Origin of the sequence: Enterococcus malodoratus ATCC 43197 (genome assembly GCF_000407185.1) — a bacterium.
Lineage (GTDB): Bacteria > Bacillota > Bacilli > Lactobacillales > Enterococcaceae > Enterococcus_A > Enterococcus_A malodoratus.
The window spans coordinates 778,650-836,320 of the sequence record NZ_KE136481.1 but is presented as its reverse complement, the minus strand read 5'-3'; the positions used below and the strand labels follow the sequence as shown (position 1 = coordinate 836,320).

The following is a 57,671-nucleotide window of genomic DNA, read 5'->3' as shown; positions in this document are numbered from 1 at the left end:
AGCAAATTTTATTGGGCGAAGCGCAGGTTATTGTTGCAGGCGGTACAGAAAATATGTCTCAAGCTCCAAAAATTACAAGTTTTGATTACTCTGCGCAAGAATGGCAAGAACCGAAATCAAGTATGATTTATGATGGATTGACCGATGCTTTCAGTGGAAAACATATGGGCTTGACGGCAGAAAAAGTGGCTAATGACTATCAGATTACTCGCGAAATGCAAGATCAATATGCCTATGACTCACAAATGAAGGCGGCGAAAGCCAGCAAAGACGGAAAATTTGAATCTGAAATCGTACCTGTGGCACTTCCGGATGGCAATACTTTATGGGATGATGAGGGGATTCGGTTTGATTCGACTTTAGAGAAAATCGGTTCGTTAAAACCGGCTTTCAAAGAAGATGGCGTTGTAACAGCAGCAAATGCATCAACGTTGAACGATGGAGCATCGGCAGTTGTTTTGGCGGCAAAATCATATGCTATCGAAAATAACTTGGCGTACCTAGCTGTTATTAATGACTACAGTGAAGTAGGGATTGATCCAAGCATTATGGGGATGGCTCCTGTGTCAGCTATTAATAAATTATTAAATAAAGTGAATCGAACAATTAATGAAATTGATATATTTCAAATTAATGAAGCTTTTGCGGCAGCCTCAGTAGCTGTGCAGAAAGAATTAAAATTGCCTGATGAAAAAATCAATACGTACGGTGGTGCGATCGCTTTAGGTCATCCAATTGGCGCCAGCGGAACACGTATTGTGGCAACATTGGTCTCAGAGCTGATTCAAGAAGATAAGCAGCGAGGTGTAGCGAGTCTTTGTATTGGCGGTGGACTTGGATTAGCCTTGATGATCACCAAGGCGGAGGATCAAGAAACCGCAAAAAAAAAATTTTATCAGATGACTCAAACAGAGCGGTTAGCTAAGCTGGTCAAAGAAAAAAAGTTGTCCGCTAAAGAGGCAGCTCAGTTAACAACAGAGACTGTTCTACCGGAAAAAGTTGCGAATAATTTGATTGAAAATCAGATCAGTGAAGCTTCGATTCCTCTAGGTGTTGCACAGAATTTTGTAATTAACAGAAAAGAAAAAATTATTCCGATGGTAACAGAAGAACCTTCTGTGATTGCGGCTGCCAGTAATGCCGGTAAAATCATCGCAAAGGCTGGAGGATTTCAGACGCAAGTCATCAATCAAGGAATGATCGGTCAGATCGTTTTACGAAATGTTACTGAGTTTGAAAAAATCAAAGGAATTATTAACGAAAATAAACCAGCTCTTTTCGAAGCGGCAGAAAGAAGCTATCCTTCGATCTATCAACGAGGTGGTGGTTTGCAATCGATTAAGGTACGTATCTTTGAGGAGGGCTATCTTTCAATCGACCTTGTGGTGAACACGAAAGACGCGATGGGCGCGAATATTCTAAATACTATCTTGGAAGCTGTCGCGCAGGAATTAAGACAGTTAGTTCCCGATGCAGAGGTACTGTTTAGTATTCTAAGTAACTACGCAACCGAGTCCATGATCATGGCGAGTTGTGAGATTCCTTTAAATCAACTATCTTCCGAACTTGCTGAAAAAATCGTTGACGCCAGCAAATTCAGTAAGCTGGATCCTTATCGTGCAGCCACACATAATAAAGGAATTATGAATGGCATTGATGCAGTCGTATTGGCCACAGGCAACGATACCCGAGCAGTCGAGGCGGCTTGTCATGCATATGCTGCTCGCAATGGTAGCTATGAAGGTCTGACTGATTGGGAGATTAAAAATGATGCGCTTGTTGGAAAGCTGATATTGCCAATGAAAGTTGGTATTGTTGGCGGAGCGACAAAGGTTTTACCAAAAGCTCAAATAAGTTTGAAATTATTAGATGTTTCGGATGCCGCAGAGTTAGGTGAAATTATCGTGGCTGTTGGTTTGGCACAAAATTTTGCCGCGATCAGAGCTTTAGTAACGGATGGTATCCAAAAAGGGCACATGGCGATGCAAAGTCGATCTTTAGCAATTACAGCAGGAGCTACTTCCAGTGAGGTACCTTTAGTTTCTAGACAATTAAGAAAAGCGGACCGAATGAATTTAGCTACAGCAGAACAATTACTAAAAAAAATTCGCCAAGGATAAATTAAGCATTGGGGAATAAAAACAGAGCTTTGACAGCTCTGTTTTTTTATTGATTTAAAATGGCAAAACGTGCGTTATATTATTTTTAGTGGTGAATGATTATGACAAATAAAAAAATTTGTTCGTTCATTTCCTCATTATTTTTCATAACGGAAAAGGTTGGTATAATAGCGTTGAATTCGGTTTCTTGAGATTGTTAATTTAATTTATCTGGATTTTTTCATAGAAAAGCATTTGACAGGTGATTAATAACTTGTTATATTGTGTTCGAAAATAAAATATGATTTGTTAGGTGAGGCTCCTATACAAACACAGGCTACTGCCCAAAAATGTCGAGAGACGCCAATGGGTAGAACAGGAATTGTCGAATACAAGGCTTTTCTTAAGGTAGCTAAGATGTTTGTCTTTACGTTGTATAGTGCCAAAACTCAACGATTAGATCGACTATACGACTTTGTCTATTTGGGATGAATTTTAGTAAGGCTTTTCGCTGAGTTTTTGAGCGGAAAGTCTTTTTTTGCGCAATGATCATTTTTATTTTCAAAATTGAACAAGGGAGGGATTTACTATGGTAAAACAGTGTTTACAGTAACTAAGTGGAACAGCGCAATGTATTGTGAAGCGTTAATGCTTAGAAACAAAGAGTTAAAGGCAAGTTCAGGGAAAAAGTTCTTATTGAGGGCACCGAGAGATGAAAGAAAGGATCTTCACTTGATTATCAAACAGGAAGATCAGGTGATAGGGACTCTATTGCTGCATCCAATTTCAGCTGAATGTGTCCAGATCAAACAAGTGGCGGTGGACTCGCATCACCAAGGAGAAGGATTAGGTAAAAACTTGCTGATATATGCAGAACAAGTTGCTAGAAGAGTTGGTTTTTGTCTTGTTTTCCTAACAGGTAGAGAACAAGCTTGGGGTTTCTATGAAAAGCTAGGTTATCAATCCATCTCGGAGGAGTATGCAGAAGGGCAATTAACCATGCGGATCTACAAAAAGGATATTCAATCACCACTAGAACAAGTGGAAAAAAGGGAGATGAAAACAAATGGATGACAGTAGTTCAATAATTACGGGTTTGTGGCAGAAAATGGTAAACAAGAAGATACTATTGTCTATTTGTTTTTAACGCCCATATTTTCTCCATAAGCCCGTCTGTAGGAGGGGCAACGATGAATACGCTAAAAAATATGGTCTTATATTTATTTATTGGAATAGGATTATGGCATATTTTTTTCGGAAAAAAGGAGAAAAAAATGAAACAGCAAAAGATCACAACAACGAAGACGAATTATAGTCTATTCGCTAAAAAGACAACAAGAAGTATTCTTGATACATTTAAAACATCAACGCTGGGATTATCTGCGGCACAAGTTGCAGAAGCAAGAGAAGAATTTGGAGAAAATAAAATTCCCTATAAAAAGGCAACGCCATTTTTTATTGAGGTTCTAAAAGCATTTATTACACCATTTACTTTGGTATTGATTGGTTTGGGAGTCATTTCTCTTATCACGGAAGGAATCTTGCCTGAGCCAGGTGAAAAAGATTTCTTCGGCAGCGGTATTATTTTGGTCATGGTATTAGTCAGCGGTACGATGACATTGGTTCAGTCTGTGCGTTCAAACAAGGCAGCCGAGAAGTTGAAATCATTGGTAAAAGTAACTGCAGCAGTTCGCAGAGACAATCAATACAAGGAAATTCCTATGGAAGAAATTGTCTGCGGTGATCTAGTCAAGTTATCCGCTGGAGATATGATTCCAGCAGATATTCGTTTGATTAGCGCAAAGGATTTATTCATCTCACAGTCCGCGCTAACAGGAGAAAGCTATCCTGTCGAAAAAAGTGCGGCAGAGGCAAATGGTCAAAAAGAATCTGAAACGAGTTACGACAATTTAGTATTTATGGGAAGTAATGTGATTAGCGGAAGTGCCGAAGGAATCGTAATCGCTACGGGTGCAAATACCCTGTTTGGTGATGTTGCTAAATCCTTATCGGCTACCCCTGTTCAAACTAGTTTTGAGTTAGGTATTCGTAAAACGTCTTTCTTGTTTATCAAATTCATGGCATTAATGGCACCGACCGTTATTGTGATTAATGGATTCACGAAAGGAGATTGGATGGAGGCATTTCTATTCGGTTTATCAGTGGCTGTGGGGCTGACACCTGAAATGCTGCCAATGATCGTTACAACAAATTTGGTCAAAGGTGCTACAGGAATGGCCAAAAACGGTACGATCATTAAAAATATAAACGCTATTCAAAATTTCGGTGCCATCGATGTATTGTGTACAGATAAAACAGGGACATTAACACAGGACAAAATTATTTTAGAATACCATTTGGATTGTGACGGGGAAGAAGATAGCCGTGTTTTAAGACACGCATATCTAAATAGTTATTATCAAACAGGCTTAAAAAACCTGCTTGATGTGGCCATTATCGAATCAACCAAACAAGAGTTAGACACAGATGAAATTCGTTATCAAAAGGTTGATGAGATTCCCTTTGACTTTCAACGTCGCAGGATGAGTGTTGTTGTAGAAGATCAAAACGGAAAAACGCAAATGATCACAAAAGGTGCAATTGAAGAAATGCTTGAAATTTCTTCTTTCGTTGACTTCAAAGGGCAAGTAACGAAGTTAACGGATGAAGTAAAAAAACAAGTTTTGAAAAAAGTTCACGAATTGAACGAAGACGGATTACGCGTAATCGGTGTGGCTCAAAAAACGAATCCGAGTGTGGTTGGTGAATTTTCAACAGCTGATGAATCTGAAATGGTATTGATTGGTTATCTGGCATTTTTAGATCCGCCAAAAGAAACAACCAAACAAGCGTTGAAGGCGTTGAAAGAAAACGGTGTTGAGGTGAAAGTCTTAACTGGAGATAATGCATTGGTGACCAAGTCCGTTTGTAAGCAGGTTGGACTAGGAACGGAAACAATTATCCATGGAGAAGATTTGATCCATCTTAGTGATCAAGAATTAGCAGAAATCATAGAGGATTACAACGTATTCGTGAAATTGAACCCGCAGCAAAAACAAAAGATTACGAGTTTGCTCAGAGCAAACGGGCATACAGTCGGGTTTCTTGGAGATGGAATCAATGATGCTCCTGCGATGAAAGCCGCTGATGTCGGAATATCCGTTGATACAGCTGTTGATATCGCCAAAGAATCTGCTGATGTGATCTTATTAGAGAAAGACTTGATGATTCTAGAACGGGGAATAATTTCCGGCAGAGAAACATTCGGCAATATCATGAAATATATCAAGGCCACGGCAAGCTCAAATTTTGGCAATATGTTCTCTGTTTTAGTTGCAAGTTCATTCTTACCATTTTTGCCAATGCTTCCACTGCAAATTTTATTTCTAAATTTGATTTATGATATTTCATGTATCTCGATTCCATGGGATCGGATGGATAAAGAATACTTAGAAAAACCAAAAAAATGGACAGCATCCAGCATTGGTAAATTTATGATTTGGCTGGGTCCAACGAGTTCGGTATTTGATATCACGACTTATTTACTAATGTACTTTGTTATTTGTCCGGCAGTTCTCGGCGGGGATTACCACTCTTTATCTCCTCAGCAGCAGGCAGCCTTTATCGCTATTTTCCATGCTGGCTGGTTTGTGGAATCGCTGTGGTCGCAAACTTTAGTCTTACATGCATTACGGACACCACAAATCCCGTTTATCCAAAGCAGAGGGTCTTTCATTATGACAGTGATTACCACCTTGGGAATTATTGTCGGCACTCTTTTACCATTCACAAATTTCGGTCAAAACTTAGGGTTAGCGGTCTTACCAAATCAGTATTGGTTATGGCTCGTTGTAACCATCATCGCTTATCTATTTTTGGTAACGCTAGTTAAAAAAGTTTACATTCAACGCTACCAAGAATTATTGTAAGATATAAAAACGTTCCTGAAAAAAAATTCAGGAACGTTTTTATTATTTTCAGAGGATCAAGGCTTTGCATCTGCTCGTAAATAGACCATATCTACTAGTTGGACACCTTGGTCGATAATTGGTTCGCGGTAATTATCGGTGAAGAAGTTTTTTACACGATGGGATTCGCGAAATCCGCATTTCTTATAAAAGTCCAATATGCTTGGAACATCTCCCGTTCCTACATACATCGTTTGATAACGGCCTAAAAATTCATCAAATAAAAACTGAATCAACGCTTTTCCATATCCTTTTCCTTGTTCGTTCGGCATAATCGCAATATTTTTTAACTCACACTCTGTCTCGCTTAATTCTGTTACGACCGCTTCGCCTTTTAGATCTTCGTCATATAAAACAAACATTCTTCCGTCGTTAAGATAACGATCAATCATGTCTTCTTGTTCATCAGCCAAACGAAGCAGGTCTAAAAATTCTTTTTTATCTGAAATGACTTCTTCAACTTTCATTGGAACACTCCTTAGTTTTACTTTTTTTTAAATGTAGAATCGGGAAGGCATTGCCTTGATCATCTAATTCAGATCGACCAAACACATGGAAACCCATGCGTTGATAAAACCCCAATCCTTGTTCATTCTGTTCATTCACATCAACGTAGTTTCCGTTCAGCGTTTCGATTGCATACTGAAATAATTTTCTTCCGATTCCTTGTCCTCTAGTTTCTGCAGCTACAAAGAGCATCTCAACTTTTTCATTTTCAACGCCGATAAATCCGACGATTTCTTGTTCATAGCAGCCGTAGAGGGATTCAATGGTTAATAATCCTTCTTTAACTGCGGGTATTAAGGCCTCAATATTGTCCTTTGACAAAAAATTATGGGTAGCAGTCACTGAAGATTCCCAAATTGTCAAAAGAATTTCAATTTCATTTTTATCATTTTGATTTACTTGCTTAATATTCAATCGTTGATTTTCCTCCAATTTTTCCTATGAAGAACTATTTTTGACCGCAACAAATAAAGGGCACTAAATTCTGCTTTTAAAGCGAAGCGATGAAACAAATCTTTATAGTTCCTTCAAACAATGTTTCATCTACAGTAGTTTTCTTGTTTGAAGGATAGCAATCGTGCGTAAATGAGAGACATACGTCCACATTGAGATCAATCCCTTTTTAGTTTTGACAAGGCAAGTGTGAAAATGATTTTGCCCGGTCAGTTCTCTTTATTTTTCAATTGATGAACAGTTCTAGCTAGTATTTCCAGAATATAGGTTACCGATAACTGGGAAGTAATGTTTGTTTCTTTGTACATCTCGGTATTTGCGTAATAGGGAATGTCGACATCAGAAAGCTTTGCGATAGGAGTGTTTGAGCTATTAGTTATGGCAATTACTCCTGATTTATGAAGCTTAATGTGATTGATGTAATCTATGATATCCTCATTTTCTCCAGATACAGATAACGCGACTAAGCATACTTTATTATCTAATCTATCCGAGATGTTATATAAAGGCGTATTCAAAGGGTCTTGAATGTTTAAAGCCAATGTAAAAAGGGACGAAAAAAGTAACGCACCATAACTCGCAAAAATACTTGAAGTACCGATTCCGACAAAAAGGACTAAATCGGATTCTTTAAGGATTGAGGCAGCCGAGTTTATTCGTTCCTGAAATTCATTTGTGTGGGTTCTCTTCAAAAATTCTATGAAAGGAAGTTCATCGATCGTCTGGATCGGCTCCGCCAATTCGTGCAGCTCTTTAGCATATAGTTGTAGTCTAAGTCGAAAATCTGCATATCCGTTACATTCAAACTTTTTGCAAAAACGCAAAATAGTCGAGGTGCTCACATGACAGGCATCTGCCAATTCTCTGATTCTCATATAAGGCACGGCATCTAGATTTTTGATGATGAAGTCATAAATATCAATTTCAATACTTTTTAATTCGACTTGATAGGCTAAGAATAGCATGATCGATCACCTTCTTTGTTAGTTATAACTAGAGTATAGGGGATAGAAACTACGGTATCAATGTATTTAGTTGTAAATAATTTGAAACCAGTCTAATAAAACGAGGTGTTTTATTCTTGTTACAAATGCCTAAAAATGGGATCTTTGCCTAGATGATGGCAACCTATATACAAACAATGTAAGCCTTTCCTATAATTCGGATATAACATAGAAAAGGAGATTCGTTTTATGGAAAAATTTTTGGATTGGATGCAAAACGTGATTATTCCGCCAATGACGAAATTTGGGAATCAAAGACACCTTGTTGCTGTGAGGAATGGTCTTGCGCTTACTTTACCAGCCATAATTAGTGGGAGTGTTTTTCTAATTATCGGGAATATCCCTATCAATGCTTGGCTGGAGTTTATGCAGCCTTACGAAGGAATGATCAATGCTGCCGTAAATGTATCATTTGGAATAATTTCTCTATTAGCGGCAACCGGAATCGGCTATGAGTTAAGCAAAAGCTATGATCTGAATGCAATATCAGGTGCTGGACTTGCCGTAATGGCTTTTATCATCACGCAGCTATCAGATAAGTTTGTTATTGATCCAACCGGATTTGATTCGACGGGGTTATTCACAGCAATTATTTCGGGCATTGTTGCTGCTGAAATACTCAATTTTTGTATTAAGAGAAATATCGTAATTAAACTACCCGCTGGTGTTCCGCCGGCAGTCAGTAATTCTTTTGTATCACTAGTTCCTACAATGCTAGTACTTATTTTGTTCTGGACCATCCGAGTTCCACTGGGCTTCAATATTACTCAATTTATTGAACAGCTATTTTCGCCTCTATTATTTGCATTGAATAGTTTGCTGGGAATTTTACTCTATACGTTCTTGGTGAGTTTATTATGGTGTGCGGGGATACATGGAGATATGACATTAGAAGGCGTTGCCGATCCGATATTTCTAACATTTATTGCTGCTAATGCATCAGCGTATGCAAATGGCGAGCCATTGCCATATATAACGGCTTCTGGTTTTTCTAGTTTATTTGTTAACGTTGGTGGAACTGGGGCTACTCTGACTTTAGTGATTCTAATGATTTTTTCCAAGGCCAAAACATATAAGCAATTAGGAAAGGTTGCTTTTCCAGGGTCGCTATTTGAAATTAATGAGCCGGTCATTTTTGGTTTTCCTATTATCATGAACCCATTGATGATGATTCCCTTCACTATTATTCCGTTGATTCTAGCGACGAGCAGTTATCTATTGATGTCGATTGGTTTGATAGCGAAACCTATTATGGTTGTTCCTTGGACGATGCCGCCAATTATTGGACCCTTGATGGCTACAGGTTGGGATTGGCGCGCCGGTGTGTGGTCAGCGATAGAAATAGTGATCGCTATTGCCATTTATTTACCATTCTTTAAAATTGCCGAAAAGGAAATGCTTCAGAATGAAGGAACAACCAGTACCATAGAAGAAACAAATGAACTTGAGTTGATTGATTAATTATTGGAGGAATGAGCATGAAAAAGAAATTGAAAGTTGTAACAATCGGTGGAGGATCAAGCTATACACCTGAACTGGTTGAAGGTTTTATTAAACGATATGATGAGTTTCCTTTAACGGAATTATGGCTTGTAGATATCGAGGCAGGAAAAGAAAAGATGATGATTGTCGGTGAGATGGCCAAGAGGATGGTCAAGGCGGCTGAAATAGACTGCGAGATACATCTAACACTTAATCGCAAAGAGGCCTTGCGCGATGCTGATTTTGTCACCACACAGCTGAGAGTAGGACTACTGGATGCAAGAATTCTAGATGAGCGGATTCCCTTGAGTCATGGATTGATCGGTCAAGAAACAAATGGTGCTGGCGGAATATTCAAAGCCTTACGAACGATACCGGTCATTTTAGATATAGTGGAAGACATGAAGACACTTTGTCCCAATGCTTGGTTGATTAATTTTACGAATCCAGCCGGAATGGTGACGGAGGCAGTATTACGCTATGGTAATTGGGACAAAGTTGTGGGTTTATGCAATATTCCCGTGAATGCTGTCGTAGAAGAAGCTGAACTTTTAGAAGAAGACCCAGAAAAATTATTTTTCCATTTTGCCGGAATCAATCATCTCCACTGGCATACTGTAGTAGATTCAACTGGAAAAGATCGAACAGATGAGCTTATCGAAAAAATGTACGGGGCTGGAAATGCTAAATCTATCGTCGCGAATATCAAGGATAATGAATTGGTTTTCGAGCAAGTTGAGAATCTGCATATGGTACCTTGTCCATATCATAATTATTATTACTACACAGATAAAATGCTCGCTGAGGAGCTGGCAGATTTTGAGGTTCATGGTACTCGTGCTGAAAAAGTGAAGCAGATTGAAAAGGAGCTCTTTGACCTTTATAAAGATCCAAATCTTGATTATAAGCCAAAACAGTTAGCCGAGAGAGGTGGAGCTCGTTATAGTGATGCTGCCTGTGAAACGATTACTTCAATTTATAATGATAAACGTACCGTTATGACAGTCAGTACTAAAAATAATGGGACGATTACTGATCTACCAGTTGATTCTGCCGTCGAGGTTACATGCATTCTGACTGGAAAAGGACCAATACCTTATAATTTTGGCAGTTTCCATCCTAAAGAGCGCGGTCTGCTGCAGTTGATGAAAGCGATGGAACAGCTTACAATCGAGGCCGCAGTGACAGGAGATACAGGAACGCTTATTCAAGCATTCACGATGAATCCTTTAATTACAAGTGGCGATACCGCAAAGAAGGTAATGGATGAGTTATTAGCAGCGCACAAAGAGTATCTACCAAATTTCTTTAACAAAGCAAAATAATAAAAAGCATCGGATTCGTTTTGACTTTTGCCGGACGAACTCGATACTTTTATCATTTTTCTATTTCAAACTAAAATCCAAATATACAGGATTATGATCGGAATACTTAAACTGCATATCCTTTACATGAACATCTTTTACAGTGATATTATCTGAGATGAGGAAGCCGTCAATCAATGTAGTATAAGTTTTCCCCTTTTTGTAAGGCTCATTCAATGCTCTGGCTGATGGAATTTTTTCTATTGCCAATTTTCCGGTAGGTAAGTGGAAGCCGGCTGGCAACTCCTCCTTAGGAAATGGGTGAGTCCAAGTTTCTCGTTTTTTACTTGTATCAAATACTTCAGGACTATTTCCTAAGACATCATGATTATAATCTCCGGCGACCATGACATAGTTGCCTTTTTTGTATTCACTTTCCATCACATCAAAGATCTTTTTTAATTGTGCTGCTTGAATGGAGCGATCCTTAGTAAACGCAGATAAGTGTGTATTGATAGCAATTAGTTCGTGATCTCCCTTAACTGGAATGCGGCTGACCGTAAAAGCACGATCCAAATCAAAAAACTTATTGAAATTTGTTTCGATCGGCAAAGAATATCTTTTGCTGCTGGTAATCTCAGCCTGACTTAGTGTGACGAGACCGGATTTTGCTTGACCGATTGGATTAGTAAAAGGATAGAAGAGATAAGAAGAATCATAATTTTGACCATATAGACTATTATATGCCGGTAGATGTTTTTGCAACCAAGCTACTTCATCCACATGTTGCGAGCGATCACCATCTTGATCGACTTCCTGATAAAAGGCTAATGTTGGTTCAAGTTCCTTTGTAGTAGTAACGATTCCCTGCATATTTTCTTTGACAGTTTCTTTATCATAAGCTCGTGAATACTTTCCGCCATCCATGAAGAAGCTGTAACTTGGCGGATACGCACCGTAACCAACGTTGTGGCTCATGGCGCGATATGTTTTATTTGTTTCAAGCGCTTGAGTATGCTGATTGTCCGGCTTCAATGTCATATTGTCTGGCAAACGATCGTAGCTGGCGAATAAGTAAATCAAGTAGCCGCCAAATACAACTAGGATCGCTACGATAACCCCTAACAGAATTTTTAGTGCTTTTTTCATCGAGATTCCTCCAATTCGTGAGAGCACGTTTATCTTTAAAATTTGAAAAATGAATGCGTCAATACGTAAATCATTTTATTCATTTGCTAAATACTAATAGGCGTGCATATCAACGTTATCATAGCAGATTTTCAAACGAACACAAAGTAACCTCCCTTTCGCAAAAGGATTCACCGTGGTACACTGTAGAAGTATTATCAAACGTTATTAAAAGAGAGGTTTTAAAATGATTCGATTTGCCAAAAAAGAAGACGGCGCAGCTGTAGCAAAATTGATATTGGTTATTTTAAAGGATATGGAGCTCGATTTCTTAGATGAGTTCGGTGAAGAGAAGGCGTTAGAAGTTATTGCGGCTTGTTTTGAAGATCCTACTTATCGTTTTGGTTATGCACGAGGTCTTGTTGAAGAAATCGATGGAGAGATTGCCGGGGCCGTCTTTGGTTATCCTGCAAACAAAGAAGCAATTATCGATTTACCTTTAAAAAAATATCTACAGGCTCAAGGAATTACTGAAGACATTCAAATGTTCATTGATCCTGAAGCTTTTCCAAATGAATGGTATTTAGATTCAATCGCAGTAGATGAAAAATTTCGTGGGCAGGGAATTGGCTCGAAATTATTAACGGCAGTAGATCGTTTAGCCACTCATGAAGGTGAGAAAGTGATTGGTTTAAATGTTGACAAGGCTAATCCGAATGCTAAACGTTTATACCTGCGTGATGGCTTTCAAGATGTTGGTGAAATAATGATCAGCGGGCACCTTTACGATCATATGCAAAGAGCGGTCAAAGGCTTCGATAGAAGTTAGTGAGAACAGCCTTCCAGAAGCTGTAATTAGAATCGTAAAAGGAGCAGTGCCAAATCTGGCACTGCTCCTTAATTTTGGGAAAACGTAACTTCTAAAGCCGTTTCCGGTTCTTTATTTTTATTTCTATTGTAGAGCCAATAGTCCATGATTGCTGCCACGCAGATACAAATAGGAGCATCCGCTGGATCTGTGACATCTAGTACGTAATAATCACCGGTCAATAATGTGGCTTTGTCCATTGTCATAATCGATTGATTAAAGTGATTGATTTTGTACTTGTGATTATAGATATCCCCATAAACTGCCCAATGAAGTTGTTGTATGTAATAAAAGTCGCCGGGCCAATGGAAAATTTTATGAAGCACACCAACTTTTGTTTGTTCATAGTAAATCTCAAACTTGCGCCCGAAAATGACGCTGGCCTGCTTAATATAAGCCACGATTTGACCGTCCATTGCATAGAGCGATAGGACATTTCCTTTACGGCCCCAATGTCCTACCATTAAATATAAAGGCACACCTTTACTGTCCTTAACGATCGTTCGTGTCATGGAACTCAATTGTTTTTCTTGAATAAAAAATTCAGTCATGTTACTCACACCTTTTGATTTTTATTATTCAGAAAGGATTCGATCGATTGCCGTTGCTACTCCGTTTTCTTCATTTGTGTCCGTCACGTTATTAGCGATTTCTTTAATAGCTGGTGCCGCATTTCCCATCGCAAAACTTGTTCCTGCATAAGTCAGCATGCTGACATCGTTAAAATTATCTCCAAGAGCCATGACTTGATCAGCGGTAAAACCACGTTCTTCTGCAAATTGTTTTAAAGCGATACCTTTTTGTGCATTCACGTGATTGATCTCGATATTAGTCAATTCTGAGGCTGCAATAGCTAAATCACCGATTTTTTCTAACGCACCAGTAACTTTCTTTAATTGTTCCGGTCCATTTTTATCAAAAGCGATAATTTTTAAAACATCTTCATCTTTATCAATCAATGTTTGACGCATATCCTTAACAAAAGTGATCGGTGTAAGAGATAAATGTTGAGAAGATGCCGCAATTGCCATTTTTTTTGAAATTCCCGGTATTTTCTCTAAGATATGTTCAGAGAAAAACTCAATCCGCATCGGTTGATCTGAAGAGTATACATGCTCAGCGGTAAAAATTTCATAATAAAGGCCAGCTTCTTCAAGAGCATCCATGACTTCAAAGGTTCTTTTTTTGCCGATTGGGATGGTAAAAATTGTTTCTCGTTTAGCGTTTACAACATGAGCGCCGTTTAATAAAATCATCGGGACGTGAATGTTCGCTACATCTAATGAGATTTTTGCGTGGCTCATTCCCCGTCCAGTTGCTGTAATAAATTCAATTCCTTGTGACTGAGCCTTCTGAATGGCTTCGATATTTGCTGTCGGGACTTGCATTTGATCGTTTAACAGTGTACCGTCCATATCAGAAGCAATGAGTTTTATCAAAATTATTCACCTAGCTTTCCTATCATACACCGATAGTGTACCATAATCCTAGATAGGATAACCATGTCGGCTTTATTCTTTAAAAAGAATTATTTTGATAGTATAGAACGTAAATATCAGACTTACTTAAGAAAATAAATCTATTATTAATAGAAATTAGGAGTGTGTGACGTGAAAGAAATCATCCATAATGATTGGCAAAATGTTTTAGCAGATCAATTTGAAGCACCGTATTATTTAAAGCTGCGTGAATTTTTGAAAGAAGAGTACAGTACTCAGAAAATTCATCCGGATATGTATCACATTTTTGAAGCCTTGGAATTGACGCCATACGACAAAGTGAAAGTCGTAATTTTGGGACAAGATCCTTATCATGGTGTGAATCAAGCACATGGGTTATCTTTTTCTGTGCAGCCCGGTGTGAAAATACCACCGTCACTGCGCAATATTTATCAAGAAATGCAAAATGACTTAGGAATTTCTCCAGTTCAACATGGTAATCTTGTGAGCTGGGCAAAGCAGGGGGTTCTAATGCTTAACACCGTATTAACAGTGCGGGAGGGGCAAGCTTATTCACATCGAGGGCAAGGTTGGGAGCAAATGACGGATGCTGTTATAAAGCGACTAAATGAGCGTGAAAAACCAATCGTTTTTATTTTGTGGGGAAAACCTGCACAAGAGAAAATCAAGATGATCGACACTAGTAAACATGCCATTATAAAATCTGTCCACCCATCTCCGTTATCTGCTCATCGTGGTTTCTTTGGTTCGAAACCTTTTTCGAAAACAAACCAACTACTGATGGAATGGGGCGAATCACCGATTGATTGGCAGCTGCCTGAAACAGTGTGATATGACAACGGTTTCTGTTATAGAGACAGTTTGTGAAAATGCTCTTAATTCATATTTACTAGATTCTAATTAGTAGTACAGATGCTTTATTCTGTCCTTTTCTTTTCTTGAGAATTGTTGTATGATAAATAGGAAATAAATATCTGGAGGGTTTTATCGTGGATCTATTTGACAGTTTGAAATTTAAAATTATTCGTCGCAACATTAAAGTGGCATTTCCTGAAGCAACTGACGCACGTATTTTAGGTGCCGCATCTCGTCTTAAAGCAGAAGAATTAGTTGAACCAATCTTGATTGGTAACTTGGCTGAAATCGAAAAAGCCGCGAGCGCTCGTGGAATCGCTTTAGGCAACTTCACAATCATTGATCCTGATCATTTTGATCGTTGGGATGAAATGGTAGAAGCTTTTGTTGAACGCCGTAAAGGTAAAGTTAACAAAGAAGATGCAGAAAAAATTCTTAAAGATGAAAATTACTTTGGTACAATGTTAACTTATATGGGAATTACGGACGGAATGGTTTCTGGTGCGATCCATTCAACTGGCGATACTGTTCGTCCCGCTTTGCAAATCATTAAAACAAAACCAGGAGTCAGCCGTACAAGTGGTGCATTCTTGATGGTTCGCGGACGCGATCAAGAAAAATATCTATTCTCAGATTGTGCTATCAATGTAAACCCAAATGCACAAGAATTGGCAGAAATCGCTGTTGAGTCAGCAAAAACAGCTGAACTATTCGATATCGAACCAAAAGTTGCAATGATGAGCTTCTCTACTAAAGGATCTGCTAAAGCTCCTGAAGTTGAAAAAGTGGCAGAAGCAACTAAGATTGCACAAGAATTGGCACCGGATTATTTAATTGATGGTGAATTGCAATTTGATGCTGCATACATCCCAGGTGTTGCGCAATTGAAAGCCCCTGATTCAAAAGTAGCGGGACAAGCAACTGTATTTGTTTTCCCCGAATTACAGTCAGGTAATATCGGCTACAAAATCGCTCAACGTTTTGGCGGATTTGAAGCAATTGGACCAATCTTACAAGGATTGAACAAACCAATTTCCGATCTTTCACGCGGTAGTAATGAAGAAGATGTTTACAAACTTTCAATTATTACAGCAGCACAATCATTGATGAACTAAGAAATTCAATAAAAAGTGAAGTATGCGATACTAATTTTGTATCGCATACTTTTTTTCTTTTCTCTTGATATCTAAATCGTTATACTAAATTGGTAATAGAAAAGAGGGAGACAGGTTGATAACGTTAATAAATACAGCAATGACAGAAAGATTAGGAAAAATCATTGGTTCGGTGGCCGAACCTAGCGACAATTTGGTATTGACTGGTGATCTTGGTGCGGGGAAAACGACTTTGACTAAGGGAATAGCACTAGGTTTAGGGATTGATCAAATGATTAAAAGTCCAACATATACGATTATTCGAGAATATCAGCAAGGACGCTTACCGCTTTACCATATGGATGTTTATCGGATTGAGTCCGGTGCGGATGATTTAGGGTTGGATGATTATTTTGAAGGCGATGGCCTTTCCGTGATCGAATGGGGACAGCAGTTAGGTGACTTTGTGCCAGAGGATTATTTGGAATTGATTTTACATAAAGATGGACAGGATGAAAATTTGCGTCAAGTGGAACTGATTGTACATGGTGAACAAGCACAGAAATTTCAAGGGCGGATTTTGAAAGCGTGGGAATCAGAATGAGCGAAGTTGAAATTACTTTAAGAGAAGCCATACCAGATGATGCAGGAAATTTGTTACAAGCTAGTCGACAAATTGCTGAGGAAACTGATTTTTTGATTATGGACGAAGCGGGCTTAGGATTAAACGAAGAAATGCTGAGTTTGCAATTAGCGGACCTATACGAAAGTGAGAATAATCTACTTTTATTAGCCTTTGCAAACGAAAGAATCATCGGTATGGCCTCAGTTAAGGCGGCTCCGGAATACACAGTGTCGCATATTGGCGAGATTGGGGTTAGTGTGTTGAAAGAATTTTGGGGGATGGGTTTAGGAACGGCATTGTTAGATGAAGTGATTTATTGGAGTGAGAATAATTCGCCGTTGCGACGTTTAGAGCTCACGGTTCAAAAAAGAAACGAACGTGCGATTCATCTGTACCAAAAATTTGATTTTATAACGGAGGCTGAGATGGAGCGAGGGGCTCGAGATGTACAAGGTGAATTTTTGAATGTTCTGTTGATGAGTAAATTGATCAATTAAAAAAGCGAAGCAGAGAGCTTCGCTTACATAGGTAATACTAATTTTTTTAATGGATCAACACCAAAATGATCTTCTTGATAGAGCAAAATTTTCGCGCAGGCTCGGCTGTCTTCTAAAGCATCATGATGATGTTCTAATGGGATCGCTAATTCCTCACAAACGGTGTTCAGTCGATGATTCGCCATTTCAGGAAATAAGCGTCGGCTTGTTTTTACAGTACACAAGGAAAGATAGGTTGGCTGCGCTAGATGATAATAATCAAGACAACCCGCTAGAACCTTGGTATCAAAGCCGGCATTATGAGCAACGATCAAACGATTCTCCTGATAATAATGTTGGATATCTTGCCATACTTCAGGAAACTTCGGTGCGTCTTCAACATCTTCTGGATGTATGCCGTGGATCTGAATATTTTTCCAAAAAAAGTCTGTTTCAGGTTTGATCAGCGAATAGTATTCACCGACGATTTGGCTGTTTTTTACCATTACGAGTGCCAGTGAACAAGCACTATGGGTTTGATAATTGGCCGTTTCAAAGTCCATTGCAATAAAATTCAACAGATTCACCTCTCCGCTTTTTGTTTTACCATATTCTTTTCAGCGGCGAAAGTCTTTCAAGAAAAAATTTCAAAGTTTTAAAGATTGATATCTAATTCTACGGGACAATGGTCGCTGCCGAAAATTTCAGTATGGATTTTGGCATCTTGTAATTGATCCTTTAAGTCATCAGAAACGACGAAGTAATCAATCCGCCATCCGGCATTATTTTTGCGCGCATTAAAGCGGTAGCTCCACCAAGAGTAAATTCCTTCTTGATCGGGATAGAAATGACGGAACGTATCAATATAGCCATTCTCTAATAAGATACTGAATTTCTCTCGTTCTTGCGGAGTGAAGCCGGCATTTTTTTGATTTGTTTTCCAATTTTTTAAATCAATGTTTTCGTGGGCGACATTCAAATCCCCACAGAAAATAACGGATTTATTTTCTTTCAGCTGATTTAGATGATTCAAGAAAGCTTCTTCCCAAGTCATACGATAATCTAAACGCTTCAGTTCATTTTGTGAGTTGGGCGTATAACAAGTAATCACATAATACTCAGGATATTCAAGTGTAATGACACGGCCTTCTTGATCATGTTCTTCGATGCCCAGACCATAGGTAACACTCATTGGCTCATGTTTGGTGAAGATGGCAGTACCAGAATAGCCCTTTTTTTCTGCATAATTCCAATACTCATGATAGCCCGGCAAGTCCATTTCAATTTGTCCAGCTTGCAGTTTTGTTTCTTGCAGACAGAAAAAGTCAGCATCTAAGTCATTAAAAACTTCCATAAAATTCTTTTTCATCACGGCACGCAAGCCGTTGACGTTCCAAGAAATTAATTTCACAGTGCATTCCTCCATACGTAATAATTTGATTCAACTCTTGGATCAATTGTAACGAAAAAAAGTGAGAAAGCAAAGAATGATAGCTGTCAAAGCTGCTTTTTACTTTGTCGCGCTGACTTTTTGCAGTATTATTCAAGGTATGAAGAAAACTATGCTGTTATCGATGATAATTAGCAGAATGATATACGGTCTGAGGATAAGAATCATTTTTTCCAAAAGAAAAATGAATACATTAAAACGAAGAAGGATGTCAGTTCCACTTTTAGCAGATGTAAAGATTCAAAGAAGAGGAAAAAAAGGAACCCAGAGTATAAATCATAAAAAGTTTAGTAGAATGATATACGGCCTGAGGATAGGAATCATTTTTCTCAAAAGAAAAATGACTACATTAAAACGAAGAAGGATGTCAGTTCCACTTTTAGCAGTTAAAAAAATTGAAACAAGAAGTAAAAAAATAACCAGAATATAAAGCACAAAAAGTTTAGTGGAATGATATACGGCCTGAGGATAGGAATCATTTTTCTCAAAAGAAAAATGACTACATTAAAACGAAGAAGGAGTCTTACCTATGAAAATCGGAGTTATCGGCATCGGCGGCATCGCCAAAAAGGCGTATCTGCCAACGTATGCAAAAATGCGCAAGGAAGCGACATTTATTTTTGCTACCCGCAATGAAGCAGTACGGAATGAAATCGCAGACGAATACAGTTTTTCCAACACGGTTGCAACAATCGATGAGTTATTGGCAGAAAAAATCGAAGCAATTTTTATTCACGTTGCAACGAAGGCTCATTTCGAAATCGCAAAAAAATGTTTAGAAGCCGGAGTTGCTGTTTTTATCGACAAGCCGGTCAGTGAAGACTTGCAGGAAGTCCGTGAGCTGCAGGAATTGGCAAAAGAAAAAAAACTGTTATTTATGGTAGGCTTTAACCGTCGTTTTGCACCAATGGTCGAACAGATGAAGCAGCTGCCGCAAAAGCGGACAATTCATTTAGAAAAAAATGAACCAGATCATGCGATGAATATGCAGTTTGGGATCTATGATCTATTTATTCATTTAGTAGATACCGCAGTGTATCTGTTAGATGACGAGATCATGAGTGTTCGTTCTAAAATTCGTGAAGAAGATGGTCAAATGGTCTATGCGCAAATGCAATTGTCAACTGCGACGACAGAATGCATTCTGTCAATGGACTTCATGAGCGGCGGAAAAATGGAGCGTTATCAGGTTAGTTCGCCTAAGCAGACGATGATTTTGAATCAATTGACTGACTTGACGATTAGACGTGGCTTGGTGGAAGAGGCACAACGTTTCGGTGATTGGACAACGACTTTAGAGAAACGGGGATTTGAACAATTGGTAATCAGTTTCTTGGCTGCATTAAAAGGAGAAGAAGCCGATTTGCGTCAAGAGAATATTTTACTAAGTCATGAACTCTGCGAACAAATGCTGCGTCAACACACTCGTCACCAGCTATAAGGGGTGGTAAGTTTTTTTCTCGCGTGCTAAAATAGCAAGGATGTTTGAAAAATTTACCCGTGTTGAACGAGAAAGGCTTATCAGAGTGAAAACATTAGACTTGACGAACACATTACCTAATTTGAAAATCCTTTTGGATGAACCTTTAATGAATTATACGTTTACAAAAACCGGCGGTCCCGTAGACGCTCTAGCATTTCCTAAGAACAACGAAGAAGTGAAGGCATTGGTCGACTATTGCCGTGAAAATGATATTCCCTGGATTGTTCTGGGCAATGCCAGCAATCTAATCGTCAAAGATGGCGGAATTCGCGGCGTCGTAATCATGTTGACAGATATGACGACGATTCGTGTAGAAGATGAAACAATAACTGCTCAGGCGGGCGCAAAGCTGATTGACACAACTTATGTGGCATTGGATCATTCCTTAACTGGATTTGAATTTGCTTGTGGAATCCCTGGAAGTATCGGCGGCGCAGTCTTCATGAATGCGGGTGCCTATGACGGACAGCTAGAAGATGTCTTTGAATCTGTCGATGTTTTATTAGCAGATGGAACATTTGAAACCTGGTACAAAGATCAAATGAATTTCTCCTATCGTCATTCGGCGATTCAGGAACAGCCAGCGATCGTATTGAGTGCCAACTTTAAATTAACGACTGGCGATCATGCTCAAATTGAAAAACGAATGGCTGAACTGACTGAACTGCGTGAGTTGAAACAACCATTGGAATATCCATCGTGCGGCAGTGTCTTTAAACGCCCAGTCGGATATTTTACCGGTAAACTAATTCAAGATGCTGGATTGCAGGGCTTAGTTTGGGGCGGTGCGCAAATTTCTGAAAAGCACGCCGGCTTCATCGTCAACATTAACAATGCGACAGCGACTGACTATATTGAATTGATTGCTCATATTCAAAAAACGATCAAAGAGAAGTTTGATGTGACGTTGGAAACAGAAGTTCGAATTCTGGGTGAAGAACCGAAATAATCAAAAAAAAATGCTCGATCGAGATCAGAAATGATTTCGATCGAGCGTTTTTTTATTTCTTCATTAAGCGTAGTAGAACGGCACAAACACCTGTTGTTGCTATTCCGGCAACGATAGCTTCGACTAAGCCGCTGCCTGAAATAATTCCTAAGATGACACCGTAAACAGCATTTGCTGTGACTTGTAAAACATTGGCATAACTATCCTTAAAGAAAAAGAAAATCAGGTTCATAACTAAAATAGTGTTGGTCATTGATCCCGCCAAACCTGCGATAAATAAGCTGACCGGCTGAGCTTTATTTTTCAGTAAGTGATGAAGCCCTTTGTAAACAAAGTAAGGAACAACACCAATCAAAATACGGGGAACAATTGCTACAATGATCGCGCGCCAGTCACCTTGATTCGTCAATGGGTTTGCAATAAAAGGTGAAAAAACAAACGACATTGGCGTGATAATCACCGTTGCTCTGATTAAACTGATAACACCAAAGATTGCGCCTAGTCCAGCTCCGATGCGAGGTCCTAAAACGATTGACGCGATAATCACTGGAATATGCATCGTCGTAGCATTAATTGGACCAATCGGAATGAAACCAAGGGGGGTGACTGCTAAGATAATCATGATCGCTAAAAACATCGCGGTCAAAGTAAAGTTTCTTACATTTTTGTCGTTCATTAGTTACTCCTTCAGTGTCGAATTTACGATATGCACGATATCGGATACATTAGCTAGAGCCCCACGACCATAGTCACCGCAGGCAAGCAATGCTTCTCTTGGTTCGATTTCTTGATACCCCACATCTTTTAATGTTGCCAAGTTTCGTTGAACAATCGGATTTTGATACATGTAGGTATTCATTGCTGGTGCGATAATTCTCGGTGTATCTGGTAACAGGGCCAAAGCAACTGTTGATAATAAATCATCAGCTATACCATTAGCCATTTTTCCAATAATATTGGCCGAAGCAGGTGCAACTAAGAATAAATCAGCTTCTTTCGCTAATGCAATATGATTGATGAATGCCGCATCCGGCTCTTCCATCACATCAAGATGAACTCGGCGATGTGACAATGATTGAATTGTCAATGGTGTGATGAACTCAGTGCTGCTTTTGGTCATCACCACATCTAATTTATACCCCATTTTTGTCAGTTCATTGGTAATTTCTGCCGCTTTATAAGCGGAGATACTGCCGCTGACACCTAGTAAGATGTTTTTCATTTTGCTTCCTCCAGTTTCATAACCTCAGATTTGATCAAATCCGCGATTTCAGATTTGGTATGTGCTTCTTTGACCTTTTGCTGTTTATTGATTAGATAACCATGGTGTTTTTCACCGCGAATCTCAGCTAAGTCATTGGCTAAGATAAAATCCGCGTGATTCTTTTCGAGACTTTTTTTAGCAACATTAAGCAGTTCGATCATTGGAACATCAACCAATAATTTGAAGCCTACTAAAATTGTTTCAGGCTGCAATTTTTTGATCAAAGAAATGATTTTGGGATTTTTCTTTAAAACAATCACTAAATGATCTGTATCTGAAGAGATTTTTTTCTCAGTCCGCTCATTAGCAATATCAACTAATGCTTCTGGCAGATCAGCCGGCTGAGTGGCTATAGCAGATTTCAGGTCCTCAAGAGTAGTTGAACTTTCAGGAGTAAAATCACTGACCGCCATGCTGTGAATGACCGCATCATAAGTATTCGCGGTCATTAAATCTTTCAGCGTTTTTTCTAAATCAGCGGTTGATTCAATGTAGTGGTGCTGAATGTTCTTTCCTTCTGGTTTGACCGCGTGGCGTGTAGTGATCATATCGATCATGACGTCGCTTTTAGCAAAACTTTCTGCGATCGCCTTGCCTAATTTCCCGCTAGAATGATTTGTAATGGCACGGACATCATCGATTTTTTCTGAGGTGCCGCCAGAAGTAATTAAGATTCTCACTTATTTTTTCCTCCTAAAGCAACAATTGTACGGCCGACATGTTTTCCTGCTAACAGGGCATCTGCGGTTTCCGACACTTGTTCCAGTTCGATTTGTTGGGCATGGAAATTTGCTGGCAACGACCATTCATTTGCCATTTTTGTCCAAAGCTTTTGACGTTGGTCCATTGAAGCTTCTACGGAATCAATTCCTAGTAGATTAACTCCTCGTAAAATAAAAGGCAAAACGGTTGTATTCAATTTGATGCCGCCAGCATTGCCGCAAAGAGCCAAGCTTCCTCCGTAATTAACAAACGGAAGGACTTGTGTTAGGGTATCGCCGCCAACCGTGTCAATGACAAAATCAAAAAGCTGTTTATTTAACGGACGGTTTTTTTCTGGGAAGAAATCAGCAGGTGATAGAACAGATGTTGCGCCTAACTGTTCCAAATACTCCTTTTGATCCTCTTTCCGACTCAAAGCAATAATCTCTTTGCAGCCGATTTGTTTTAGAAATTGCAAGGCAAAACTGCCCACGCCGCCAGTTGCTCCTGTAACAAGTACACGGCTGTTAATATCTAATCCATGAGCTTGTAAAGCGTCTACTGATAAGGCTGCTGTAAAGCCAGCGGTTCCGAAGGTCATGGCTTGTTTTTCTGTTAATCCCGCGGGTATTTTTACACACCAAGAAGCGGGGACAACTTGCAGATCGCTTAGGCCGCCGTCTTGTTTAACTCCTAAACCATACCCAGTAACTAAAACGGAATCACCGATTTGTAGATCTGAGTCGTTTGAAGCTAGGATTTCTCCAGCAAGATCAATCCCAGGAGTCATGGGGTAGTCACGTAAAACGCCTGTGTTGGCTTTGGTAGCTAGGGCATCTTTATAGTTGATACCAGAATAATTCACAGCAATCAACACTTCTCCTTGATCAATTTCAGGTTTGGCAAAGCTCTCGATTTCAGTGTGAACGGTCTCATCTTTTAAAACTCGCAAGCGGCGATACTCAGTCATGTTTCTTCCTCCTATTTCCTGTTAGCGTCTTCTTTTATTGGGAAATTTCCCAGGTTGTGGTAACGATATAAAATGTTGAATTTATGAGTCGAGTAGATGTTCAGCTCACTCACAAATAATTACCGAATTTTTTTAGAATACTTGCATATAGACCAATTATTCAAACAGACTTATGCATGAAGTAATCCTCGTAAAATCGGTTACTATTATATTAGCGAAAATAAAGGAAAAAGCAAATTTCTTTTCTCTTTTATTTCCTTAAAACTCTCCTAAGAAAATCTTTCAAAATGCTTGATTTTTAATAAAAAGTTCGTATACTTGAATGGTGCTATTAAACAATAAGTTTACTATTAGCAAACAAATCGAATTTGCTGCTTTTTTTCAATTATTTTGGCTCAAATCTAAAAAATTTAAACAGGATCATGCCAATTTTTGATGACATTTAGAGGAGTTGCAGATAAATGAGGGGGAAGACCATGGAGATTGGCGAGAAGCTGCGCAATTTAAGAATTCAAAAAGATTTAACACAAGAGGAGCTAGGGGAACGAACCGATCTGTCCAAAGGGTACATCTCTCAGTTAGAACGGGATCTCAGTTCTCCTTCGATGGAGACTTTTTTTGATATTTTGGAAGTCCTGGGTGTAACGCCTGCCGAGTTTTTTAAACAAAAGACTGGTGATCAAAAAATTGTTTATAAAGAAGACGATACAACTTTTTATAGTGATGAAGAACATGGCTACCATATTAAGTGGCTGATTCCGGAATCGAACGAGAATGAGATGGAGCCGATTTTATTAACGCTAGATAAAAAGGGTCAGTATAAACAGTTTACGCCGTCACTGTCTGAAACGTTTATTTACGTATTAGAAGGAAAAGTTGCGTTGCAGTTCGGGGAAACATTATATGAAGCGGCAAAAGGTGAGAGTATGTATTATGAAGCCAGTAAACCGCATCGTCTGCAAAATCAAGCGGCGGGTACCAGTAAAGTCTTGATTGTTGCAACAGAATCATACTTATAAATAGATACGAAGAAAGATCGTATTCTTACTAATTAGTTGGGTAATAGGAGGAAGTCATGGCAAATACAATTATTTCTTTTAAAGATGTGATCAAACAATACGACGATGATGATCCCGTATTGAAAAAAATAGATTTTGATATAGAAGAAGGGCGTTTTTATACGTTGCTAGGTCCTTCTGGCTGCGGGAAGACAACCATTTTAAGAATCATCGCCGGTTTTACAGATGTTAGTGAAGGCGATATTTTTTTTGAAGGAAAACGAATGAACGATCTGCCGGCAAATAAGCGCCAAGTGAATACCGTTTTTCAAGATTACGCACTGTTTCCCCATATGAATGTGTTTGACAATGTGGCCTTTGGCTTGAAAATCAAAAAGCTGTCTAAGAAGGAAATCGAGAAAAAGGTTTTAGAAGCCTTGAAACTTGTTCAGCTGCCAGGGTACGAAAATCGTGAAATCACCGAAATGTCCGGTGGCCAGCGACAACGAGTAGCAATCGCTCGCGCCATTGTTAATGAACCTAAAATTTTATTATTGGATGAACCATTGTCTGCATTGGATTTGAAATTACGGACGGATATGCAGTACGAGTTACGAGCTTTACAGAAACGTTTAGGAATTACCTTTATCTTTGTGACTCACGACCAAGAAGAAGCACTGGCCATGAGTGATGAGATTTTTGTTATGAACAAGGGAAAAATCGTTCAAAGCGGCACACCAGTGGATATTTATGATGAACCGATTAATCATTTTGTTGCCGATTTTGTTGGTGAAAGTAATATCGTTGCCGGTGAAATGGTAGAAGACAATTTAGTTAAGTTCGTCGGAAAAGAGTTTGAATGTGTTGATGGTGGGATGCGTCCAAATGAACCGGTGGAAGTTGTATTGCGGCCAGAAGATTTAACGCTGACCACACCTGAAAACGGGAAATTGGTCGTTACCGTTGATACCCAATTGTTCCGTGGTGTTCATTACGAAATGAATTGTATCGATACCGACGGAAATGAATGGATGGTCCATTCAACTAAAAAGGCTAAAAAAGGCAGCAAAGTCGGACTGTCTTTTGAACCAGAGGATATCCATGTCATGCGCTTCAATGAAAGTGAAGAAGATTTCGAAGCACGTTTGGATAGCTATGAAGATTAGGAGGGAAAGATAATGAAAAATATTCGTCGTTTCTACTCGATCCCTTACTTTTTTTGGCTGCTGTTTTTTGTTATCGCGCCGGTGATTTTGATCGTGTATCAATCCTTTTTTGATATGCATGGAAACTTTACTTTAAGTAATTATCATACGTACTTAACGTCTAAAACTTATTTAATGATGACCGTTAATTCGGTGTTGTTTGCCTTTTTGATTACTTTGATGACCTTGCTGATCAGTTATCCGACAGCGTACTTTTTATCAAAATTGAAGCATCGTCAATTATTGCTGCTGCTAGTTGTCTTGCCTACTTGGATTAATCTATTGCTGAAGGCTTATGCGTTTATTGGCATCTTCAGTGCGAATGGGTCAGTCAATGATTTTTTACGCTTTATTGGGATTGGGCAAAAGCAATTGCTGTTTACGGACTTCAGCTTCATGTTCGTGGCGGCATACATTGAACTGCCGTTCATGATCATGCCGATTTTCAATGCTCTGGAGGAAATCAATCCTTCCTTGATTAGTGCAAGCCGTGATTTAGGCGCGAATAACTTTGAGACTTTTCGCCGTGTGATTTTTCCGCTTTCGTTAAATGGCGTGAAAAGTGGGGTGCAGGCTGTCTTTATTCCGTCTCTTTCGCTCTTCATGTTGACTCGTTTGATCGGTGGAAATCGCGTGATTACGTTGGGAACAGCGATCGAGGAACATTTCTTAGTCACGCAAAATTGGGGGATGGGTTCAACGATCGGAGTTATTTTGATCGTCGCGATGTTCATCGTTATGATGCTAACCGGAGAAAAACGTAAAGGAGGTCGGGCGAAGTGAGAAGAAAAAAATTCTCGTGGTCAACTGTTTACTTGATTTTTGTATTTATCTTGCTGTATGTACCAATCTTTTATTTGATTTTCTATTCGTTCAATAAGGGCGGCAATATGAACAATTTCACCAGCTTTACGTGGGAACATTACCAGAATCTATTCTCTGACAGTCGATTGATCAGCATTGTTGTTCAGACCTTCGTGTTGGGCTTTTTATCGGCCTTGCTTGCTACGATTATCGGTACGTTTGGCGCAATGGGGATTTACTATACGCGTAAACGTAATTCGCGAAATGTCCTGCTGGGCTTGAACAATATTTTAATGGTCTCGCCAGATGTCATTATCGGTGCCAGTTTCTTGATTTTATTTACCATGCTTGGCGGCGTCCTGAAAAATTTCCAATTAGGTTTTATCAGTGTGCTGCTTTCTCATATCGCATTTAGTATTCCAATCGTGGTGCTAATGGTTTTACCAAAGCTGAAGGAAATGAATGACTCAATGATCGATGCGGCCCGTGATTTAGGAGCAAATAATTTTCAAGTGCTGTCAAACATTATTTTACCGTTTTTAACGCCAGGAATTATCGCGGGTTACTTCATGGCCTTCACGTATTCCTTGGATGATTTCGCTGTGACCTTCTTTGTCACCGGGAATGGCTTCACAACTCTTTCTGTAGAAATTTATTCTCGGGCACGTCAAGGAATCAGTCTAGAAATCAATGCCCTGTCGACGCTGGTATTTATTTTCTCTCTATTATTAGTAGTAGGTTATTACTTTATTAGTCGAGATACTTCGAAAAAAGCTCGCAAAAGAAAACGCGAGTTTGAGGAGGTGGCAGTACTGAAATGAAAAAATTGCAGTCACTTTTTATTGGGGTCGTCGCTATCATTCTCTTGCTGACTTTTTTGGTCGTACGCTTGAACCATTCGTCTAACGCAAGTTCCAAAGTATTGAACATTTACAATTGGGGCGACTACATCGACCCGGAATTGATCAAAGAGTTTGAGAAGGAATACGGCTACAAGGTAAATTATGAAACGTTTGATTCAAATGAAGCGATGGAAGCGAAAATCAAACAAGGCGGAACTGCTTATGATATCGCGATTCCTAGTGAATATATGATTCAGAAAATGAAAAAAGAAAAGTTATTGCTGCCTTTGGATCATTCGAAGATTCATGGACTGGATAATATTGATCCGCGATTTTTAGATTTGGATTTTGATCGCGATAATAAATTTTCGATTCCTTATTTCTGGGGAACCCTAGGAATTGTATACAACGACAAATTTGTCGATGGGAATAAGATCAAACATTGGGACGACCTATGGCGACCCGAACTAAAAAATAATATTATGCTGATTGATGGCGCCCGTGAAGTAATGGGCCTGTCTCTAACAAGTCTGGGGCACTCAATCAACAGCAAGGATATGACTCAATTAAATCAAGCAATCAAAAAATTGAGCGGTTTAACGCCTAACGTCAAAGCAATCGTTGCTGATGAAATCAAAATGTATATGGCGAATGAAGAAAGTGCGGTCGCGGTGACCTTTTCTGGGGAAGCGGCAGATATGATGTCAGAAAACAAGCACCTTCATTACGTTATTCCACCAGAAGGCTCGAATTTGTGGTTTGATAATATCGTGATTCCTAAAACATCAAAGAATCAAGCAGGGGCTTATGATTTCATCAACTTTATGTTGAAACCAGTATCAGCCAAACAAAATGCCGAATACATTGGCTACTCAACACCAAATAAAAAAGCGTTGGCGATGCTTCCAAAGAGTATCTCTGAGGACAAACAATTTTATCCAGATGATGAAACGATTAGTCACTTGGAAGTGTATAAGGATTTAGGTCCAAAATATTTAGGGATATACAATGATTTGTACCTGGAGTTTAAGATGTATCGGAAATAATTTAGCTCAATAAAATATCTGGAAGGGGGATCAGTGTTTTACGGTCCGTTTTCTGATAGAAGCAAAGGAAGAGATAAGTTGATAGTGAACTTATCTCTTTTTTTGTTTGAATTATTCTGATTTTGCCAATAGCCAGGTCTGCTTCAGGACATCTTTCAGGCGATCATCAAGGAGCGGAATGCCCATATCAATCAAAAGGTTTTCAAGATATACGATTCGTTCATCTACATCATCTGAACTCTGATTAAAAAAAGTTGGATTAAACCAAACATTTAGCAGCAATGGGAGCACCTCAGCTGTATAAAGTGGCGATTTTACTTTCATTGATCCATCAGCATTTCCCTTTAGTATTAATTGATAATATGTTGGAACGGTATTAACGGATAAATTATTTACAAAGAGCATTAAGAATTCTGGGCTAGACATTAATTTATAAAATAATAGACCTCTCGAGCTATTTTTGATGGCTTTATGTTCTTCATATAATAGTTTTCTAATTTTCTCGATGGTATTCAGCTTTTCGTCATCAAGAATATAGTCCATTGGAAGACTGTCTTTGAATAAGAATTCGGGTAAAGCTTCAAGGATGTCCTCCTTTTTTGGGAAAAAATAATACAATCCCCCTCTAGATAAATTTCCAGCCTTTTTTCTTATATCGTTAGTCGATGTATGACTATAACTTTTTTCAAGAAATAGCTCCAAAGCGCTATTTAAGATCAATTCTCGGGTTTCTCTTGAATCCTTCCTCATAAAAAAATCATCTACTTTCTAAATCTTAGTTATTACTTATCTAAGAATATCATTATCTAATTATAGGTGCCCTTCAAATTTATTACAAGGCTTGCGGGAAATCGAAATTGATGAAAAAAAATCACATACAGGCAGCCTGCCTGTGATATAATGACGGCGATAAGAATTATTAACAAACAAATACCTGAATAATTCATAGAATTTCTGAAACTCTATTAAAAGCTTATTAACGCACGGTTCTTCTTTTCTTTTACCGCACCCTTTGGGTGTACAAAAAGAACCCCAATCTGCTATGGTTAAAGTGTCTAAACTAAACCAAGAAAGGGGTTCTCTCAATGGCTACATTACAGGAAAAACACGTAAAATTCAACTCTAAAATGGTGGTGTCAAACACCGGTGGTAATCTTTCGTCAGATGCCGGTCTCATCTTGGTGAAGGAATTCATGAATTCGCTTGGATTTTATTCGTTCGCGAAGCAATTCCTCCACTTCAATGAGGACCGTATTTATTGGACTCATGACAACATCTCCCTGCTCGAACAGCTGCTCTTCCAGTTGATTGCCGGATATTCCGCAGATTCATCCGCCAATCTCTTGAAGGAAGATCCCATTTTTCGGTTGGTTTTGGATAAGGAAGCCATCGCCTCCCAGGCCTCGCTATCCCGCTTCTGGGACCGGATCAGCGAGGAGAACATTGCACAGTTCCAGGAACTGAACCAAGCCATGCTGGACAAGGTCCGCATGGAACGGAACAATACCCAAATGATCATCGATTTAGATTCCACACATTCGGATACGTTCGGGAATCAAGAAAAGACTGAGCACAATGCCCATTACGGCACACAGGGCTATCATCCGTTGGTAGCCTTCGATGGCCTTACGGGAGACTTTCTGAAAGCAGAACTTCGTTCTGGAAATGTGTATACGTCAAAAGGTGTAAAAGATTTTCTGGCACCGATGCTCACACATTACCGTCAAGTCCTTCCCTGCACTGATATTTTGGTCCGGGGAGACAGCGGCTTTGCGACGCCCGAGGTCTATGATACGTGTGAATCCAACGAAAGTTTCTATGTCATCCGCCTGAAATCAAATAAAGTCGTGGAAAAACTAGCGGAAACCTTTGTCCTGGTTGGGGACGACCATCCCTGGGAGGAAAGGGAAGTCCACTACTATTCCGCGTTCTATCAAGCCAATAGCTGGTCCCAAAAACGTCGAATCTGTATCAAATCGACTCGGGAATCGAATCAGCTGGTGTTCAGTCACGAGTACGTGGTCACTAATTTTCACGAGGAACTATCCGCGAAAACCATCTTCCAGATTTACCATAAACGCGGCACCATGGAGAACTTCATCAAGGAAGCAAAAAATGGGTTCTATTTCGACAAGACGGATAGCTCAAGCTTCTTGGAAAATCATGCACGGATGATGGTAAGCCTGTTGGCTTACAACCTGGTCAACTTCATGAAGACCATATGTCTACCTGAAAAGGAAGCGACATTCCAAGTCGACACATTGCGGCTCCGCCTGTTCAAGGTCGCGGGTAAATTAGTCCGCAGTGGCCGTAGATTGCTTTTACGGATGAGCTCCTCCCATGTCTATCAAGACTTGTTTTATCAGTTACTGGACAAAATCCAGCAACTCAGTTGGCAAGTGTAAAATAGCAATCAGCTTTTAAAAAGACATGGAATCACTAAGGGATTCGTGCGCCCAAAAACAGCTCCAGATTCCCTATCTTCGTTAAAAAAACAAAAGGAAATCTGTTTTCGCAAGTACAAACCGGTTGAAAAAAGAAAATTCAACTCAAATCGATGTATAAACGTTATTTTCCCAAAAAAATTAGATCTATGAATTATTCAGGAAATATTATAAGGAGGTTTGAATATGATACACCTCAATAAAGATTTGGTTCAGCAACTTGAGATTGTGAATTTGCTTAGCTGTCAAACGAAACCGCTCTCTTCAAAAGAGATAAGCAAATCTATCGGAGAGATAACTTCTTCAACCGTTCTCAATTATTGCAAGATACTAAAAGAAGAAATTGAAACGATATATCCAGACAATGATTTGAGAATGTCAATTGATAATCAAGGGATCTTTTTAGAGAATCGGGGGGTGACTTTAACAAAACTGAAAAATTATCTTCTCTCTTCGGATTTGTCCTATCAGATTCTATATGCTGTTTTAGTTCAAAATAAGGTTGATACGTATTGGTTTTGTCTTTCTCACGGGACTAGCCATTCTACACTGCGAAGAAAAATCGGGTCGATCAATTCAGATATCTCCAAGTTTGGATTTCATATTTATTGTGCAAATAATTTTTTTATCGAAGGGGAGGAAATAAAATTAAGAAATTTTTTCTCGATATTCCTTTGGATCATTCATCGAAAATTCAGCGATATTCCTGATATTTCTAGCAAAAACTTTTATTTAGATTTAGCGGATTCTCTTTTGACTACAAATGCCGCTTTTTCTTACGAGCCTGAATTATTGAGTTTCTTTCTTTGCACTACGGATCTCCGGGTTAAAAATGGTCACATCATTGAGCAAACAGAAGAAAACGATATTTTTTTACGGAATTATATATGCAATAAGCCAATGGCTCTTTCTTATTGGCAGGAATCTGATTACACCTTTATGCGTTTCAGCTACTTTAGCCATATTTTGAAAGATCCTGAAGACCTAGATTATTTAGACAGTTTTTCCTTATCTTCTATAGAGGATAAATTAATCGAAGATTGGATAAAATGTTTTAATCAAACTTTTGGGACCGTTTCTCCGGCGAATCTTGATTTTGTAAGAAAAATTTTAAAAAGGAACATAATCTCAGAGCGAATGTTGAAGATATCAACGAACTTAGTTCCTCTTTTTGTCTATGATGATTTCAATATCTTTAAAAAGGAATATAAGTTTTTCTGTAAGAAATTCGACGGTTTTTTCAGGAAATTGAATAAACGCTATCCTGAGTTAAACAATGAGTTTTATCGGAACTTCTGTTTTTATATCTGTTTGGTGGTTCTACCGCCTGAGCAAATAAGGCCAAAGATCAAAGTTTTTTGTTTAACTGATTACACGTATATTCTAAATAGAATGTTTGAGTATACTTTGGAAACAAAACTAGTTAATCAATACATATTGGAGTTTTCAAACGATCCTGATGACGCTGACCTTATAATAAGTAATCTTACAATGCCAGATAATTTGAAACATGAACTTGATGATCGGCATTTCTTGCTATTGGAGAATCCTTTTTCTGATCAAAATTTGGATACTATTTCAAAGGCGATGACTACCATATCATTACAATGATTCAATAATCTTACCTCCAACATTTTGTGATAGTAATCACTAGGGAACGCTGAAAGATTAGTTCCAAGCGTTTCAAAAGGAGTTAGTAGTATCATGATTTTTTTTACGCATCAACAAACAGGTTGCCTGTTTGTTGTCGGATATTAAGTATGAATGCGGCAAAAAAAGACGAAGAGTTATTCGCCTTTTTTATATCACTTAATTTGAAGAGCGGTTTTCAAGCAAATAGAAAATAATTTTCCTTACTCTAGTACTCGAAATCATAAACACATATTAAAAACACTTTAATTTTGGGTTGATAAAAATGAAATTTAAACTAATAAAAACGATGTTGTAGATAATTTTAACTATTATGTTCAAATTAATAGGTGCTAATAGTAAATGATGAGCATGCTTTAGTTATTTGTTTTTGCTAATATAACAAATGCAGAGAGAAAATAACGATAACCTTCTTATAATTGCTTATTTAAAAATAGAATCATGAAGGTAGGGAGAAAATTGAAGAAGTTTTTAAAAAATAAATTAGGAAAAAAATTGTTAAATAATAAAAAAAGATTCTGCGGCATTATCGCAATTCTTCTATTATGTTGTCTCGCAATAAATCAACATACCGTTTTATCAATTGCAGATGAGGAAGACGTGCAGGAGACTGTCTCAGGGGTGCAAGAGAAGAGCGATGTAGAAAGCAAGAATAAGCAAGCGGAGAAATCGACAACAAGTAGCGGTAAAAATTCAACGACAGAAAGTACTGTCGAAGAAACTTCCGATATCGCTGATAAAGCTAGTAACATAAAAGTAGATTCGAGCAAAGCCCTCAGAGCCGATGCTGATACGGCTGCGGTAAAAATAGTTATTAAAAATACAGGCATCGTTTTAAAGAATGATGGAGAGTTTCTCTTAATTGATAGCCCTGAGTCCTATGTAGACGGTACTTATGATCCAGATGATGATGTAAAAGAAAAAGGATTTTATGATTCGAATACGATTTTAGAATTTGCAAATGAAGGATCGGGTATGTCGAATGAACTTTATTCCGAACCAAAATCCGGCGGAGCAAATATCGTCCAGCAAATTACAACCGCTCAAGATACGAAATGTCAATTAACGATTATAAGTGATTCAAAATTAAACGTTCTTACAAGTTCAAATTATGGAATTCAGGTCAACCAACTAACCATAGGAGATTACCAAGAGCTTATCTGGCAACAAGTAGTTTTAAATGTTCAAGCAGATAAAATCGGTATTCTGACAAATGAAGGTACGAGAAATATTACTGGAAAGGTCAACACTACCGGGACTCAAGCAGGAATCAGCATTACGAAAGAAACACCTCCTGAACGAGAGAATTATAGTGAAATGGAAAGTTTTTTTGAAAAATTGGAACAAGAAGATAGTTTCGGCAGGTATGAAGCAGAACCCGGAACACAGATGTCGGCCACAGCGACCAGCAACAATGGAACCGCTTCGGTATTTGAAGAATACAGTATAAGAGGTTCAACTTTTATTGCTGAAGCAAGCGGAAAAGGGTATGGAATATTTGCTAGAAGAGGAATCTCACTTGAAAGCTGTTCTGGTAGTATCAACGATCAAGAGGATTCATTTTTAGGCAGCTTATCTGGAAAAAGTAGTTCGGGAATTGCCATTTTTAGTACTGAATCAATCGAGAATATGGGAGGGAAGATAAGCGGAACTTCGAACTCTTCAAATGCAATTGAGTTCGCTATTTATAGTGGTAATGTGGGATACGGTAAAGCAAATGTGTCCTTCGCTTCTGAAATGACTGGAACTACCAGTTCTGGTTTCGGTATCTTAGCGCGAATGGTTTTTTATGAGAATGGACAAACGATGATGGACCCAGGGAGTATCGATATCTCCTCCGGTAAAATATCGGGCTATTCTGATGATGGTGTAGGTATACTTTCTGGCTCCATAACTACAGAAAATACAGTCGATGTAGAAGTAAACGGAAAGGCTTTAAAGGGACAAGGGATTATCGCTGATAATCTTACATCCAGGACACCTGAGAGTGATAAACCAACTGTTTCGGTAAGCGGGATTTCTGAGGGGGCATCAAATAGCTACAACGCTAAGGTATTAGAAATATTTAATTTGAGCCGACCAGATTTAAACCAAATACCTAGTTCAGCAGGTATTGTCAGTGTTACTGGGATTTCAGGTGAAGGGAACAACTTTAATTTGAGTGGGTTGGCTCCGAAATCCATCGATAAATCGTATGGTATCTATACCCCCGAATCAAGTGAGGCTGGTATTTCTATTACAGCAGATAATCACATTTCTGTATCAGCCGTAGGCGACTACGGGATGAAAATATCTGAACTTATACTTATGGTGTCAAATCCGTTGGATGATGTGTCCAACTTTTTAGATGTTTTTGTAGATGCACGTTCGAGTGGGATTTTGGCGAGCAGAACAGTCAGAGTTGAGTCGCAGAGTGAGGGGATAGCTAGTCCAAATTCTAAAATAAATGTTCTGGCATCGGAAGGTGATGGTATAACGGCAGAGTCGGGTATTAACATCAGTATTCAAAAAGATCTAGAGAAAGATTGGAAGCTGCCGGTTACAATCAATGCTGCCAAAACAGCAATCAGCTTATTAGTTCCTGCTGATGGTTACGGAGAAGGATTTAATCTTTACGGAATAGATCTTGAAATTCCAAGTGGTCAAGTTGGTATTAAAGGAATCAATTCCGGGTATGCAAATTTCAATTATAGCAATTTTATTATTGAAACGTCGGATGAAGGCATCCATTTGGGAACTTCTGAGGATAGTGAACCGACCTACCTAGATATTAACGGGACATCTATAAAGATAGCAAGCGGCGAGTATGGCCTCAAAGTAGTTAACGGCTACATTAGCCTTAACGCTGGGGATTCAAAGGGAGATAGGATTATTGATGTTACTGCCAATAAGTTTCCTATTTGGCTCGAAGGATCGACCGAATTACAGAACTATGAAAAGTATGATGAAGTTCTAGAGGAAGGATATTACGATCAATTTTCAATTATTGCCACATCAAAGCAACTTCAACCTGATAAAAGTAGTTATCCCGCATTTTATGTGAAAGATCACGAAATAAATATATCTGGCGATGGTGAACAAATCCAGATAATAGAAAATTATCTGGCCCCTGTAACTACGCCGTTTAATGCGACGGCTTCGACACCATACTTGTTTTCGAAAAACTACAATATCGAAAAATATTCGAATTACGACTGGGAAGCGCTTCGAACAGATACAAATGCCCCAATCACATTGAGCTTGGATAAAATTAGCCAGAACTTACTCTCTACTTTAGATGAGACCTTTACCGAAGCAACATTAACCGGTAAAAGAGAGGATCACGATGATGATGAGCGGATATTTAACGATAGTTCAGGTGTTCAAAATCCAGGGAAAATCCTGCATGAAGTCAATATGATTGTTCGAAGAGAACAACAATACAGAGTTCACTACGAAGGAAATGGTGCCGATGGCGGAATTGTTCCGGTTGATAATAACTTATATTCCAAAACGGACATGGTGAACGTTGAGGAACAGGGAAATCTAACCAAAACAGATCATCAATTCGTCGGATGGCTAAACAGTGTTGACGGAATGATTTATCAAAATCCCAATATTTCTACCTCGCCGACTACGTATTCAATGGGAGAAGAGGATGTTACTTTTACTGCTCAATGGCAATCAACCTCTATTGTTGAAGAATTGAAGTTGGATGGAAATATACCTGACAACTTAAAATTTGGAACCCATACGATTCAATATGATTCAGCTGAAAGATATTATGCAACCGATAGTGGAAATGATACGGAAAATAATTCTGCATCGGATCTAACAAAAGCCAACCTGACAGTTACAGATACACGAATTTCGACAGAAGGATGGCGCTTAAGTGCAAAACAGCTGGAACAGTTTAAAACAAGCAGCAATAAGAATCTAACAAATGCACAGTTATCACTTACTGTAGGTCAAAGGGATGTTAGCCAAGTAACTAGCGGTCTTCCAACAGGTGTTGAAAATCAAGAGGTTATTCTTGTTCCAGGAGTATCCAGTCCATTAATGTCTGCGAGTGGTGGAACGGGGAAAGGTATCGTTGTGCTGCCGATAGAAAAGTTCACGTTGACTATTCCTGCGGCTTCAGAAAAATATTCAGAGGAGTACTCAACACAAGTTGAATGGCTGCTATCAAATGTTCCTTAAGCCAACGAGAGGAGAATTAGAGTGAAAAAATATTTAAAGAAAATTTCTTTACTACTATTCGTTGGCATACTGATAATTCTTTGTAATTCTTCTAACGTGAATGCAGCAAATGAAACAGAGAATGAAAAGTCCAATGGACGAGTCGGGTTTTACTTAGAAAAAAGTGGATCTTCGGATAGTGAATCGGTGGAATCTAAAGCAAATGATACTAATCGAGTTGCTCCCAAATCGTCTGAAAAGACCAGTGGAAAGAAACAGCTTCCTCAAACGGGAGAGCTTATCCAACTTTCTCTGATCGGCATTGGGATAGGCGTTTTAACATTTTGTATTTTGCTTTATCTTATTAAGTTAGTTAAACATTTGATGTTTGATTATAGAAAAAATTAATTAAGGAGAATTGATTATGAAAAAAAGAGCAGTAGGATATTTATGTGGAGTTGTAGGCGTTTCATTATTATGTTTGAGTATTGGAACTTCTAATACTGAGGCAGCTGTTAGTAAGACAACAGATGGAGAAGTAACATACACAGATGGGGAATTGGAATTAGTTGGCTCTGATTTGCCTGATTCATTAGATTTCGGTACACACGCAATTCAATACGATTCTAACAAAACATACTACGCAACAGATAGTGGTACGGATACGGAAAATGCGGCGGCGACAGATTTGACTCCTGGTAAAGTAACAGTCAAAGATGGACGTAGCGCAGCAACTGTTGGTTGGTCAGTAGTTGTTCAACAAACAGCTCAATTCAATGATGGAACGGCTGATTTGGCGGCTGCTCAATTATCAGCTTTTGGTGACCCAACCAGCGTAGCAGTAACAGGAGCAACTGATTTCGCTGCTGGAAAATTAGAACTGACTCCTGCTGTAGACAAAAAAGTCATGGGAGCTACAATAGCAGATAATGGAAAAGGAACGACTACATTAGATTTGAGTCATTTCACCTTAGAAGTTCCTGGGGCATCAGCTAAATCTATTGGAACGTATGATTCTGAAATTGTTTGGACTGTTTCAAATACTCCAGCAGTTTAATAAAGGCTAGAAAACTCTGCTCAAACATTCCTTACCGGTTTGTTTGAGCCTTTTTATTAACTATACTAATTGGAATTGAGGATATCGGATGAAAAAGTTATTCATGAGTGTGTTCTGTCTTTTAGCTATTATAACTGGCGGTTATAAAGCTGAAGCAAGTGGCGGGTTGAGGTTTAGCGTAAAGCCGAATATCCCTGAAACACAAATAAATAAGGAAGTATCTTATTTTGATTTGTTAGTTGAACCAAACCAGACACAGGAAATTACTGTCAGTATGAAAAATACTTCAGACGAACCGGTAACAATCCAGCCCCAAATAAATTCAGCGATAACTAACTCTAGCGGTGTTGTTGAATACTCGAATCATGGAAACAAAGAGCGAATATTTGATAAGAGTCTAAAATATAATATTGAAGATTTAGTCAAAATTGAAGAGAATGAGGTCACGCTGAACCCTGCTGAAGAGTATGAGTTGAAAGTGACGATTTCTGCTCCGGCTGAAAAATTTGCAGGTGTTATTGCAGGCGGATTGTATTTAAGTCAGAAAGAAAATAATGCCGCTGAAAGCAATAAAAAAACAGGTGATAAGACTGCGACAAATTTGAAGAATCTGTTTGGTTACCAAATAGCGCTGCTGATAAGAGAAGATGAAGCTGCTGTTGAACCAGAGATCGTTTTTAACAAAGCTTCAGCTGATCAGTTAAATGGTAGGAACTCGGTTTCTTTGAAAGTAAGGAATACTAGTGCAACATATATCAATAAAGCGACTTATCAGGCGAAGTTAAAAAGAAAAAATTCGGACACCGTAATTTCTAAGACTGAACAAAAAGATATGCAATTTGCGCCGAATACTATTTTTGACCTAATGCTTCCTTTAAAAGGAGCGGAATTCCAAGCGGGAGAATATGTTCTATCCGGATCAATTATCGCTGATGATAACAAATGGGATATAAATAAAGAATTTAGTATCACTCGAGAACAAGCGGCCAAATACAATGAAAGTGATCCTGATGTTGAAGAGGCAGATTACACTATGATCATTATTTTGATTGCCGTAGTTGCAGTTCTGGTATTGACGGCGCTATATTTAATCTTAAAAAATCGAAAACAAAAAGCTCAAATAGAAAATTTGAAAAAATGATCTCCAGAGTATTTAAATAGATATCAATTAATCGCTTTGTTTGATTTGGATGAACATAGACTTACTAAGTAAATTGAAAGAGAAACAGCATCGTAAGAGGATATAAAAATGGATACAATTTTGATTATTACAAAGAATATTTTAAATGAAGTAGATCTAGAATATAAATTGAAACAGCTTAATTTTGCTGTCTATTGCGTAACAGAAAGTATTTTATCTAGTGAGAATATCTTTGTACTAAGGTACTTTAACACAATAATTTTTAGTAATAATATTTCAAATGATGAATTTGAAGCGGGACGAAAAAAAATAAGTAAAAGTAAAAGAGTTTTTAGGTTAGAGTCTGAGTATGCGGTTCAAAATGAGGATCACTCATATATCCCTCTGAAGGTTTCTACTGGCAAAATAAATAAGGAGTTTAAACTAGAAGAATTAAGAGAAGCGATGTTATCTGGAACAATAAACAAGGTGGACTATACAAAGGAAGCTTTAAATAAAAAAAGAGAGATGAGTTTATCCAAAAAAGAGTTTTCAGTTCTTAAGTGCTTATATGAGGGACACGGAGATACCGTGAATAGGTCAGAAATCTGTGAATTAGTTTGGGGAGCAGTCTCAAACAGTTCCTTGAGCGCTCTTTCAAACATTATAAGAAGACTTGAACTAAAGGTCTATAGAACTTACTTATTGGAAAAAAGCTTTGATACAAAATGGGGCGCGGGCTATTCACTTTCACATGATGCCCATGAGCTTTTCCAATCAATAGGATTTTTTGATACGTAAGTATTATTGTTGCTGCTTAAGAAAAGGCCCCATTATACTATAATGGGTTAAAAGGATTTAGAAGGGAGTGTTGGTCAACATTCCCTTTTAAATCCTTTTTTTGTATCAATCTGTTTTTAGGAAGACAATTAAAGTCTTTTGGCAAGTTAAGATTAGTCATATTCAATTTGAGTAGATTTCCTTTAAGAAGGGTTAACGCAAGATAAGGTCGCGCGAACTTTCGATTTTCATTCCTTTTTAATTTGGTATACTTGATTTAATCAAAAAAAGGAAAAGGTAATGAAGATGCTGCCGACCATTTTTATTAAGTATTTATCTTTTTATCACTTACTCGTTTTTGGGATTACCTATTTTATCTTAGACGATATTAAAAGTAAAAAAAGGATCAACTATCTATTATTTCCGTTGATTTTATTGTTCGGAATTTTTGTAGGAGCAACCTTTACCTATCTGGATACGGTTGTTTTATATATCTTTTTTCTGATTTTATCAGTAAAAAATTCAGAGGAGCGGAATGTCGTTTCGTCGCTGCTGATCGTTTCTAGTGCCTGCGGGTTGGAAATAATCGTAAGCAGACTAATGAAGCCATTGCTTCCTCTTGTTCTAGGAAATCAAAGCGGTCTAGCCTTTTTAGGGTTCATTCTGCTTTATCATGGTGTTCTATTTGCGGGAATCTTCGCTTATAGAAAATGGCTGCTGCCGCTGATTCGGAGAAAGAAAAAAGTTGACTTAGTGGCCTATTTATTGACGATCTCATTGGTCATTTATTTTTCTTATTGGACGATCGTGATTTATGCCGCTACTCCGTTTTTAAAACTGTTCGTTGGTGTGTTTTATCTAGTTTTCATGGTGTTGGGCGGAGTGATCATCCAATCCATCTCGAGCAATCAAGAGCTGAAAATTGAAGCGGAAAAAAGACAGATGGAGTATGCGATTCACCAGCGCTATATTGAAGATCTAAAGAATCAATACCAAGGCATTCGCGAGTTTCGCCATGACTATGTCAATCTTTTAACATCGATAGAATACTATATCGAAAAAGATGAGCTGGAGGCGTTGAAGGATTTTTTCTATTCCAGTGTCAAACGGACGAAGACGATTTTTGAAAAGGATATCTTTCACGCGGATGAATTGAATAAAATCGATTCTTTAGAGGTTAAAAGTATTTTGACAATGAAATTACTGGCAGCACAAGAGAAAAATATTTCTGTCCAAATAGAATCAGATGACGCAATCACGATTAATCAAGCGGCCGATTCGGTTGTATTGATCCGGATACTGGGAATTCTATTAGATAATGCGATTGAAGAAGCGGCGGCTGTCGCGCATGGAAAAGTTTCGATCGGAATCTTCTCGGTGAAGGGGGATACGATTTTTGTGATCGAAAATACTGCTCGTGAAAAGATCGAGCCGCTGCACGTTTTAAAACAAAAAGGCTTTTCTACAAAGGGCGAGGGAAGAGGTCTGGGACTTTCCAATATCGATGAATTGACCTCGATGGAACCGAATATTCTGCTGGAAACAATTGTATTGGAGCAAAAATTCATTCAAAAAGTAGTAGTGATCGGCGAGGAGGGATAGCCATGCTGGGGGTTTTTATTTGTGAGGACAATGAGATTCAACGAAATCAAATTGAATCGTTTATTCGAAGGTATCTGCTGATTGAAGAACTGGATATGGAAATCAAAGTAAGCACGGATAAGCCGGAAGAAATTCTTGTTTATTTAGAAAAGCATCCTGACAGTCGTGGTATTTATTTCTTGGATGTCGATTTGAAATGCGCGATGAACGGGATTCAATTAGGCGCCAAAATCCGCGAAAGAGATCTACATGGGAAGATCGTTTTTATCACTACTCATGATGAGCTGCTGGCACTGACCTTTAAATATAAAGTCGAGGCGATGGATTATATTTTAAAGGAAGGCGAGATAATTGAGATTCGTGAAAAAATCCAAGACGCATTAAAACAAGCCCAGCGGCATTTCCAGAAAGAAGCGGAAAAGGCCGATGATTTTATCCAACTAAAGATCGGGAGTCAGATTCGAGTATTTGATCTGCAGCAGGTCATGTTTTTTGAAACCGCTCCGACGCCCCATAAGCTGATCCTACATCTCTCCAACAGCACGTTGGAATTTTATGGAAAAATCAACGATGTGCCCTCTTTGTCATCGCTGCTCGTGCGCATCCATAAATCTTATGTGATCAATTACAGAAACATCGAACTGATCGACAAGAAAAAACGGGAAGTCACCATGACGAATGGCGAAAAATGTCTGCTTTCTATTCGTCTGATCAAGCAGCTAGAGTCGACGATTAAGACAAGATAAAGAGCGTTCATGACATTTTTTGATTAAGACCCTGAACTGCCTATATAATTTAAGGCATTAGGAGGGTGATTGACTATGAAGAAAAAAATGATAGCGGTTTTGTTATTGAGCGTATTAGCAACGACACCGATAACTGCGCTAGGAGCAGAAAAAGATGGCGAGAACCTTGATATTCTAACAGGAGATGTCAGGGAGCGAGCGGTGACATTAAAACAATGGTTTAAAGGGATTCCTCCCAAAACCTATCGAGGAAAACAAAGAATCGATTATTACAAGGCTATCGGCGGCGGGTATATCGGCGTCTATCTATGAGAAAAAGGCTTTTCATCATTGGCTGCTGTCTAGGGCTGCTGCTGGTTTTTTTCATATTTAAGATTAATATTCATTTCAGAATCATCCTTGTATTGGCGACATTACTCTATTTGCTGATAGATGAGTCCTTGTGAGGATCAGAAGGAGATCACCGCGTGTTGCGGTGATCTTTTTTGTCGTGGAGCGAGACTAAAGCTTTAACGACAAAAATTCAGCAATTCCTCCATTCAGCTCAAGTTTGAATTTATAATAAAGATAGGTGACTATCTTATTGCAACATTCAGAAGGATTTCTCTGCAACAAGTACATCGATTGTTGTAGAGACTTGTTGCAGAGAATTGTAATATCCAATTTTTAAAACCCCATCTATAATAAAGTCATGATCATGATAACGCTATCAAAGATTAAGGCCTTTATTTCGGATAGTAAGGAAGTGTGTATCATTATGCTTACAAAAAGACAAAAAGAGTTGTTGGAGTTGTTGCTGCAGCAGAGTGATTTTCAGACTGTGGAGTATTTTGCAAGCAAACTGGGTGTTTCTAAACGAACGACACATAGTGAGTTGGGGCGTATTGACGAATATCTCCAAAGCTCAGGTGAATACCTTGAAAAGAAACGCGGTGTTGGGATCGCGTTGAAACGATTCAAAGAAATTAGTGTGATGACAGAAAAAGATGAGCAAAATGACGTCTATACAACCTTCAATCGCAGGATCGAAATTATGAACTTGCTGCTTTTTGAGGAAAAGATCGTTAGCTTTAATCATCTATCCGATCACTTTATGGTAAGCAAAAGCTCGATTATAAAAGATTTTGAATTCATCATGAAAATCTTGAATGTCGGATCAACAATCAAGCTATGCAGTGATGTTCACGGTACATCGTTATTAGGAACAGAAGAAGACGTCCAAAAAGCGATGCTGCAATTTAATCGCTATTTACTAAGTAATTCTGAAATTTATTTAGAGGAAGATTTTGCTGAAAAGATCAAATTGCTGAACAGCTATTACGGTGAGCGTCTGATTAGTGTCTGCTCGAATATTTTGTATACCTATATTCGCGAGAATGTGAACGCCATTTCTGACTATTATGTTCAAAACATTTTGAGTATTTTTATCATCTTAGTTTATCGAATTGCTAAGGGGCATCATATTGAAGAAATAAAGCAGGCGGATGCCAGTGAAGCGATGATTTTCTTTGAAGAAAGTGCGGTTCGTATGCTCCACAAAGCGGCTTTACGTTTGGAGTTTCCTTATTCGAATGAAGATGTTCAGTACTTATCTTTGCAGCTAATATCCAATCGTTTTGAAGCTTTGCCTGAGGATGAGATAGACGAAGTGATCGTTGAAGGATTGCTTTCTAGGGTTTCGGATGCATTGACGATCAATTTTGCGAGCGACCAAAAGCTGGAGGAACAGCTAAAGAATCATATTCCGCCGATGATCTATCGATTAAAAACAAACAATAAGACCGAAAATCCTTTTACTACTCAAATCAAAAATGAGTTTTCCTTGACCTTCAATGTCATTTGGGTCGTGCTTAGCGAATACGAAAAAGAACTGGAGATTAGTTTCAATGAGGACGAAATCGCCTTTTTGACCATGTATTTTCAAGCGGCGATTGAACGTGCACGAATGAATCGAAAAATATTGATCGTTTGTCAGATGGGCATTGCCACCTCGGAATTGCTGATCAATCGGATCAAAAATATCTTGCCGTCATTGGATACCTTCGAGATCGCCTCAGTGGCCGAGTTAGAGCAGATAAACCTCGACGAATATGATCTGATCATTTCCACTGTAAAAGTAGATTTGGCCAAAAAGGAAGTCATTCGGGTCTCGCCATTTTTGACGAAAGAAGATATCGAGCGCATTAAAACATCCGAGTTTTTGCCAACGGTAGAAAATCAAGCGCTGAAAGTAATCCGGATGCATCATTTAATGAAATTTGTCGATAAGGAGTACGTTTTTGTCAACACGGATTTTTCTTCGCGAGAAGAGTTGATCAACCAAATTGGTGAAGTATTGGTCGAAAATAACTTTATAAAAGAAGACTTTATCCAAACGGTCCAAGAACGAGAGGAATTAGGCGGGACTGATCTGCCGACTGGAACGGCGGTCCCTCATGGAAATTCTACTTATGTTAATCAAACGATTATCGTTGTGATAAAAAACAAAAAGAAATTCAAATGGAACACTTACTATGTCGATCTCGTGTTTTTGATTTGTATCGCGAAGCAAGATACGTTTCAAACGAGAAATATTTTATCGGATATTTATAACGTCATCGATAATAGTGAGCAATTAAAACAATTACGTGAAGCAGCATCAAATGACGTGTTGTACAGAAAACTTGGGAGTGATTAGAGTGGAGAAAGTTCAGGAAAGCGGCAAGGGTGTCATTACGCCAGATTTAATCTTATTAGACAGCAAGTTAGATAATCAAGATGACGTGATTCAACATATTGTCGAAACGGCCGAGTTTGTCGGCTATGTGGAGGATTCAGATCATTTATACGAAGCAGTGAAGAAACGCGAAGCCGTAATTCCGACAGCGATCGGCTACGATATCGCTATTCCCCACGGCAAAAATGAAACCGTTTTGCATCCATTTATTGCGTTTGTCAGAGTAACCGACGCCTTTCAATGGACGCCAGAAAAGGAAGAAATGGTTCGTTTGATCTTTTTGATCGGTGTTCCGCAAAACAGCGAGGGCAAGATGCATCTTAAGTTCATTTCACAATTAAGCAAGAAATTGTTAGATGACGAGTTCAGAGCAAAACTTTTAAGCGAAACAGACAAAAATAAAATTTATGAACAATTAAGTTCAATCGAGATCTGAAAAAGGAGCGAATCAAGATGAAAGTAGTAGCAGTTACCGCGTGTCCCACTGGGATCGCGCATACGTATATGGCGCAAGAAGCCATCGAAAAAGAATGTAAAAAAAGAGGACACGATGTTCATGTTGAAACACAAGGTAGCATGGGAATTGAAAATGAATTGGAGCAAGAGGATATCGATCAAGCGGATGTATTGATCATGGCAGTAGCGATTGACGTAGAAGATGGCGAACGCTTTGAAGAAAAAATCGATACGGGAAAATCTTTGTCGGTCGATCCAGGCGATATCATTAAATATCCAGCTAAGTATATTGACGAAGCCGAGAAACTGTAAAGGGAGACTATAAAAATGAAAAAACAGAATAAGTTCTTTAAAGACTTGCAGAAAGCCTTTAATACTGGGGTATCATTTATGCTGCCGTCCGTTGTTGTTGGGGGGATTTTCTTAGCGGTGGCGCTGGCTACTGGTAAAGCCACGGATGCGGGGATGGAGATCACGAGTCCCTTCATGCAAAATCTGAATGATTTGGGTGCGGCCGGTTTTGCGATGATGATTCCGCTGTTGTCAGGATATATCGCCAATTCTTTAGCCGGAAAACCGGGGCTGGTTCCTGGGATGATCTTGGGCTTTGTCGCAAATAATCCAATCGGCGAAGGGCAAATCAAGACAGGCTTTCTTGGTGCCATGATCATGGGTGTAGCGGCCGGCTACTTTGTCCGCTGGTGTAAAACCTGGAAAGTCCCATCGACAATCCGTACAATTATGCCGATTCTGATCGTTCCGGTGGTGACGACTTTTGTTCTTGGCATGTTTTATATCTATATTATTGCGGTGCCGATCGGAGCGGCGATGGATTGGCTAGTTCAGGTACTTGGTCAAATGCAAGGTGGCAGTGCTCTTATTTTAGGCTTGATCTTAGGGGCGATGACGGCTATCGATATGGGCGGACCAATTAACAAAACCGCGACGGCCTTTACGCTGGCTTTGATGGCGGAAGGTGTTTATGGACCAAATGGTGCGCATCGAATTGCTTGTGCGATCCCGCCATTGGCAATGGCGATCTCAACCTTTGTCGATCGGAAAAAGTATACACCTGAAGACAAAGACTTGGGCATTTCTGCCTTCTTCATGTCACTGATAGGGATCACCGAAGGGGCGATTCCCTTTGCGGCAAAGGATATTAAACGCGTGCTGCCAGCAATCATCATCGGGAGTGCTGTAGGCGGTGCGATGGGTATGGCTACAGGAGTGGAAGCATTAGTTCCGCATGGCGGATTCATTATCTTGCCGGTAGTGAATGGCAAATTGTGGTATGCATTATCGATCATCGTTGGTGCGGTTATTTCCGCGGCTATCTTACACTTCACTAAACCAAGCTTGGTCGATGAAACAGTCAAAGAAAAAAAAGAAGAGACAAATGAACAGATTGAAATAGCGAAGTAAGACTTGATCATTAATCGAAAGAAAAACGACAAAAGAAAGGTGAGTTGAACTCAGCCTTCTTTGTCGTTTTTTGCTTTATAAATAACGAATGATAAACGATGTTGCTTCTTTTTTGTTGCAACAACTTTCTTCTAATTTTGCAACAAGTGACGCTACTAATGCATTGACTTGTTGCAGGTAAATGTAATATTCATGCGGCTTTATCCAGCTTATACTTTAGGTGTGATAAGGATAAAGGACTTAAATTTAATTACAGGAAATGGAGATGTCAACGAGATGGAAAAATTACCTATCAAGACAGTCGTAGAGGGGTTGCTGGATCTGCAGGCAACGGGTGAAAGTGCAACATTGTTGGGAATCGGTCCAATGTCGAAAAACTGTGTGCAAGCGACACTTGAGTTATCAAAAGATGATGATTATCCGGTGATGTTTATTGCGAGTCGAAATCAAGTCGACGCGGATGAATTAGGCGGCGGTTACGTAAATGGCTGGAATCAATTCACATTCGCTGAAGCAGTCGAAGAAGTGGCAGCAGAAATTGGTTATGACAATTTGTATTATCTATGTCGTGATCATGGAGGACCTTGGCAACGCGATAAAGAGCGGAATGATCATTTGTCAACGGAAAAAGCGATGGAGTTAGGGAAAAAATCATACGTGGCAGATATTGAGGCGGGCTTTGATTTGCTAATGATCGATCCAACAAAAGATCCCTTTGAGGTTGGAAAAGTGATTCCTTTGGACACCGTATTAAAACGGACGGTTGATTTGATCGAATTCTGCGAACAAGAACGTAAGGCTCGCAATTTACCAGAAATCGGCTATGAAGTCGGGACAGAAGAAACGAACGGCGGACTAACTTCGACCGAAACCTACGAAACATTTATCCTACGTTTGAAAGAAGAATTAGAAAAACGCGGGTTGCCAATACCGACCTTTATCGTTGGGCAAACGGGAACGTTAACACGTAAAACAGAACAAGTCGGAACCTTCAATTTTAAAAATGCTTATGACTTGGCACAAATGGCGAAAGAATACGGAGTTGGTTTGAAGGAGCACAACGGTGATTATCTGGATGATGTAACTTTATTGGAGCATATCCCGTCACAAATCACTGCAACAAACGTAGCTCCGCAATATGGCACTGAAGAAACACGGGCTTATTTGAACCTAGCGGCGGTGGAAGCAAAATTAGTGGAATATGGTTTAGTCACTGATGTATCAAATACTCGTGAAGTTTTATTAGAGCATGCGATCAAGAGCGAGCGTTGGAGAAAATGGATGGTTGGGGAACAAAAGAACCTGACTGTTGAAGAAATCATGGCGCAAAATGATGCCGAACTTCAAGCAGAAATCTTGGACATTGCTGGTCACTATACCTTTAATGACGAGGAAGTAAAAGCCGAAATCGAAAAAATGTATGCAAACCTGAAGGCTCATAATATTGATGGTCAACGGTATGTAGTGGATCATATCAAACGTCCGATTCGCGACTACGCAGAATGCTACAACTTGAACGGCGTGACTGGTCGGATCAAGAATCTGAATGCAGTAAAGGCATAATATTAAAGCCGAGAGCTTCACTTTTGAAAGTGAAATTTCTCGGCTTTTTTTACTATTGGAGCTGATTTTTATCGCCGTATCTGCGTCTAAGCTCACGGAAATGCAAGGCCAAGTAACTGATTTCGTCATTGGATAAATCGAAATCAAAATTCTCGGTAATAAACACACGAATTTGATTGGCGGAATGAAATTCTCTCGAATGATGCTCGATCACGTAGAAATAAAGTTCATTGTTTGATTCGCTGAAATCAAGTTCGCCTTTCAAAATGCGCAAAGTCAAAAACTTAATGTGACGCATCAACCGTGGTTCTTCGGTGAATAAATGGGTGCGCGGCAAGCTAACACAAAAAGCGATTTGGGTTAACAGGCAGTGGATCAGGTGAATGAATTTCTCTTGTTCATGTCGATTAATATCCAGCTGGTAATTTGCGGCAATCACAGATTCGGCTAATACTAAATAGTCGTTTTCCTTTAATGGTCGCTGTAAATATTTTTCAATGTATAGAATCGCTTCTTTGGAAAAATCGACTTCTGTCTTAAAAAGTTTCTCCATGATTTCAATGGAGGAAACGGGATAAACATAAGTCATTGGGATTTTCTCACACGCATTGAAAAGAAAATAGGATAGATTATTAGTCAGATAAAAGTTATCCTTGAGCACATATTTTTGCTTGGCCAAAGTGACTAAAGAGCGAACGAGTTGTCGGTCCGAGGTGGTGGCTGATTGTTCCATTAATTGTGTAGGGTTCATTTTGATTGGCCTCCTTGTACGATAGTTTTTCAAAATGTGTCTGCTTCATAAGGCAAGCTGGTCAATTTACTATAGCCTTATGTTAAACTGTCTAGTGATTAGACAGTCAAGCGAGTAATTTTAAAAGGAGGATTTTAATGGATACGAGTAATTTCTTAACGATCAGCCAATTTGCGGATTTGTCTGGGATCAAAAGAAAGACCTTGATTTATTATGATCAGATTGGTCTTTTAACGCCAAAATATACAGCAGAAAATGGATATCGTTACTATGATTATCCTCAGCTCTATACGGTAAACATGATTCATTTGTTTAGAGAAATCAAAATGCCTTTGGCCGAGATCAAAGAACACTTGCAAAATAGTACTCCGGAACAGGCGGCTTTGCTGCTAAAAAGGCAACGGCAAGTGATTCGCCAGAAGCAGGAATACTATCAGCAAATGGCCAATATGGTGGACCGGCAGCTGGATTCATTAGAGGAATATGCTGCGGCGGATCAATTAAAATTTTCAGTTGTCGCTCTTGAACGAGAACCGCTATTCTTTAGTTCGAATGTTTATCAAGCGGTAAAATTTCGGGCCTCGATTCCATTAAGTGAGATTTATCAGCAAAGTTTCGCTGCAGGCTATCGTTTCATTTATCCGGCGGGGATGATGTTCAAAAATACCAATGCCATATTAGATGCAGATGAATTGAACGCGACAGATGTTTATACGTATATCAAGGTTCCTGAAGCGGCCGAAGCACGCCCGGCAGGAAATTATCTGACCTGCTATTTCTATGGGGAAACAACTCGTGTGCGCATTTTTCATCAAATGCTGGACTATTTGGAAAAGAATCACTTGCAAATTGAAGGGGATATCTATATTGATGTGATGTTGAATGCCTTGGCAGCAAAGAAGTTCGATGATTTTCTATTGAAGTTGATTGTTCAAGTTATTCCCGCATAAGAGTAGTACTAATCAAAAAAATTTTCAATTTTATCGCTAGAATAGACTAAAAATATCGGTGTTCAAAAGGCTATTATTGTCACCTTTTGAACATTTTTTTATGTGGATTAATCCAATTATCAAGGATCTGCGAAGACGGGCAGCTTGCTGTTACTGGATTTTATTTGATTCTTTATTTATTCTTGTCGAAATGTAATTATCAGTATATTCATTTTAATTATGCAATACTCAAATCGTTACCGTTTTGGTAAAAAGTTGGGTACGGAAATCGCTATTTTTCATGCATAATAGGCTTATAAGAAAACACGTACACGAAAAGGAGCGGACAAGATGGAAGTAAAACAACTTACTCAGCGACAACTATTCACCATGAAGAGAAAAGGGCTAGAGACCAAAGTGAAAAAATTTTGGGACGCGACACGTAATGCAGACCTAGTAGTGGAGTATATCGTAGCGATCATTTTGCGGAATGCGCTAGTAGTCAGTGATTTTTCACTGCCTTGTCAGGAAGTTGTTCGCGAGCTGCTTTTTCAGGCCGAGCCTAGTGATACGTTGAGAAAGTTCTGCCCGTTCTTGAAAGACTACGTGGAGGATCATGAATGGCACAGTGTGATCAAGCGTTTATTTAAAAATGAAACCGCTTATTTTAAGGCGACGAAAACGATGCGTTTATATGAAGGCTATTTGAAAAATAAAGGAAAAGCGACAAATGCTAAGAAATATGATACCTATACTCTCATTTCAATTTTTGAAGATGCTAACGGAAAGAAACATACATGGCGGTTACGAGACGGCGACTCCAGTAATACCCCTGAAGAAACGAAGCGAATTCTTAGAATCTTAACGACCATGACGATTTTTCGGAATACGGCCGATGTGCGCCGCTTTGCCAAATTTATCGACTGTGACCTTAAAGGAACGACGACCATTTTCAGTACCCGAACGGAGAAAAAGCTGGAACGAGAGAAGTCCGCCCAAAATCTGACAGTTGAAACTGAGAAGACTTCAGCAGATTCAAACGACCCAATCCACTTGTTTGAGGGTTTTGACCTGTATTCATTAACTAAAGGTGAACTTGTCGTGTTGATCGAAGGCATTCTTAACGAAGCAAAGGCCGCTATTGGTATGGAGGATGTCATTGACGAAAGAACTGAAAATTCTGAAGAACTGTCATCAGAAAAGCGTACTCCACATAAGCCGAATATAGACACTAGAATTGTTCCCGAAAGCATACCAAAAAAAGATACAGCACCATCAGAAGAGAACCCAATCCTCATGCCGGCAGCAGTTGGTGTGTTAGATGCCTCAACAGAAAATCCGGTAAAAACGAAACTATCTGCGACAAAACCACCAACGAAAAAAATTTCTAAAAAGGACCGAAATATTTTGAAGAACTATAATTCAAGCAAGAAAAGACATTAAAGATAAGAATTCTTTTATTAGTTTTAAAGGCTTATTTGTTATGGGATGGACTTGTTCGAGGAAAATAATTCGTAGTTAAAAGAGATCGTTGATTCAATCAAACAAGAGTACCTTAGGTGAACCGCCTAAGGTTTTTTGTGCGTGCTTTGAAAGGTCAATGATTTTAACGGGCCAAAAGAAAAAAAGCGGATTTTAAAATTTCTTCTTTACTTTTACTTTGATACCGATTACAATTCACTTGTACCTACTTGTACACTCTGGTTCAAACTTGTACATTGAGGGTTATACTTGTACATGCTTGCGACTAGACGTACAAAACGAATGCAGGAGGTGATCAAATGATCATTAATAGAGATGTTTCAAAGCCAGTCTATCTTCAGGTGGCCGATTATTTGCGAAATAATATTTATTCTGAAGAATGGGGAAAGGGGGAACAGATACCGTCAGAGAATCAAATCATGAAGTCCTTGGAAATAAGTCGAGGAACCGTTAAGAAAGCAGTCAATATGCTGGTTGAAGAAGGGCTGCTCTACCAGATTCAAGGAAAAGGAACCTATGTAACAGAGGACAATATTTCTTATTCGCTGGGAAAAGGTCTTTTATCTTTTGCTGAGTCATTAGAAGGACAGAAATTGGCTTATGAAACGAAGGTCATTACTTCTGAATTTCGTAAGGCAACAAAAGAAATCGCTTCAAGGTTGAATATTGATGTTGGTGAAGAATATCTATACATGAAACGAATTCGATACGTTGAGGGCGAGAAGGTAATGCTGATTGAAAATAGAATCAACAGCCGCTTGTGTCCGGGAGTTCAAGAGCATGACTTTAATAAGGAAAGTTTATTTAAAGTGATGGAGGAAATCAGCGGCAAAAAGATTGCCTACTCTGAAAGTAGATACGCTGCCAGAGTGGTCGGTGAGAAACGGGGTCAAGAATTGGAAGTAGCTCCTGATTCTCCAGTATTGCATTTGGAGCAGCTAGTCTATTTAGAAGGAGGTCTACCGGTAGAATTCGGGAATGTCTGGTTGAAAGCCAACAAATATTACGTTGGAACGGTTCTTCAAAGAGAGGAAATGTAATACATGCCGTTAGTAAATGGATATACCCTATTAGAAATTATCAAAGAACGAAAAGTAATCGCAGGAGCTTTCAACACGACCAATTTGGAAACAACCGTCGGAATTCTGAAAGCAGTGGAAGAAAGCGGAATTCCGACCTTCATTCAGGTGGCTCCTACGAATATCACGTTAGCAGGCTATGAATATATCGTTGATATGGTTTCGCGCTATGCTGAAAATATGGATACGCCAGTAGCTTTACATTTGGATCATGGGAAAAAATTTGAAGATGTGAAGTTGGCGACTCGTGCTGGTTTTACGTCAGTCATGATCGATGGTGCTTCCTACGATTTTGAGGAAAACATTGCTTTTACTAAAAAAGCCGTTGATTTTGCCAAGGGTTATGGAATTCCGGTTGAAGCGGAGCTGGGCGCGATCCTTGGGAAAGAAGACGACCATGTCAGTGAAGCGGATTCGAAGACAGATCCCGCACAAGTCCGTGAATTCGTTGAACGGACGGGCTGCGATATCTTAGCGATTTCTGTTGGGAATGTGCATGGCTTGGAAGATCAGCCGCGGATTGATTTTGATCTATTGAAGGAAATCAATGAGGTTTCTCCAGTGCCGCTAGTGATTCACGGAGGTTCAGGAATTCCAGATGAACACATTCAGCGCATGGTAGAATTTAATGTTGCGAAGATCAATATCGCCAGTGATTTACGTCAAAGTTACATCAAGAGTGTCGGTCAAGCTTATGCTGAAAATAAGAATGAAGCCAACTTGATCAAGGTGCTTCAAAACGCGGAAGATGCTGTTTTTGAAACGGTTCATGCAAAAATTTTAAGTATGAATGCTGTGGAGGTTTAAGAATGACAGAAGTTTTAACGAGTGAGGCAAATATTTTTGTTGATGTAGAGGTTCAGGATTTTCCAGAATTGATCAATCAGATCGCTCAACCGTTGATCGCTGATGGCGATGTGTTGGCGGAATTTCCAGAACAAGTCATCAAAAGAGAAGAGAATTTTCCAACAGGTTTACCAACAGAGCCCATTGGTGTGGCAATTCCACATACAGATGCAAAATATGTGAATCACAACCGGGTGACGATCGCGACACTAAAACAGCCGATTACAATGGAAGTAATGGGTGGGATGGACGATACGAAGATCGAAGTATCGATCGTATTTCTATTAGCTTTGGGTCAATCAAATAAGCAGTTGAATATTCTAAAGAAATTGATGGGGATCTTACCTGAAGCAGAACTGCTGGAGCGAATCAAAACAGGCAGTAAAGAAGAAATCTATAAAATCGCAAGAGAAGAAATCGGATTGTAAAACTAGGAGGAAGAAAAATGGCTAAAAATTTATTATTTGTATGTGCAACAGGAATTGCGACTTCAACAGCGGTAACGGAAAAGGTTTTGGAATTTCTAAAGGAAAAAGATATGAACGACATCAACTATTCACAAACCAATGTGGCTTCTGTTCAATCGAACTCGGATGACGCTGATTTGATCGTCTCAACCACAAAAATTCCTTATGAACTAAATACACCTGTCATCAATGGCTTACCACTAATCACAGGTATCGGTGAAGAAAAAGTCTTGAATTCAATTTACGATCAGCTAAAAGGAGAATAATATGAGTAATATTTCGCAATCACTATATGATGTTGTCCAGTATATTTTAGGATTTGGTCCTACTGTTATGCTGCCGCTCGTGTTGTTTATCTTAGCGTTGATCTTTAAGATCAAACCGGCAAAAGCTTTGAGAGCCTCGTTAACAGTGGGGATCGGATTTGTCGGGATTTATGCAATTTTTGATATCTTAACAAATAATGTAGGACCTGCAGCGCAAGCCATGGTTGAACAGACCGGAATTAATCTCCCAGTAGTTGACTTAGGTTGGCCGCCTTTATCAGCAATTACTTGGGGATCTCCAATCGCACCGTTCGTTATCCCAATGACGATGTTGATCAATATCGTGATGCTGGCGATTAACCAAACAAAAACGGTTGACGTCGACATGTGGAATTATTGGCATTTTGCGCTTGCAGGAACACTCGTTTATTATAGCACAGGAAGTTTCTGGTTGGGAATCTTGGCATCGGCACTCATTGCGATCATTGTTTTGAAGGTGGCCGATTGGGCAGCGCCGATGGGTGAGGAATACTTTGGTTTAGAAGGAATGTCCTTTCCGACCGTTTCGGCGATTACCTTTTTCCCAATTGGTTTAATCGGAAATAAAATTATTGATATGATTCCAGGAATCAGAAAAATCGATATCAATCCTGTCAGTATCCAAAAACGCTTCGGTATTTTTGGTGAACCGATGATGGTTGGTACGATCTTAGGGTTACTTTTAGGGGTCGCGGCTAGATATGATTTGAAGGGTATCTTAACAATGGGGATCAGTATTGGTGCGGTAATGTTCATCTTGCCTCGGATGGTGCGGATCTTGATGGAAGGGTTGCTGCCGATTTCTGAAGCGATCAAGAAATTCTTGAACAATCGTTATCCTGATCGGGATGATTTATATATTGGTTTAGATATTGCTGTAGCAGTCGGAAATCCGGCAATTATTTCAACAGCGCTGCTATTAACACCTATCGCAGTTATTTTAGCATTTGTTTTACCGGGGAATACAGTCCTGCCGTTAGGCGATTTAGCGAATTTAGCGGTAATGGCTTCAATGGTCGTTCTTTCGACAAAGGGCAATGTGTTTAGAGCGGTCTTAATTGCTATTCCGATCATGATTGGTGATCTATATATCGCTTCTGCGATCGCGCCGTTTATTACCGGCATGGCAAAGGATGTAAACTTTAGTTTTCCAGAAGGATCAAGCGGCATGGTCTCAAGCTTCTTAGATGGTGGTAACCCATTAAGATTTTGGCTGCTGCAAATCTTCAACGGCAATATTATCGCGCTGCTATTGATTCCTGTAATTGGTGCATTAATATTCTGGATTTACAAAGTAACGTTCAAACAAACGCATTTAGTTGAAGACTCTTCTGTGCCGGAAGGGAAGTCATTGAATGGTTAAAAAGCTTTCCATTACAATTGATATCGGAACGACGAATTCTAAAGTATCGCTTTTTGAAATTGCTAGTGGAAAACTGATCTTTCGCGAGAGTTTTCAAACAACAAAAAAAATCGATGACTATGGCGAATTATTCGACTTAGACGTAATCTGGGATCGATTGTTGGAAATCTTGATAAAAATTGTTGCTGACCATCCTGGAGATATTGATTCAATCAATATCTCCAGCGTTGGCGAAGCTGGTGTTTTAGTTGATGCCGGCGGTCAAGTCGTGACGCCGTTAATCGCCTGGTATGACAAACGGGCGGCAGGATACGTTGCTGAACTGAGTCAAGAACAGAAACAAAGAATTTATGAGATTACTGGTTTGCCCGCACATTCCAATTACAGTCTTCCGAAAATCAAATGGCTGGTCGATCACTTGGAGCTGAACGAGCAGACGTATACTTGGTTGAATGTGCCGGATTTATTCAGCTACTTTTTGACCAATCGGATGAATAGCGAATTTTCAATGGCTAGTCGGACGATGTGTTTTGATTTGCAAAGCCGCAGCTGGTCAAAGGAAGTATTAGAAATGTTTGATTTGGCGGAGCTGATCCAATTTCCATCGGTTATCGCATCAGGCGAAGTCGTGGGCTATACGACAACGGGAAATGTCAGTGAATTGGCTGCTGAAGAGATTTCTGTCAGAATCGCAGGGCACGATCATATGGTCGGGGCGCTGGGGATCAATCTGCATGACAAGGATTTATTGAATTCTACCGGGACGACCGAGGGATTGCTCCTGATCGATGATCATCCCTTTTTAGAAAACAAATCATTTCAGGAATCCTTGTCGAATGGAATCTTTACCAATCCCAACTACTACACCTTGTTTTCTTCGATGCCGACAGGCGGTAATGCGTTTGAATGGTACCAAAAATTCTTTTCCATCGATCAGAAGGAATTCGAACAGGACAGTCGAAAATTATATCAACGCTATTTGCAAAATCAAATTTCGTTGGAAGATCCGGTCATCTTGATTCCCCATTTGAATGGTTCGGGTGCTCCATTTAAAAATGGAAAATCGCGCGGTTTGATGTATGGTATCAGTTTGGAGACACGTCGAGAAGATGTTTTACTGGGGATTATTTTGGGACTTTGCCTTGAAATGAAGTACGTGGCGACTTGTTTCCCGCTAGAGCAGGTAAATCGTGTCGTCGCTATCGGTCCAGTAGTGAAAAATCCGCTATGGGTACAATTGAAGGCAGATGCTTTAAATAAAGACATCTCTGTCGTAAAAATCGAAGAGGCGGTTTCCTTTGGGGCATTGAAGGCAAGCTATAAAGATTTTGATTACGAGCTGGACTATCAAGTTGTTTCGGCCGATCCGAATCAGGTGAAAGCCTTCGATCGTCTGCTGGATAAATACTCCTATCTATATGAATCTAAGCGTTTTTTAGTTGATGATAATTTTCATCAAAGTTTTTTCGATAGCAGAGACAGTCAGAACCGCTGCAACGAAGCGAAGGAGATTTTCTTCAGCTGAAAATAGGGACTCATTGAGTTCCTATTTTTTTTGACTTAACAGAATGATTTAAATTCATTTAATTTGGAAATCCAATATTCACGACTGCAAAATTTTGAGATACTTAAGAGGTACACCTACTGTTATGGTCAACGGTAAAAAAGAGTTATTTATAAAAATACTAGCATTAGTCAA

General features: G+C 39.1%; 54 protein-coding genes and 1 riboswitch (1 of these 55 only partly in view). Of the genes, 40 read left to right on the top strand and 14 right to left on the bottom strand.

All coding sequences use genetic code 11. The features are described from left to right. From I585_RS22845 to mgtA, 3 genes are all read left to right on the top strand, one after another. Window positions 1–2,120, top strand: partial view of a hydroxymethylglutaryl-CoA reductase, degradative gene (locus I585_RS22845; RefSeq protein WP_010739789.1) — the 3' portion only. It extends 298 nt beyond the left edge of the window; only the last 2,120 of its 2,418 coding nucleotides appear in the window; its start codon lies off the left edge, out of view; its stop codon occupies window positions 2,118–2,120. Between the two features lie 277 nt (window positions 2,121–2,397). Then, a riboswitch (M-box (ykoK) riboswitch) is annotated at window positions 2,398–2,567 on the top strand. 162 nt (window positions 2,568–2,729) lie between these two features. After that, complete coding sequence (locus I585_RS04165; RefSeq protein WP_010739788.1) at window positions 2,730–3,173, top strand: GNAT family N-acetyltransferase; 444 nt, start codon at window positions 2,730–2,732, stop codon at window positions 3,171–3,173. Between the two features lie 134 nt (window positions 3,174–3,307). Next, window positions 3,308–6,028, top strand: a complete 2,721-nt coding sequence (gene mgtA / locus I585_RS04160) for a magnesium-translocating P-type ATPase (protein WP_371198564.1) — start codon at window positions 3,308–3,310, stop codon at window positions 6,026–6,028. Window positions 6,029–6,084: 56 nt separating this feature from the next. Here the strand turns inward: mgtA and I585_RS04155 are convergent, their stop codons facing one another. The 3 genes from I585_RS04155 to I585_RS04145 all read right to left on the bottom strand — a co-directional run bounded on the left by I585_RS04155 (window position 6,085) and on the right by I585_RS04145 (window position 7,992). Next, on the bottom strand, window positions 6,085–6,534 hold the full coding sequence (locus I585_RS04155) for a GNAT family N-acetyltransferase (RefSeq protein WP_010739786.1): 450 nt from the start codon (window positions 6,532–6,534) through the stop codon (window positions 6,085–6,087). Continuing rightward, window positions 6,524–6,988 (bottom strand): GNAT family N-acetyltransferase, encoded by a 465-nt coding sequence (locus tag I585_RS04150; protein WP_010739785.1) that lies wholly within the window; start codon window positions 6,986–6,988, stop codon window positions 6,524–6,526. The genes I585_RS04155 and I585_RS04150 overlap by 11 nt, the downstream gene beginning before the upstream one ends. Window positions 6,989–7,236: 248 nt before the next feature. Further along, window positions 7,237–7,992 (bottom strand): MurR/RpiR family transcriptional regulator, encoded by a 756-nt coding sequence (locus I585_RS04145; protein WP_010739784.1) that lies wholly within the window; start codon window positions 7,990–7,992, stop codon window positions 7,237–7,239. Window positions 7,993–8,220: 228 nt separating this feature from the next. On the opposite strand from I585_RS04145, the gene I585_RS04140 reads away from it, so the two are divergent. Beyond that, window positions 8,221–9,492: a PTS sugar transporter subunit IIC gene (locus I585_RS04140; protein ID WP_010739783.1), complete on the top strand. Its 1,272-nt coding sequence runs from the start codon at window positions 8,221–8,223 to the stop codon at window positions 9,490–9,492. A gap of 17 nt (window positions 9,493–9,509) precedes the next feature. After that, entirely contained in the window at window positions 9,510–10,838 is a 1,329-nt protein-coding gene (locus tag I585_RS04135) for a 6-phospho-beta-glucosidase (RefSeq protein WP_010739782.1), read from the top strand. Window positions 10,839–10,898: 60 nt separating this feature from the next. Here I585_RS04135 and I585_RS04130 read toward each other — a convergent pair whose 3' ends face one another. Then, window positions 10,899–11,966 carry an endonuclease/exonuclease/phosphatase family protein gene (locus I585_RS04130; RefSeq protein ID WP_010739781.1) on the bottom strand — a complete coding sequence of 356 codons (1,068 nt, stop codon included), beginning with the start codon at window positions 11,964–11,966 and terminating at the stop codon, window positions 10,899–10,901. 226 nt (window positions 11,967–12,192) lie between these two features. Here I585_RS04130 and I585_RS04125 point away from each other — a divergent pair, with 226 nt between their 5' ends. Next, window positions 12,193–12,774 (top strand): GNAT family N-acetyltransferase, encoded by a 582-nt coding sequence (locus I585_RS04125; RefSeq protein ID WP_010739780.1) that lies wholly within the window; start codon window positions 12,193–12,195, stop codon window positions 12,772–12,774. A 68-nt stretch (window positions 12,775–12,842) separates the two neighbouring features. On the opposite strand, the gene I585_RS04120 is transcribed toward I585_RS04125, so the two are convergent. Both I585_RS04120 and I585_RS04115 read right to left on the bottom strand, forming a co-directional pair. Beyond that, the gene (locus I585_RS04120) at window positions 12,843–13,364 is read right to left on the bottom strand and encodes an LURP-one-related/scramblase family protein (protein WP_010739779.1); all 522 of its coding nucleotides are present in this window, start codon (window positions 13,362–13,364) and stop codon (window positions 12,843–12,845) included. Between the two features lie 24 nt (window positions 13,365–13,388). Beyond that, window positions 13,389–14,252, bottom strand: a complete 864-nt coding sequence (locus I585_RS04115) for a Cof-type HAD-IIB family hydrolase (RefSeq protein ID WP_034708354.1) — start codon at window positions 14,250–14,252, stop codon at window positions 13,389–13,391. 171 nt (window positions 14,253–14,423) lie between these two features. On the opposite strand from I585_RS04115, the gene I585_RS04110 reads away from it, so the two are divergent. The 4 genes from I585_RS04110 to I585_RS04095 all read left to right on the top strand — a co-directional run bounded on the left by I585_RS04110 (window position 14,424) and on the right by I585_RS04095 (window position 17,344). After that, entirely contained in the window at window positions 14,424–15,104 is a 681-nt protein-coding gene (locus tag I585_RS04110) for a uracil-DNA glycosylase (protein WP_010739777.1), read from the top strand. A gap of 158 nt (window positions 15,105–15,262) precedes the next feature. Then, complete coding sequence (pta, locus tag I585_RS04105; protein WP_010739776.1) at window positions 15,263–16,243, top strand: phosphate acetyltransferase; 981 nt, start codon at window positions 15,263–15,265, stop codon at window positions 16,241–16,243. Window positions 16,244–16,358: 115 nt separating this feature from the next. Beyond that, entirely contained in the window at window positions 16,359–16,826 is a 468-nt protein-coding gene (tsaE, locus tag I585_RS04100) for a tRNA (adenosine(37)-N6)-threonylcarbamoyltransferase complex ATPase subunit type 1 TsaE (RefSeq protein WP_010739775.1), read from the top strand. Continuing rightward, window positions 16,823–17,344, top strand: coding sequence for a GNAT family N-acetyltransferase (locus I585_RS04095; protein ID WP_010739774.1), 522 nt, complete (start codon window positions 16,823–16,825; stop codon window positions 17,342–17,344). Before tsaE ends, I585_RS04095 begins: the two co-directional genes overlap by 4 nt. Window positions 17,345–17,367: 23 nt before the next feature. On the opposite strand, the gene I585_RS04090 is transcribed toward I585_RS04095, so the two are convergent. Both I585_RS04090 and I585_RS04085 read right to left on the bottom strand, forming a co-directional pair. Then, window positions 17,368–17,901: a 3'-5' exonuclease gene (locus I585_RS04090; RefSeq protein ID WP_010739773.1), complete on the bottom strand. Its 534-nt coding sequence runs from the start codon at window positions 17,899–17,901 to the stop codon at window positions 17,368–17,370. Window positions 17,902–17,978: 77 nt separating this feature from the next. Further along, a complete protein-coding gene (locus tag I585_RS04085) occupies window positions 17,979–18,734 on the bottom strand; it encodes an exodeoxyribonuclease III (protein ID WP_010739772.1) in 756 nt (251 codons plus the stop codon). A 568-nt stretch (window positions 18,735–19,302) separates the two neighbouring features. On the opposite strand from I585_RS04085, the gene I585_RS04075 reads away from it, so the two are divergent. Continuing rightward, window positions 19,303–20,214 carry a Gfo/Idh/MocA family protein gene (locus I585_RS04075; RefSeq protein ID WP_010739770.1) on the top strand — a complete coding sequence of 304 codons (912 nt, stop codon included), beginning with the start codon at window positions 19,303–19,305 and terminating at the stop codon, window positions 20,212–20,214. A 40-nt stretch (window positions 20,215–20,254) separates the two neighbouring features. After that, entirely contained in the window at window positions 20,255–21,205 is a 951-nt protein-coding gene (gene murB / locus I585_RS04070; RefSeq protein ID WP_071879484.1) for a UDP-N-acetylmuramate dehydrogenase, read from the top strand. A 52-nt stretch (window positions 21,206–21,257) separates the two neighbouring features. Here murB and I585_RS04065 read toward each other — a convergent pair whose 3' ends face one another. Genes I585_RS04065 through I585_RS04050 form a run of 4 tightly spaced genes read right to left on the bottom strand, consistent with a single transcriptional unit; the run spans window position 21,258 to window position 24,141 of the window. Next, window positions 21,258–21,881 carry an ECF transporter S component gene (locus I585_RS04065; RefSeq protein ID WP_010739768.1) on the bottom strand — a complete coding sequence of 208 codons (624 nt, stop codon included), beginning with the start codon at window positions 21,879–21,881 and terminating at the stop codon, window positions 21,258–21,260. 3 nt (window positions 21,882–21,884) lie between these two features. Then, on the bottom strand, window positions 21,885–22,427 hold the full coding sequence (coaC, locus tag I585_RS04060) for a phosphopantothenoylcysteine decarboxylase (protein ID WP_010739767.1): 543 nt from the start codon (window positions 22,425–22,427) through the stop codon (window positions 21,885–21,887). Next, window positions 22,424–23,149 carry a phosphopantothenate--cysteine ligase gene (locus I585_RS04055; protein WP_010739766.1) on the bottom strand — a complete coding sequence of 242 codons (726 nt, stop codon included), beginning with the start codon at window positions 23,147–23,149 and terminating at the stop codon, window positions 22,424–22,426. Before I585_RS04055 ends, coaC begins: the two co-directional genes overlap by 4 nt. Further along, window positions 23,146–24,141: a YhdH/YhfP family quinone oxidoreductase gene (locus I585_RS04050; RefSeq protein ID WP_010739765.1), complete on the bottom strand. Its 996-nt coding sequence runs from the start codon at window positions 24,139–24,141 to the stop codon at window positions 23,146–23,148. Before I585_RS04050 ends, I585_RS04055 begins: the two co-directional genes overlap by 4 nt. A gap of 476 nt (window positions 24,142–24,617) precedes the next feature. Between I585_RS04050 and I585_RS04045 the strand changes: the two genes are divergently transcribed. Genes I585_RS04045 through I585_RS04025 form a run of 5 tightly spaced genes read left to right on the top strand, consistent with a single transcriptional unit; the run spans window position 24,618 to window position 29,036 of the window. Further along, a complete protein-coding gene (locus I585_RS04045) occupies window positions 24,618–25,160 on the top strand; it encodes a helix-turn-helix domain-containing protein (RefSeq protein WP_034708351.1) in 543 nt (180 codons plus the stop codon). A 56-nt stretch (window positions 25,161–25,216) separates the two neighbouring features. Then, window positions 25,217–26,305, top strand: coding sequence for an ABC transporter ATP-binding protein (locus I585_RS04040; RefSeq protein WP_010739763.1), 1,089 nt, complete (start codon window positions 25,217–25,219; stop codon window positions 26,303–26,305). A 12-nt stretch (window positions 26,306–26,317) separates the two neighbouring features. Beyond that, complete coding sequence (locus I585_RS04035) at window positions 26,318–27,127, top strand: ABC transporter permease (protein WP_010739762.1); 810 nt, start codon at window positions 26,318–26,320, stop codon at window positions 27,125–27,127. Further along, window positions 27,124–27,969: an ABC transporter permease gene (locus I585_RS04030; protein WP_010739761.1), complete on the top strand. Its 846-nt coding sequence runs from the start codon at window positions 27,124–27,126 to the stop codon at window positions 27,967–27,969. Before I585_RS04035 ends, I585_RS04030 begins: the two co-directional genes overlap by 4 nt. Beyond that, entirely contained in the window at window positions 27,966–29,036 is a 1,071-nt protein-coding gene (locus tag I585_RS04025) for an ABC transporter substrate-binding protein (RefSeq protein ID WP_010739760.1), read from the top strand. Before I585_RS04030 ends, I585_RS04025 begins: the two co-directional genes overlap by 4 nt. A 111-nt stretch (window positions 29,037–29,147) precedes the next feature. On the opposite strand, the gene I585_RS04020 is transcribed toward I585_RS04025, so the two are convergent. Next, on the bottom strand, window positions 29,148–29,786 hold the full coding sequence (locus I585_RS04020; protein ID WP_010739759.1) for a TetR/AcrR family transcriptional regulator: 639 nt from the start codon (window positions 29,784–29,786) through the stop codon (window positions 29,148–29,150). 335 nt (window positions 29,787–30,121) lie between these two features. Here I585_RS04020 and I585_RS04015 point away from each other — a divergent pair, with 335 nt between their 5' ends. From I585_RS04015 to I585_RS03945, 15 genes are all read left to right on the top strand, one after another. Then, window positions 30,122–31,441, top strand: a complete 1,320-nt coding sequence (locus tag I585_RS04015) for an IS1380 family transposase (RefSeq protein ID WP_010739320.1) — start codon at window positions 30,122–30,124, stop codon at window positions 31,439–31,441. 225 nt (window positions 31,442–31,666) lie between these two features. Next, window positions 31,667–33,091, top strand: a complete 1,425-nt coding sequence (locus tag I585_RS04010) for a helix-turn-helix domain-containing protein (RefSeq protein ID WP_010739758.1) — start codon at window positions 31,667–31,669, stop codon at window positions 33,089–33,091. A 639-nt stretch (window positions 33,092–33,730) separates the two neighbouring features. Next, a complete protein-coding gene (locus I585_RS04005) occupies window positions 33,731–37,309 on the top strand; it encodes a WxL domain-containing protein (RefSeq protein ID WP_167545838.1) in 3,579 nt (1,192 codons plus the stop codon). A gap of 21 nt (window positions 37,310–37,330) precedes the next feature. Next, window positions 37,331–37,696, top strand: a complete 366-nt coding sequence (locus I585_RS04000; RefSeq protein ID WP_010739756.1) for an EF2685/EF0750 family sortase-dependent surface protein — start codon at window positions 37,331–37,333, stop codon at window positions 37,694–37,696. Window positions 37,697–37,712: 16 nt separating this feature from the next. Beyond that, window positions 37,713–38,345 (top strand): WxL domain-containing protein, encoded by a 633-nt coding sequence (locus I585_RS03995; protein WP_010739755.1) that lies wholly within the window; start codon window positions 37,713–37,715, stop codon window positions 38,343–38,345. Window positions 38,346–38,433: 88 nt separating this feature from the next. After that, window positions 38,434–39,486 carry a WxLIP family cell surface protein gene (locus tag I585_RS03990; RefSeq protein ID WP_010739754.1) on the top strand — a complete coding sequence of 351 codons (1,053 nt, stop codon included), beginning with the start codon at window positions 38,434–38,436 and terminating at the stop codon, window positions 39,484–39,486. A gap of 108 nt (window positions 39,487–39,594) precedes the next feature. Next, the gene (locus tag I585_RS03985) at window positions 39,595–40,266 is read left to right on the top strand and encodes a helix-turn-helix domain-containing protein (RefSeq protein ID WP_010739753.1); all 672 of its coding nucleotides are present in this window, start codon (window positions 39,595–39,597) and stop codon (window positions 40,264–40,266) included. A gap of 279 nt (window positions 40,267–40,545) precedes the next feature. Beyond that, window positions 40,546–41,847 carry a sensor histidine kinase gene (locus I585_RS03980; RefSeq protein WP_010739752.1) on the top strand — a complete coding sequence of 434 codons (1,302 nt, stop codon included), beginning with the start codon at window positions 40,546–40,548 and terminating at the stop codon, window positions 41,845–41,847. A 2-nt stretch (window positions 41,848–41,849) separates the two neighbouring features. Further along, window positions 41,850–42,593: a LytR/AlgR family response regulator transcription factor gene (locus tag I585_RS03975; protein WP_010739751.1), complete on the top strand. Its 744-nt coding sequence runs from the start codon at window positions 41,850–41,852 to the stop codon at window positions 42,591–42,593. Between the two features lie 75 nt (window positions 42,594–42,668). Continuing rightward, complete coding sequence (locus tag I585_RS03970) at window positions 42,669–42,905, top strand: hypothetical protein (protein ID WP_010739750.1); 237 nt, start codon at window positions 42,669–42,671, stop codon at window positions 42,903–42,905. Window positions 42,906–43,350: 445 nt separating this feature from the next. Continuing rightward, window positions 43,351–45,270, top strand: a complete 1,920-nt coding sequence (locus I585_RS03965; RefSeq protein ID WP_034708347.1) for a BglG family transcription antiterminator — start codon at window positions 43,351–43,353, stop codon at window positions 45,268–45,270. Then, on the top strand, window positions 45,236–45,745 hold the full coding sequence (locus I585_RS03960) for a PTS sugar transporter subunit IIA (RefSeq protein WP_034708345.1): 510 nt from the start codon (window positions 45,236–45,238) through the stop codon (window positions 45,743–45,745). Before I585_RS03965 ends, I585_RS03960 begins: the two co-directional genes overlap by 35 nt. A 17-nt stretch (window positions 45,746–45,762) precedes the next feature. Then, window positions 45,763–46,077: a PTS fructose transporter subunit IIB gene (locus I585_RS03955; RefSeq protein ID WP_010739747.1), complete on the top strand. Its 315-nt coding sequence runs from the start codon at window positions 45,763–45,765 to the stop codon at window positions 46,075–46,077. A 15-nt stretch (window positions 46,078–46,092) separates the two neighbouring features. Further along, entirely contained in the window at window positions 46,093–47,187 is a 1,095-nt protein-coding gene (locus I585_RS03950) for a PTS fructose transporter subunit IIC (RefSeq protein WP_010739746.1), read from the top strand. A 276-nt stretch (window positions 47,188–47,463) separates the two neighbouring features. Beyond that, complete coding sequence (locus I585_RS03945; protein WP_034708343.1) at window positions 47,464–48,750, top strand: class II D-tagatose-bisphosphate aldolase non-catalytic subunit; 1,287 nt, start codon at window positions 47,464–47,466, stop codon at window positions 48,748–48,750. Window positions 48,751–48,802: 52 nt separating this feature from the next. On the opposite strand, the gene I585_RS03940 is transcribed toward I585_RS03945, so the two are convergent. Then, complete coding sequence (locus I585_RS03940; protein ID WP_010739744.1) at window positions 48,803–49,501, bottom strand: PRD domain-containing protein; 699 nt, start codon at window positions 49,499–49,501, stop codon at window positions 48,803–48,805. Between the two features lie 137 nt (window positions 49,502–49,638). On the opposite strand from I585_RS03940, the gene I585_RS03935 reads away from it, so the two are divergent. The 8 genes from I585_RS03935 (at window position 49,639) to I585_RS03900 (ending at window position 57,497) form a co-directional block, all read left to right on the top strand. Next, entirely contained in the window at window positions 49,639–50,451 is an 813-nt protein-coding gene (locus I585_RS03935) for a MerR family transcriptional regulator (protein WP_010739743.1), read from the top strand. Window positions 50,452–50,781: 330 nt separating this feature from the next. Beyond that, window positions 50,782–51,873 (top strand): hypothetical protein, encoded by a 1,092-nt coding sequence (locus I585_RS03930; RefSeq protein ID WP_010739742.1) that lies wholly within the window; start codon window positions 50,782–50,784, stop codon window positions 51,871–51,873. A 338-nt stretch (window positions 51,874–52,211) separates the two neighbouring features. Beyond that, window positions 52,212–52,952, top strand: coding sequence for a GntR family transcriptional regulator (locus tag I585_RS03925; protein ID WP_010739741.1), 741 nt, complete (start codon window positions 52,212–52,214; stop codon window positions 52,950–52,952). Window positions 52,953–52,955: 3 nt separating this feature from the next. Then, window positions 52,956–53,798, top strand: coding sequence for a class II aldolase (locus I585_RS03920; protein WP_010739740.1), 843 nt, complete (start codon window positions 52,956–52,958; stop codon window positions 53,796–53,798). A gap of 2 nt (window positions 53,799–53,800) precedes the next feature. Next, window positions 53,801–54,265: a PTS sugar transporter subunit IIA gene (locus tag I585_RS03915; protein ID WP_010739739.1), complete on the top strand. Its 465-nt coding sequence runs from the start codon at window positions 53,801–53,803 to the stop codon at window positions 54,263–54,265. A gap of 17 nt (window positions 54,266–54,282) precedes the next feature. Further along, window positions 54,283–54,570 (top strand): PTS sugar transporter subunit IIB, encoded by a 288-nt coding sequence (locus I585_RS03910; RefSeq protein ID WP_010739738.1) that lies wholly within the window; start codon window positions 54,283–54,285, stop codon window positions 54,568–54,570. Window position 54,571: 1 nt separating this feature from the next. Then, window positions 54,572–55,972: a PTS galactitol transporter subunit IIC gene (locus I585_RS03905; RefSeq protein ID WP_010739737.1), complete on the top strand. Its 1,401-nt coding sequence runs from the start codon at window positions 54,572–54,574 to the stop codon at window positions 55,970–55,972. Beyond that, window positions 55,965–57,497 (top strand): FGGY-family carbohydrate kinase, encoded by a 1,533-nt coding sequence (locus tag I585_RS03900; protein ID WP_010739736.1) that lies wholly within the window; start codon window positions 55,965–55,967, stop codon window positions 57,495–57,497. Before I585_RS03905 ends, I585_RS03900 begins: the two co-directional genes overlap by 8 nt. The last annotated feature ends 174 nt before the right edge of the window (window positions 57,498–57,671 follow it).

What these genes read in the sequence shown, in the direction of transcription:
- I585_RS04165 (WP_010739788.1), top strand. Translation starts at nt 2,730, where the DNA reads ATGTATTGTGAAGCGTTAATGCTTAGAAACAAAGAGTTAAAGGCAAGT.
- mgtA (WP_371198564.1), top strand. Translation starts at nt 3,308, where the DNA reads ATGGTCTTATATTTATTTATTGGAATAGGATTATGGCATATTTTTTTC.
- I585_RS04155 (WP_010739786.1), bottom strand. Translation starts at nt 6,534, where the DNA reads ATGAAAGTTGAAGAAGTCATTTCAGATAAAAAAGAATTTTTAGACCTG.
- I585_RS04145 (WP_010739784.1), bottom strand. Translation starts at nt 7,992, where the DNA reads ATGCTATTCTTAGCCTATCAAGTCGAATTAAAAAGTATTGAAATTGAT.
- I585_RS04140 (WP_010739783.1), top strand. Translation starts at nt 8,221, where the DNA reads ATGGAAAAATTTTTGGATTGGATGCAAAACGTGATTATTCCGCCAATG.
- I585_RS04135 (WP_010739782.1), top strand. Translation starts at nt 9,510, where the DNA reads ATGAAAAAGAAATTGAAAGTTGTAACAATCGGTGGAGGATCAAGCTAT.
- I585_RS04130 (WP_010739781.1), bottom strand. Translation starts at nt 11,966, where the DNA reads ATGAAAAAAGCACTAAAAATTCTGTTAGGGGTTATCGTAGCGATCCTA.
- I585_RS04125 (WP_010739780.1), top strand. Translation starts at nt 12,193, where the DNA reads ATGATTCGATTTGCCAAAAAAGAAGACGGCGCAGCTGTAGCAAAATTG.
- I585_RS04120 (WP_010739779.1), bottom strand. Translation starts at nt 13,364, where the DNA reads ATGACTGAATTTTTTATTCAAGAAAAACAATTGAGTTCCATGACACGA.
- I585_RS04095 (WP_010739774.1), top strand. Translation starts at nt 16,823, where the DNA reads ATGAGCGAAGTTGAAATTACTTTAAGAGAAGCCATACCAGATGATGCA.
- I585_RS04075 (WP_010739770.1), top strand. Translation starts at nt 19,303, where the DNA reads ATGAAAATCGGAGTTATCGGCATCGGCGGCATCGCCAAAAAGGCGTAT.
- murB (WP_071879484.1), top strand. Translation starts at nt 20,255, where the DNA reads ATGTTTGAAAAATTTACCCGTGTTGAACGAGAAAGGCTTATCAGAGTG.
- I585_RS04065 (WP_010739768.1), bottom strand. Translation starts at nt 21,881, where the DNA reads ATGAACGACAAAAATGTAAGAAACTTTACTTTGACCGCGATGTTTTTA.
- coaC (WP_010739767.1), bottom strand. Translation starts at nt 22,427, where the DNA reads ATGAAAAACATCTTACTAGGTGTCAGCGGCAGTATCTCCGCTTATAAA.
- I585_RS04050 (WP_010739765.1), bottom strand. Translation starts at nt 24,141, where the DNA reads ATGACTGAGTATCGCCGCTTGCGAGTTTTAAAAGATGAGACCGTTCAC.
- I585_RS04045 (WP_034708351.1), top strand. Translation starts at nt 24,618, where the DNA reads ATGGAGATTGGCGAGAAGCTGCGCAATTTAAGAATTCAAAAAGATTTA.
- I585_RS04040 (WP_010739763.1), top strand. Translation starts at nt 25,217, where the DNA reads ATGGCAAATACAATTATTTCTTTTAAAGATGTGATCAAACAATACGAC.
- I585_RS04035 (WP_010739762.1), top strand. Translation starts at nt 26,318, where the DNA reads ATGAAAAATATTCGTCGTTTCTACTCGATCCCTTACTTTTTTTGGCTG.
- I585_RS04025 (WP_010739760.1), top strand. Translation starts at nt 27,966, where the DNA reads ATGAAAAAATTGCAGTCACTTTTTATTGGGGTCGTCGCTATCATTCTC.
- I585_RS04020 (WP_010739759.1), bottom strand. Translation starts at nt 29,786, where the DNA reads ATGAGGAAGGATTCAAGAGAAACCCGAGAATTGATCTTAAATAGCGCT.
- I585_RS04015 (WP_010739320.1), top strand. Translation starts at nt 30,122, where the DNA reads ATGGCTACATTACAGGAAAAACACGTAAAATTCAACTCTAAAATGGTG.
- I585_RS04010 (WP_010739758.1), top strand. Translation starts at nt 31,667, where the DNA reads ATGATACACCTCAATAAAGATTTGGTTCAGCAACTTGAGATTGTGAAT.
- I585_RS03995 (WP_010739755.1), top strand. Translation starts at nt 37,713, where the DNA reads ATGAAAAAAAGAGCAGTAGGATATTTATGTGGAGTTGTAGGCGTTTCA.
- I585_RS03990 (WP_010739754.1), top strand. Translation starts at nt 38,434, where the DNA reads ATGAAAAAGTTATTCATGAGTGTGTTCTGTCTTTTAGCTATTATAACT.
- I585_RS03985 (WP_010739753.1), top strand. Translation starts at nt 39,595, where the DNA reads ATGGATACAATTTTGATTATTACAAAGAATATTTTAAATGAAGTAGAT.
- I585_RS03980 (WP_010739752.1), top strand. Translation starts at nt 40,546, where the DNA reads ATGAAGATGCTGCCGACCATTTTTATTAAGTATTTATCTTTTTATCAC.
- I585_RS03975 (WP_010739751.1), top strand. Translation starts at nt 41,850, where the DNA reads ATGCTGGGGGTTTTTATTTGTGAGGACAATGAGATTCAACGAAATCAA.
- I585_RS03970 (WP_010739750.1), top strand. Translation starts at nt 42,669, where the DNA reads ATGAAGAAAAAAATGATAGCGGTTTTGTTATTGAGCGTATTAGCAACG.
- I585_RS03965 (WP_034708347.1), top strand. Translation starts at nt 43,351, where the DNA reads ATGCTTACAAAAAGACAAAAAGAGTTGTTGGAGTTGTTGCTGCAGCAG.
- I585_RS03960 (WP_034708345.1), top strand. Translation starts at nt 45,236, where the DNA reads ATGACGTGTTGTACAGAAAACTTGGGAGTGATTAGAGTGGAGAAAGTT.
- I585_RS03955 (WP_010739747.1), top strand. Translation starts at nt 45,763, where the DNA reads ATGAAAGTAGTAGCAGTTACCGCGTGTCCCACTGGGATCGCGCATACG.
- I585_RS03950 (WP_010739746.1), top strand. Translation starts at nt 46,093, where the DNA reads ATGAAAAAACAGAATAAGTTCTTTAAAGACTTGCAGAAAGCCTTTAAT.
- I585_RS03945 (WP_034708343.1), top strand. Translation starts at nt 47,464, where the DNA reads ATGGAAAAATTACCTATCAAGACAGTCGTAGAGGGGTTGCTGGATCTG.
- I585_RS03940 (WP_010739744.1), bottom strand. Translation starts at nt 49,501, where the DNA reads ATGAACCCTACACAATTAATGGAACAATCAGCCACCACCTCGGACCGA.
- I585_RS03935 (WP_010739743.1), top strand. Translation starts at nt 49,639, where the DNA reads ATGGATACGAGTAATTTCTTAACGATCAGCCAATTTGCGGATTTGTCT.
- I585_RS03930 (WP_010739742.1), top strand. Translation starts at nt 50,782, where the DNA reads ATGGAAGTAAAACAACTTACTCAGCGACAACTATTCACCATGAAGAGA.
- I585_RS03925 (WP_010739741.1), top strand. Translation starts at nt 52,212, where the DNA reads ATGATCATTAATAGAGATGTTTCAAAGCCAGTCTATCTTCAGGTGGCC.
- I585_RS03920 (WP_010739740.1), top strand. Translation starts at nt 52,956, where the DNA reads ATGCCGTTAGTAAATGGATATACCCTATTAGAAATTATCAAAGAACGA.
- I585_RS03915 (WP_010739739.1), top strand. Translation starts at nt 53,801, where the DNA reads ATGACAGAAGTTTTAACGAGTGAGGCAAATATTTTTGTTGATGTAGAG.
- I585_RS03910 (WP_010739738.1), top strand. Translation starts at nt 54,283, where the DNA reads ATGGCTAAAAATTTATTATTTGTATGTGCAACAGGAATTGCGACTTCA.
- I585_RS03905 (WP_010739737.1), top strand. Translation starts at nt 54,572, where the DNA reads ATGAGTAATATTTCGCAATCACTATATGATGTTGTCCAGTATATTTTA.
- I585_RS03900 (WP_010739736.1), top strand. Translation starts at nt 55,965, where the DNA reads ATGGTTAAAAAGCTTTCCATTACAATTGATATCGGAACGACGAATTCT.